Source organism: Phenylobacterium sp. (assembly GCF_030693805.1).
Classification (GTDB): domain Bacteria; phylum Pseudomonadota; class Alphaproteobacteria; order Caulobacterales; family Caulobacteraceae; genus Phenylobacterium.
Genome location: NZ_JAUXZW010000068.1, coordinates 1 through 50,550 on the forward strand (window position 1 = coordinate 1; position 50,550 = coordinate 50,550).

Annotated in this window: 57 protein-coding genes and 3 tRNA genes; 31 read left to right on the forward strand and 29 right to left on the reverse strand. The window is 68.5% G+C overall.

Translation table 11 applies throughout. The features are described 5' to 3' along the window. Together Q8M88_RS02830 and pseB are read right to left on the reverse strand one after the other, a co-directional pair. The coding region (locus Q8M88_RS02830; protein WP_305594788.1) for a DegT/DnrJ/EryC1/StrS family aminotransferase at positions 1-179 on the reverse strand (179 nt) is incomplete at its 3' end. Further along, positions 172-1,197 carry a UDP-N-acetylglucosamine 4,6-dehydratase (inverting) gene (gene pseB, locus Q8M88_RS02835; protein ID WP_305594734.1) on the reverse strand — a complete coding sequence of 342 codons (1,026 nt, stop codon included), beginning with the start codon at positions 1,195-1,197 and terminating at the stop codon, positions 172-174. The genes pseB and Q8M88_RS02830, both read right to left, overlap by 8 nt. 91 nt (positions 1,198-1,288) lie before the next feature. On the opposite strand from pseB, the gene Q8M88_RS02840 reads away from it, so the two are divergent. After that, positions 1,289-1,693 (forward strand): Tat pathway signal protein, encoded by a 405-nt coding sequence (locus Q8M88_RS02840; RefSeq protein ID WP_305594735.1) that lies wholly within the window; start codon positions 1,289-1,291, stop codon positions 1,691-1,693. Between the two features lie 34 nt (positions 1,694-1,727). On the opposite strand, the gene Q8M88_RS02845 is transcribed toward Q8M88_RS02840, so the two are convergent. From Q8M88_RS02845 to Q8M88_RS02855, 3 genes are read right to left on the reverse strand one after another with little or no spacing between them, the layout of a single operon-like run. Beyond that, entirely contained in the window at positions 1,728-2,504 is a 777-nt protein-coding gene (locus tag Q8M88_RS02845) for an SDR family oxidoreductase (RefSeq protein WP_305594736.1), read from the reverse strand. A 20-nt stretch (positions 2,505-2,524) separates the two neighbouring features. Next, on the reverse strand, positions 2,525-2,830 hold the full coding sequence (locus Q8M88_RS02850) for a 4a-hydroxytetrahydrobiopterin dehydratase (RefSeq protein WP_305594737.1): 306 nt from the start codon (positions 2,828-2,830) through the stop codon (positions 2,525-2,527). Beyond that, positions 2,827-3,489: an HAD-IA family hydrolase gene (locus tag Q8M88_RS02855; RefSeq protein WP_305594738.1), complete on the reverse strand. Its 663-nt coding sequence runs from the start codon at positions 3,487-3,489 to the stop codon at positions 2,827-2,829. Before Q8M88_RS02855 ends, Q8M88_RS02850 begins: the two co-directional genes overlap by 4 nt. Positions 3,490-3,527: 38 nt before the next feature. Here Q8M88_RS02855 and Q8M88_RS02860 point away from each other — a divergent pair, with 38 nt between their 5' ends. The 8 genes from Q8M88_RS02860 (at position 3,528) to Q8M88_RS02895 (ending at position 9,893) form a co-directional block, all read left to right on the forward strand. Next, positions 3,528-3,950: a hypothetical protein gene (locus Q8M88_RS02860; protein ID WP_305594739.1), complete on the forward strand. Its 423-nt coding sequence runs from the start codon at positions 3,528-3,530 to the stop codon at positions 3,948-3,950. Then, positions 3,947-4,780: a heme-dependent oxidative N-demethylase subunit alpha family protein gene (locus Q8M88_RS02865; protein ID WP_305594740.1), complete on the forward strand. Its 834-nt coding sequence runs from the start codon at positions 3,947-3,949 to the stop codon at positions 4,778-4,780. The genes Q8M88_RS02860 and Q8M88_RS02865 overlap by 4 nt, the downstream gene beginning before the upstream one ends. A gap of 143 nt (positions 4,781-4,923) precedes the next feature. Continuing rightward, positions 4,924-5,694, forward strand: coding sequence for a hypothetical protein (locus Q8M88_RS02870; protein WP_305594741.1), 771 nt, complete (start codon positions 4,924-4,926; stop codon positions 5,692-5,694). A gap of 117 nt (positions 5,695-5,811) precedes the next feature. After that, positions 5,812-6,720, forward strand: coding sequence for an NAD(P)-dependent oxidoreductase (locus Q8M88_RS02875; protein ID WP_305594742.1), 909 nt, complete (start codon positions 5,812-5,814; stop codon positions 6,718-6,720). A 44-nt stretch (positions 6,721-6,764) separates the two neighbouring features. Then, positions 6,765-7,262 carry a hypothetical protein gene (locus Q8M88_RS02880; RefSeq protein ID WP_305594743.1) on the forward strand — a complete coding sequence of 166 codons (498 nt, stop codon included), beginning with the start codon at positions 6,765-6,767 and terminating at the stop codon, positions 7,260-7,262. 101 nt (positions 7,263-7,363) lie between these two features. Next, complete coding sequence (locus tag Q8M88_RS02885) at positions 7,364-8,107, forward strand: alpha/beta fold hydrolase (RefSeq protein ID WP_305594744.1); 744 nt, start codon at positions 7,364-7,366, stop codon at positions 8,105-8,107. Positions 8,108-8,112: 5 nt separating this feature from the next. After that, complete coding sequence (locus tag Q8M88_RS02890; RefSeq protein ID WP_305594745.1) at positions 8,113-8,874, forward strand: 2-keto-4-pentenoate hydratase; 762 nt, start codon at positions 8,113-8,115, stop codon at positions 8,872-8,874. Continuing rightward, positions 8,871-9,893 (forward strand): cyclase family protein, encoded by a 1,023-nt coding sequence (locus tag Q8M88_RS02895; RefSeq protein WP_305594746.1) that lies wholly within the window; start codon positions 8,871-8,873, stop codon positions 9,891-9,893. The genes Q8M88_RS02890 and Q8M88_RS02895 overlap by 4 nt, the downstream gene beginning before the upstream one ends. A gap of 127 nt (positions 9,894-10,020) precedes the next feature. Here the strand turns inward: Q8M88_RS02895 and Q8M88_RS02900 are convergent, their stop codons facing one another. Beyond that, positions 10,021-10,515: a DUF1775 domain-containing protein gene (locus tag Q8M88_RS02900; RefSeq protein WP_305594747.1), complete on the reverse strand. Its 495-nt coding sequence runs from the start codon at positions 10,513-10,515 to the stop codon at positions 10,021-10,023. A gap of 119 nt (positions 10,516-10,634) precedes the next feature. On the opposite strand from Q8M88_RS02900, the gene Q8M88_RS02905 reads away from it, so the two are divergent. From Q8M88_RS02905 to Q8M88_RS02915, 3 genes are read left to right on the forward strand one after another with little or no spacing between them, the layout of a single operon-like run. Continuing rightward, entirely contained in the window at positions 10,635-11,423 is a 789-nt protein-coding gene (locus Q8M88_RS02905; RefSeq protein WP_305594748.1) for a pseudouridine synthase, read from the forward strand. Between the two features lie 25 nt (positions 11,424-11,448). Continuing rightward, positions 11,449-11,640: a 2-hydroxymuconate tautomerase gene (locus tag Q8M88_RS02910; RefSeq protein WP_305594749.1), complete on the forward strand. Its 192-nt coding sequence runs from the start codon at positions 11,449-11,451 to the stop codon at positions 11,638-11,640. Beyond that, the gene (locus Q8M88_RS02915) at positions 11,637-12,464 is read left to right on the forward strand and encodes a polysaccharide deacetylase family protein (protein ID WP_305594750.1); all 828 of its coding nucleotides are present in this window, start codon (positions 11,637-11,639) and stop codon (positions 12,462-12,464) included. Before Q8M88_RS02910 ends, Q8M88_RS02915 begins: the two co-directional genes overlap by 4 nt. A gap of 114 nt (positions 12,465-12,578) precedes the next feature. Here the strand turns inward: Q8M88_RS02915 and Q8M88_RS02920 are convergent, their stop codons facing one another. Then, positions 12,579-13,058 carry an Rrf2 family transcriptional regulator gene (locus Q8M88_RS02920; protein ID WP_305594751.1) on the reverse strand — a complete coding sequence of 160 codons (480 nt, stop codon included), beginning with the start codon at positions 13,056-13,058 and terminating at the stop codon, positions 12,579-12,581. Positions 13,059-13,248: 190 nt separating this feature from the next. After that, on the reverse strand, positions 13,249-14,097 hold the full coding sequence (locus Q8M88_RS02925) for an alpha/beta fold hydrolase (protein WP_305594752.1): 849 nt from the start codon (positions 14,095-14,097) through the stop codon (positions 13,249-13,251). Positions 14,098-14,263: 166 nt separating this feature from the next. Between Q8M88_RS02925 and Q8M88_RS02930 the strand changes: the two genes are divergently transcribed. Both Q8M88_RS02930 and Q8M88_RS02935 read left to right on the forward strand, forming a co-directional pair. Continuing rightward, a complete protein-coding gene (locus Q8M88_RS02930) occupies positions 14,264-15,001 on the forward strand; it encodes an SDR family NAD(P)-dependent oxidoreductase (RefSeq protein ID WP_305594753.1) in 738 nt (245 codons plus the stop codon). Between the two features lie 119 nt (positions 15,002-15,120). After that, positions 15,121-15,579 carry a PaaI family thioesterase gene (locus Q8M88_RS02935; RefSeq protein WP_305594754.1) on the forward strand — a complete coding sequence of 153 codons (459 nt, stop codon included), beginning with the start codon at positions 15,121-15,123 and terminating at the stop codon, positions 15,577-15,579. Positions 15,580-15,757: 178 nt separating this feature from the next. On the opposite strand, the gene Q8M88_RS02940 is transcribed toward Q8M88_RS02935, so the two are convergent. Beyond that, a tRNA-Arg gene (locus tag Q8M88_RS02940) sits at positions 15,758-15,834 on the reverse strand. A gap of 52 nt (positions 15,835-15,886) precedes the next feature. Beyond that, positions 15,887-16,840 carry an ABC transporter ATP-binding protein gene (locus tag Q8M88_RS02945; protein ID WP_305594755.1) on the reverse strand — a complete coding sequence of 318 codons (954 nt, stop codon included), beginning with the start codon at positions 16,838-16,840 and terminating at the stop codon, positions 15,887-15,889. 162 nt (positions 16,841-17,002) lie between these two features. Between Q8M88_RS02945 and Q8M88_RS02950 the strand changes: the two genes are divergently transcribed. The 3 genes from Q8M88_RS02950 to polA are packed head-to-tail and all read left to right on the forward strand — an operon-like array spanning position 17,003 to position 20,986. Beyond that, positions 17,003-17,251 carry a zinc-finger domain-containing protein gene (locus Q8M88_RS02950; RefSeq protein ID WP_371132616.1) on the forward strand — a complete coding sequence of 83 codons (249 nt, stop codon included), beginning with the start codon at positions 17,003-17,005 and terminating at the stop codon, positions 17,249-17,251. Between the two features lie 20 nt (positions 17,252-17,271). Beyond that, positions 17,272-18,075 (forward strand): isocitrate lyase/phosphoenolpyruvate mutase family protein, encoded by an 804-nt coding sequence (locus tag Q8M88_RS02955; protein ID WP_305594757.1) that lies wholly within the window; start codon positions 17,272-17,274, stop codon positions 18,073-18,075. A 52-nt stretch (positions 18,076-18,127) separates the two neighbouring features. Then, positions 18,128-20,986: a DNA polymerase I gene (gene polA / locus Q8M88_RS02960; protein ID WP_305594758.1), complete on the forward strand. Its 2,859-nt coding sequence runs from the start codon at positions 18,128-18,130 to the stop codon at positions 20,984-20,986. A gap of 75 nt (positions 20,987-21,061) precedes the next feature. Here the strand turns inward: polA and Q8M88_RS02965 are convergent, their stop codons facing one another. The 3 genes from Q8M88_RS02965 to Q8M88_RS02975 form a co-directional block, all read right to left on the reverse strand. Then, entirely contained in the window at positions 21,062-21,841 is a 780-nt protein-coding gene (locus tag Q8M88_RS02965) for a metallophosphoesterase family protein (protein ID WP_305594759.1), read from the reverse strand. A 154-nt stretch (positions 21,842-21,995) separates the two neighbouring features. Then, positions 21,996-22,196 carry a hypothetical protein gene (locus tag Q8M88_RS02970; protein ID WP_305594760.1) on the reverse strand — a complete coding sequence of 67 codons (201 nt, stop codon included), beginning with the start codon at positions 22,194-22,196 and terminating at the stop codon, positions 21,996-21,998. A 133-nt stretch (positions 22,197-22,329) separates the two neighbouring features. Beyond that, positions 22,330-22,405 (reverse strand) — tRNA-Ala (locus Q8M88_RS02975). Between the two features lie 139 nt (positions 22,406-22,544). On the opposite strand from Q8M88_RS02975, the gene Q8M88_RS02980 reads away from it, so the two are divergent. After that, on the forward strand, positions 22,545-22,859 hold the full coding sequence (locus tag Q8M88_RS02980) for a YggT family protein (protein WP_305594761.1): 315 nt from the start codon (positions 22,545-22,547) through the stop codon (positions 22,857-22,859). A 4-nt stretch (positions 22,860-22,863) separates the two neighbouring features. Here the strand turns inward: Q8M88_RS02980 and Q8M88_RS02985 are convergent, their stop codons facing one another. The 4 genes from Q8M88_RS02985 to rpoN form a co-directional block, all read right to left on the reverse strand. Continuing rightward, positions 22,864-23,352 carry a PTS sugar transporter subunit IIA gene (locus Q8M88_RS02985; RefSeq protein WP_305594762.1) on the reverse strand — a complete coding sequence of 163 codons (489 nt, stop codon included), beginning with the start codon at positions 23,350-23,352 and terminating at the stop codon, positions 22,864-22,866. A 58-nt stretch (positions 23,353-23,410) separates the two neighbouring features. After that, positions 23,411-24,037: a ribosome hibernation-promoting factor, HPF/YfiA family gene (gene hpf, locus Q8M88_RS02990; protein ID WP_305594763.1), complete on the reverse strand. Its 627-nt coding sequence runs from the start codon at positions 24,035-24,037 to the stop codon at positions 23,411-23,413. A gap of 32 nt (positions 24,038-24,069) precedes the next feature. Further along, positions 24,070-24,696 (reverse strand): exopolysaccharide biosynthesis protein, encoded by a 627-nt coding sequence (locus Q8M88_RS02995; protein WP_305594764.1) that lies wholly within the window; start codon positions 24,694-24,696, stop codon positions 24,070-24,072. 95 nt (positions 24,697-24,791) lie between these two features. Then, a complete protein-coding gene (rpoN, locus tag Q8M88_RS03000; RefSeq protein WP_305594789.1) occupies positions 24,792-26,285 on the reverse strand; it encodes an RNA polymerase factor sigma-54 in 1,494 nt (497 codons plus the stop codon). Positions 26,286-26,456: 171 nt separating this feature from the next. On the opposite strand from rpoN, the gene Q8M88_RS03005 reads away from it, so the two are divergent. After that, complete coding sequence (locus Q8M88_RS03005; protein WP_305594765.1) at positions 26,457-27,041, forward strand: BON domain-containing protein; 585 nt, start codon at positions 26,457-26,459, stop codon at positions 27,039-27,041. A gap of 6 nt (positions 27,042-27,047) precedes the next feature. Here Q8M88_RS03005 and lptB read toward each other — a convergent pair whose 3' ends face one another. From lptB to Q8M88_RS03040, 7 genes are all read right to left on the reverse strand, one after another. Further along, positions 27,048-27,785 carry an LPS export ABC transporter ATP-binding protein gene (gene lptB, locus Q8M88_RS03010; RefSeq protein ID WP_305594790.1) on the reverse strand — a complete coding sequence of 246 codons (738 nt, stop codon included), beginning with the start codon at positions 27,783-27,785 and terminating at the stop codon, positions 27,048-27,050. Positions 27,786-27,816: 31 nt separating this feature from the next. Then, the gene (locus tag Q8M88_RS03015) at positions 27,817-28,362 is read right to left on the reverse strand and encodes an LptA/OstA family protein (protein ID WP_305594766.1); all 546 of its coding nucleotides are present in this window, start codon (positions 28,360-28,362) and stop codon (positions 27,817-27,819) included. A 9-nt stretch (positions 28,363-28,371) separates the two neighbouring features. Next, positions 28,372-28,995: an LPS export ABC transporter periplasmic protein LptC gene (lptC, locus tag Q8M88_RS03020; RefSeq protein WP_305594767.1), complete on the reverse strand. Its 624-nt coding sequence runs from the start codon at positions 28,993-28,995 to the stop codon at positions 28,372-28,374. Positions 28,996-29,002: 7 nt separating this feature from the next. Beyond that, positions 29,003-29,620, reverse strand: a complete 618-nt coding sequence (locus tag Q8M88_RS03025) for a ribonuclease D (RefSeq protein ID WP_305594768.1) — start codon at positions 29,618-29,620, stop codon at positions 29,003-29,005. 94 nt (positions 29,621-29,714) lie between these two features. Continuing rightward, complete coding sequence (locus Q8M88_RS03030; RefSeq protein ID WP_305594769.1) at positions 29,715-30,374, reverse strand: 2-hydroxychromene-2-carboxylate isomerase; 660 nt, start codon at positions 30,372-30,374, stop codon at positions 29,715-29,717. Position 30,375: 1 nt separating this feature from the next. Further along, positions 30,376-31,086 (reverse strand): glutathione S-transferase N-terminal domain-containing protein, encoded by a 711-nt coding sequence (locus Q8M88_RS03035; protein ID WP_305594770.1) that lies wholly within the window; start codon positions 31,084-31,086, stop codon positions 30,376-30,378. A gap of 131 nt (positions 31,087-31,217) precedes the next feature. Then, positions 31,218-31,304: transfer RNA gene (locus Q8M88_RS03040), tRNA-Leu, on the reverse strand. Between the two features lie 153 nt (positions 31,305-31,457). Between Q8M88_RS03040 and Q8M88_RS03045 the strand changes: the two genes are divergently transcribed. Both Q8M88_RS03045 and Q8M88_RS03050 read left to right on the forward strand, forming a co-directional pair. Next, complete coding sequence (locus Q8M88_RS03045; protein ID WP_305594771.1) at positions 31,458-32,417, forward strand: complex I NDUFA9 subunit family protein; 960 nt, start codon at positions 31,458-31,460, stop codon at positions 32,415-32,417. 71 nt (positions 32,418-32,488) lie between these two features. Beyond that, positions 32,489-33,391: a sulfotransferase domain-containing protein gene (locus Q8M88_RS03050; protein ID WP_305594772.1), complete on the forward strand. Its 903-nt coding sequence runs from the start codon at positions 32,489-32,491 to the stop codon at positions 33,389-33,391. 27 nt (positions 33,392-33,418) lie between these two features. Here Q8M88_RS03050 and Q8M88_RS03055 read toward each other — a convergent pair whose 3' ends face one another. Further along, on the reverse strand, positions 33,419-34,216 hold the full coding sequence (locus Q8M88_RS03055) for an undecaprenyl-diphosphate phosphatase (RefSeq protein WP_305594773.1): 798 nt from the start codon (positions 34,214-34,216) through the stop codon (positions 33,419-33,421). 205 nt (positions 34,217-34,421) lie between these two features. Between Q8M88_RS03055 and Q8M88_RS03060 the strand changes: the two genes are divergently transcribed. The 3 genes from Q8M88_RS03060 to Q8M88_RS03070 all read left to right on the forward strand — a co-directional run bounded on the left by Q8M88_RS03060 (position 34,422) and on the right by Q8M88_RS03070 (position 41,513). Next, positions 34,422-35,870, forward strand: coding sequence for an NAD(P)-dependent oxidoreductase (locus tag Q8M88_RS03060; RefSeq protein WP_305594774.1), 1,449 nt, complete (start codon positions 34,422-34,424; stop codon positions 35,868-35,870). A gap of 5 nt (positions 35,871-35,875) precedes the next feature. Continuing rightward, positions 35,876-40,417, forward strand: a complete 4,542-nt coding sequence (gene gltB, locus Q8M88_RS03065) for a glutamate synthase large subunit (protein WP_305594775.1) — start codon at positions 35,876-35,878, stop codon at positions 40,415-40,417. A 76-nt stretch (positions 40,418-40,493) separates the two neighbouring features. Continuing rightward, positions 40,494-41,513, forward strand: a complete 1,020-nt coding sequence (locus Q8M88_RS03070; RefSeq protein ID WP_305594776.1) for an aldo/keto reductase — start codon at positions 40,494-40,496, stop codon at positions 41,511-41,513. A 40-nt stretch (positions 41,514-41,553) separates the two neighbouring features. Here the strand turns inward: Q8M88_RS03070 and Q8M88_RS03075 are convergent, their stop codons facing one another. Both Q8M88_RS03075 and Q8M88_RS03080 read right to left on the reverse strand, forming a co-directional pair. Further along, positions 41,554-41,745 carry a hypothetical protein gene (locus Q8M88_RS03075; RefSeq protein ID WP_305594777.1) on the reverse strand — a complete coding sequence of 64 codons (192 nt, stop codon included), beginning with the start codon at positions 41,743-41,745 and terminating at the stop codon, positions 41,554-41,556. A gap of 74 nt (positions 41,746-41,819) precedes the next feature. Further along, positions 41,820-43,481: a glycosyltransferase family 4 protein gene (locus Q8M88_RS03080; protein WP_305594778.1), complete on the reverse strand. Its 1,662-nt coding sequence runs from the start codon at positions 43,479-43,481 to the stop codon at positions 41,820-41,822. Between the two features lie 9 nt (positions 43,482-43,490). Here Q8M88_RS03080 and Q8M88_RS03085 point away from each other — a divergent pair, with 9 nt between their 5' ends. Next, positions 43,491-44,537: a retropepsin-like aspartic protease gene (locus Q8M88_RS03085; protein WP_305594779.1), complete on the forward strand. Its 1,047-nt coding sequence runs from the start codon at positions 43,491-43,493 to the stop codon at positions 44,535-44,537. On the opposite strand, the gene Q8M88_RS03090 is transcribed toward Q8M88_RS03085, so the two are convergent. Further along, positions 44,534-45,289, reverse strand: a complete 756-nt coding sequence (locus Q8M88_RS03090; protein ID WP_305594780.1) for a sulfite exporter TauE/SafE family protein — start codon at positions 45,287-45,289, stop codon at positions 44,534-44,536. The genes Q8M88_RS03085 and Q8M88_RS03090 overlap by 4 nt on opposite strands. Before the next feature lie 223 nt (positions 45,290-45,512). Between Q8M88_RS03090 and Q8M88_RS03095 the strand changes: the two genes are divergently transcribed. The 6 genes from Q8M88_RS03095 to Q8M88_RS03120 all read left to right on the forward strand — a co-directional run bounded on the left by Q8M88_RS03095 (position 45,513) and on the right by Q8M88_RS03120 (position 49,798). Beyond that, positions 45,513-45,815: a hypothetical protein gene (locus Q8M88_RS03095; RefSeq protein WP_305594781.1), complete on the forward strand. Its 303-nt coding sequence runs from the start codon at positions 45,513-45,515 to the stop codon at positions 45,813-45,815. Positions 45,816-45,957: 142 nt separating this feature from the next. Then, complete coding sequence (locus Q8M88_RS03100) at positions 45,958-46,236, forward strand: helix-turn-helix transcriptional regulator (RefSeq protein ID WP_305594782.1); 279 nt, start codon at positions 45,958-45,960, stop codon at positions 46,234-46,236. Between the two features lie 141 nt (positions 46,237-46,377). Next, a complete protein-coding gene (locus Q8M88_RS03105) occupies positions 46,378-46,638 on the forward strand; it encodes a hypothetical protein (protein WP_305594783.1) in 261 nt (86 codons plus the stop codon). Positions 46,639-46,759: 121 nt separating this feature from the next. Then, a complete protein-coding gene (locus tag Q8M88_RS03110) occupies positions 46,760-47,179 on the forward strand; it encodes a DoxX family protein (RefSeq protein ID WP_305594784.1) in 420 nt (139 codons plus the stop codon). Between the two features lie 30 nt (positions 47,180-47,209). Further along, the gene (locus Q8M88_RS03115) at positions 47,210-47,596 is read left to right on the forward strand and encodes a VOC family protein (RefSeq protein ID WP_305594785.1); all 387 of its coding nucleotides are present in this window, start codon (positions 47,210-47,212) and stop codon (positions 47,594-47,596) included. A gap of 105 nt (positions 47,597-47,701) precedes the next feature. Next, positions 47,702-49,798 (forward strand): catalase, encoded by a 2,097-nt coding sequence (locus Q8M88_RS03120; RefSeq protein WP_305594786.1) that lies wholly within the window; start codon positions 47,702-47,704, stop codon positions 49,796-49,798. Here the strand turns inward: Q8M88_RS03120 and Q8M88_RS03125 are convergent. Further along, the coding region (locus tag Q8M88_RS03125) for an NAD(P)H-hydrate dehydratase (RefSeq protein WP_305594787.1) at positions 49,795-50,550 on the reverse strand (756 nt) is incomplete at its 5' end. The genes Q8M88_RS03120 and Q8M88_RS03125 overlap by 4 nt on opposite strands.

Here is a 50,550-nt window from a genome sequence, read left to right on the forward strand (position 1 = left end):
GCCGTGCCGTTGGCGCAGGCCACCGCATGCCGCGCGCCGACCACGGCGGCGAAGGCGTCTTCGAAGGCGTCGACGGCCGGCCCGGTGGTCAGGAAGTCGGCGCGCAGGGCGGCGGCCACGGCGGCGATGTCGTCGTCCTCGATGGTCTGGCGACCATAGGGCAGGACGCCGTCAGCCATTGCTGAGCATCGCCAGCAGGCCGTCGCCGGTCAGCCAGTCGTCATTGGTGTCGCTGGCGTAGGAGAAGGCCTCGTCCACCGTCGTGCAGCCGTTGGTGAAGGGACCGCGGGTGTATTCCACGAACGCCGGCTCGATGGCGTAGCGGTCGCCCAGGTCGAGGGTGGTGCGCGCGTCGTCCACGGAGATCATCATCTCGTGCAGTTTCTCGCCCGGGCGGATGCCCACCACCTTGATCGGCAGATTCGGGGCCATGGCTGTGGCCAGATCGGTCATCTTCATGCTGGGAATCTTCGGCACGAAGATCTCGCCGCCGCGCATCAGGTCCAGCGAGGACAGCACGAAGTCGACGCCTTGGTTCAGGGTGATCCAGAACCGCGTCATCCTGGGATCGGTGATCGGCAGTTCGCTCGCGCCCTTATCGATCAGCCGGCGGAACAGCGGCGCGACAGAGCCGCGCGATCCCGCCACGTTGCCGTAGCGCACCACCGAGAACCGCGTGCCGATGTCGCCGGACAGGTTATTCGCCGCGACGAAGGTCTTGTCGGATGCGAGCTTGGTCGCGCCATACAGGTTGATCGGGTTGCAGGCCTTGTCGGTGGACAGCGCCACCACCTGCTTCACCCGGTTGGTCAGGCAGGCCCAGACGACGTTTTCCGCGCCGAGGACGTTGGTGTGGATGCATTCCGAGGGATTGTATTCGGCCGCCGGCACCTGCTTCAGGGCGGCGGCGTGGATGACGATGTCGACGCCGCGCAGCGCCAGCGTCAGCCGCTCGCGGTCGCGCACGTCGCCCAGGAAGAAGCGCATCACCGACAGGGTCGCCTCGTCGAACTGCTCGCGCAGGTCGATCTGCATGTCGCTCTGCTTCAACTCGTCGCGCGAATAGACGATGAGTTTGCGTGGGCGCGCGCGGGTCAGCACGCTCTCGACGAAACGGCGGCCGAACGAGCCTGTGCCGCCGGTCACCAGGATGACCTTGCCGTCGAGGTCTAGCGATGTCGGCGCGAACCGGCCCAAAGCGGGGCTCCGCAATCTGTGGATGTCGGCGCGCACTCTTCGGCCCCCCGCGTAAAGATGGCGCTAACCCTGACGGCCGCACATAGCGGGCATGAACCGCCGCGACATCCTGGCCGCCATCGCCCTGCTCAGCGCCGTTCCGGGCATGGCCGCCGCGAGCGGGAAGAAGGCCGAGAAGAAGAAAGGCGGCGGCGAGTCCTACATCCAGATCCCGTCCCTGACCGCCACGGCGATCCGCCCGAGCGGCAAGCGCGGGGTGTTCACCGTCGAAACCGGCATCGATGTGCCGGACGGGGCGCTGCGCAATCGCGCCGAGCTGAACCTGCCGCGACTTCGGGCGGCCTATGTGCAGGTCGTCCAGACCTACGCTGCGGGCCTGTCGCCGACATCCGCACCCAACGCCGACTTCCTGGCCCGTGAGCTGCAACGCGAGACCGACCGCGTGCTGGGCAGGAAAGGTGCGCGCCTGCTGCTGGGAACGCTCCTGCTCAACTAGGGCGTCGCCACTCGGCGCGGGCCTTGAGCTCGCCTCACATCGCCGAGATGCCGCCGTCCAGCTTGAGTTCGGCTCCGGTCATGAACCGGCTCTCGTCGGACGCCAGGTAGACCGCCGCGTCGGCGACGTCCCGCGGTACGCCGATCCGCCCCAGCGGGACCTGGCGCGCCAGCTTCGCCTCGGCCTCCTCCCTGCCGAACCGATCGCGGATGTCATCGAGGATCGGCGTGTCGACGTAGGTCGGATGCAGGGAGTTCGAGCGGATATCCAGCCCCTGCTTGGCGCAGTGCAGGGCGATGCTCTTGGACAACAGCCACACCCCAGCCTTGGACGTGTTGTAGGCCGGCGCATTGTGCGCGGCGATCAGGCCGGCGATCGACGACAGGTTGATGATCGAGCCCGGCTGGCTCCGGCGCATGTACTTCAGTGCGTGCTTCGACCCCAGAAAGACGGAGTCGACATTGACCTCCATCACCTGTTTCCAGATCTCGAACGACAGGCTCTCGATGTCGCCGCCGAGCATGATGCCGGCGTTGTTGACCAGCACCGACAGCCCGCCCATGGCGTCGTCGGCCTCTTCCAGCGCGAAGATCCACTGGTCCTCGCGGGTGACGTCCAGGGGAAAGGCGAACGCCCGGCCCTCGCCGTGGGACGCGTTGATCGCCGCCGCCTGGGCCTGCGCGCCGGCGTGGTTCAGGTCGGCCAGGCTGACCTGCGCGCCTTCCTCAACGAACCGCTCGGCGATCGCCGCCCCAAGCCCCTGGGCGGCGCCGGAGATGAACGCCTTCTTGCCGTCCAGCCGTCCTGCCATCCGTGTCTCCTTCTTCGCGATCAGGACTTGGCGCCGCTGGACCGCGCGCACTGGTCCATGAACGAGGCCATGATCACGTCGCGCTCGGTGACGCCCTCGACCTCGTGGGTCGCCAGTGTGACGCTGACCTCGCCATAGAGGTTCGACCACTCGGGATGATGCTGCATGGTCTCGGCCATCATCGCCACGCGGGTCATGAAGCCGAAGGCCGCGTTGAACTCGTCGAACTCGAAGGTCCGATGGATGGCGTCGCGCCCTTCCACGGCGTTCCAGCCCGGCAGGCGGGCGAGCGCCGCAGCGGCGCCGATGCGGGCCGGGCGGCTCACGCGGCCACCGCCGCGAAGTCGAGGCCGACCGCTTCGCCCAGTTCGCGCAGCGCCACGTCGGGGTCGCCCACCTTGATCGCCTTCATGCCCAGGGCCGCCGCGGGCTTGCAGTTGATGCCGAGGTCGTCGAGGTAGACGCAGGCGCACGGCTCGACGCCGAGCGCCTCGCACATCATCAGGTAGATCTTCGGGTCGGGCTTGCGCACGCCCGCCTTGGCGCTCTCGATGACCACGTCGAACATCGCCAGGATGTCGCCGATGCGGATGTCGCCCGCCTCACGCTGGCCGGCGTCGGCGCCCGGGCTGTGTTCGGTGCGCATGTTGTTGGTGATGCAGCCCACCTTGAACAGCGGCTTGCACGCCGCGAGCGCCGCCACCATCCGCGGCCTGACCGCGCCGCTCAGCAACGGCAGGATGTCACGGCCGGGCACGGCGTGGCCGAGCGCGGTGGATTCTTCCAGGAACAGACCGTCGAACGCCCCGGCGTCGATCTCCGAGCGCTCGAACCGCGCCCAGGCGTTGGTGTCGGGGTTCAGCGTGTTGACCCTTCGGATCAGGTCCTTCGGCGCCCCGCGCTCGGCCTCGTAACGGGCGAACGCCTCGAACGGCGAGGTGGTGAACACCCCGCCGAAATCCCAGATCACCGCCTCGATCGCCATGCTGTTCCTCACCAACGGCGCGACGCTAGAGACGGCCCATGACGCGCGCAAGGCGTTCGCGCACTGCGCTGATCTGCTATCAGCGGGCGATGCCCCCGTCACTTCTCCTGCACCCCTGGCGCTGGCCGTCCGCGCTCAAGGCCGCGATCTTCGGGACTGCGATCGTCGCCCTGCTGTGGGCCTCGCTCGCGCCAGGCGAGGACGTGCCGGGCCTGGCGCGGTTCTGGGACAAGGCGGAGCACGCCATCGCCTACATGACGATCACCGCCCTCGGCCTGGCCCTCTATCCGGCTCGTTGCAGGCGCCTCGTGGGGGCGATGCTGGTGCTCGGCGCCGGCATCGAGGTGTTGCAGGCGACCATGGGGTTCGGCCGCGACGGCGACTGGCGCGACATGCTGGCCAACATCATCGGCGTGGCCGTGGCCGCGGCGCTGGCCATGATCTTGCGGCGTCGCCCATGAGCCCTTGGGAACAGGCCGCGGATTTCGCCATCGGCCTGCGCCCAATCCCTGCAACGGCGTGGCTGCAGGGCGGGGAGGCGGCGCCCTGGCTGCGCAAGGACCCGCTGTTCGCCGACCACCGCAATCTCGTCTGGGGCGAAATCGAAGGGTCGCGCGATGGCCAGGAGGAGGTCGCCGCGCTGGTCGGCGCGGCCCTGGGCGCGCAGCCGGCGCCCGGCGGCCTGCCGCCGCTGTACGCCGCCGCTCGACGGGTGACCGACGACCTTTGCCTGATGGAGAAGACGGACGGCGCCTGGCGGCTGACCGCACTCAGCCTATCGGCTCCGACCTTCTTCACCGCCGGCGAAGCGCTCGGCTGCTCCCTGGCCGAGTTGCACGGCCCGGTGCCCAGCTTCGGCGATCGGTTCCTGGCCCGCGTGCAAAGGGTGTTCGAAGCCCTGCGTCCCGACGTCGTGCTGGAGCGCCGCAACTGGACCCTGGTCAATTCGCCGGAGCTGTTCGCGCCCGACCCCGCGCCGATGCGTGCGCGGATCGCTGATCTGGCGCCCGCCGATGCGGGGCGAGAACTGCGCATACGCGTCGAGCGCCAGACCCTGCGCCGTCTGCCGCGCACGGGCGGCGCGGTGTTCACCATCCGCGTATCGCTGGAGCCGCTGGCCGCGCTGCTGGCCGACCCGCCGCGTCTCGCGGGCTTCGCTAAGGCTTGGCGAAGCGCCACGCCACAGTTCCGCCAATACAAGCGCCTGGACCTCTACGACGACCTGGTTGGAGATTTTCTTCGCGCAGCGGGTGAAACCTACAGCGTTAACGGCTCGGCATCCTGCAATTAGGGTTTTGGTTTCAACAGACGCGTCCGGAATTCTTCATGCGCCTCCGTCTCGTCCTTCCCTTCGCCGCTCTTCTGGCTCTCGCGGCCTGCGATCAACCAGCTTCGAAAAGTGGTGTCGCCGCGCGTGCGCCGCTGCCCGCGACCATGCCCGCGACCGCCTGCCCGCCGACGCCGGCCTGCCTGCCGCAGACCGCCAAGGCCAGCGGCGGCCAAAAGGCCAGGGCCCACAAGGCGGTCGCGCATCGCTCGGGCAAGGCTGCGGCGACGAAGCGCTCAACGGTCCGTCACACCGCCTACGCCGCGCCTGCCGGGCGCTACGAATACCGCCGCGCCGAGCAGCGCGACCATGACGACCTGGCTGGCGGCCCGCCGCCGCGCGAGCGTTTCGACGATCGCGGCGGCCGTTACGAAGAGCGCCGCTATGACGATCGTCGCGACTCCGGCGTCCGGGTCTATGGCGGCCCGTCGTTCCATGAGCGCGACGAGGTCTACTCCGATCGCCGCTATCAGGACGGCCACGCCTATCGCGGCCAAGCCCAGGAACGCCGCTACGAGCGCGCCGCGCCGGCTGACGACGGCCAGTGGTACGAGGACGGCCGCCGCCGTTACGCGCCGCCGCCGCCGGTCCGCTATCGCGATGAGACTCCCCGCCTGCCGACGCCTGACCGCTATTCCGGCGGCCATAGCTATCACCACCAGGAGTCCGGCCGCACCGCCGGCGGCGTCTATGGCGAGCGCAGCCGTTCGGAAAGCTACTCGGAATCCGAGACCCATCGCAGCTACAGCAGCGGCGGCGCGGTCTATGAGAGCCGCAGCAGCGTGCGAGGCCCCTGCTGTGTCGCCAGCCCCGGCGCCGCCGGCCTCGACGGGAACGGCTTCCTGACCTGGCCGGGCAAGGTCCCCGCGCGACCCTGATCGGCGACGCCCACGTTTTTGAGGTCTTGGTCCGGCCGGCCCGATCTGGCTAGCTGAGCCCGGCGCAGCGTCCGGGGGCTCAATCCCCGGCCGTGGTCGCGCCGGGAGGGACCGCAAATGACGCAGAGCGTGGGTTACATCGGCCTTGGCGCCATCGGCGCGCCGATGGCCGAGCGGATCGCGCTGGCGGGCTTCGACCTGACGGTCTGGAACCGCACGTCGGACAAGATGCGGCCGCTGATCGCCAAGGGCGCCCGGGCCGCAGGCTCGGCGGCCGAGGTCGGCGCAGCCACCGACACCGTCTTCCTCTGCCTGGACAGCGCCTACGCGGTCGAGGCGGTGGTGTTCGGCCCGCAGGGAGTCGCCGCCGGCGGCCGCACGAAGCTCATCGTCGACAATTCCACCCTCCACCCCAAGGTCACCATCGAGATGGCCCAGCGCCTACGCGCCGAGCACGGCATCGGCTGGGTGGACGCCCCGGTGTCCGGCGGGCCGGGCGGCGCCCAGGCCGGGACGCTGGCGTCCTTCGCCGGCGGAACCACCGAGGAATTCGAGCGGGCTCGGCCGATGATCGCCGCCTACTCGGGCACCATCACCCACATGGGCGGCCAGGGCGCCGGCCAGGCGACCAAAATATGCAACCAGGTCATCAACTTCGCGACGATGATGGCCATCGCCGAGGCGTGCAGTCTGTCGCAGTGCTTCGGTCTGGACTCCGACCTGTTGCCCCAGGCGCTGGCCGGCGGGTTCGCGGACTCCAACATGCTCAAGGAGTACGGGCGCGCCAACGCCATCGCTCCCGACCACGGGCTCGCGCGATTGATGAACTCGTTCGCCGGCTTCATGCAGGGCCGCATCGATCCCAGTTACGCGGGGCGCATGCAGATCGCGCTGAAAGACGTCGGAATCGCCATGGATATGGGCCGCGAGGTCGGCAGCCCGATGATGATCACCGGCGTGGTCGACAACGTTATGCGCGTCCTGCACTACCAGAAGCCGAACGGCGAGCGCCCGCCCGCGACCTGACACGCGGCGCGCGGCTCGAGAGCGTCAAGGAGTCGCGTACCAGTATGAGCCCAGAGCATCGGGCCCGCGTCGAGGCGCTAAATCGTCAGCTCCTGCAGCATGACAGCGCCACCGAGACCCTGGCCAGGTGGCGCGGCGTGGCGTGCGCCGAGGTGAGCGCCTGCCGCATCGGCGACGACGAGCGTGCGGCCGATGCAGAGACCCGCGCCCTGCTCGAAGTCGGCGACGGGGACCTGGTTCGCCATCGCCGAGTCGAGCTCCTGGTCGATGGAACGATCCTGTCGGAGGCCGACAACTGGTACGTGCCCGCGCGCCTGACGCCGGAGATGAACCGGTGTCTGGATGAGAGCCGCACGCCGTTCGGCGCGGTGGTTCGGCCGCTCGGTTTCCGCCGCCGCACGCTGGACGCCGAGATCCTGGCGGGCGCGCCGGGCCCCTACATCATCCGCCACCGCGCCGTGCTGGTCCTGGCCGACGAAACGCCGATCAGCCTGGTGGTCGAGGGCTACACCCGGGCGTTGCTGGACGTCGCCGCAGGTTGACGCCATGTGACGTCCATCTGGCCAGGGCGGTGATACGCCCCTAAGGTTCGACCATTCGCGGGCTCACACGCGAAACAGACAAGAATCCATGGGAGGCGACGATGCCTGAGGCGATCATCAACGGCTTGCAGCACTATTGGGAGGATCACGGCGAGGGCGAGCCGTTGATCATGTTCCATGGCGCCTCGCAGTCCAGCGTCTCCCTGGCCCACCACGCCCTAGCTCTGTCGAAGACCCACCGGGTGATCGTGCCGGACATGCGCGCCATGGGCCGCAGCGCCCACGTCAGCGAGATGCCGCCGTCGGCCTGGATCGACGACGCCAAGGCCCTGTTGGATCACCTGGGCCTGCAGCGTGTGCATGCCTTCGGCATCAGCCTGGGCGCCCGCGTCGCCCTGCGGCTGGCCATCGATCATCCGGCGCTGGTGAAAACCCTGACGCTGGAGTTGCCGATCATCGCCATGGAGGGCGCCACCAACACCGCGCTGAACGTCAACCTCGGCTCGTTCGGCAACCTGCCTGAAGCCGACCAGAAGATGCGCGAGGACCAACACGGGACCGACTGGCGAAACGTCCTGGCCAACTACATGAGCATCCGCAACAAGCCGGAGCTGCAGGACCACTACAGCCTGCGCGAAACGTCCAAAGGGGTTCGAGTCCCGACCCTGATCCTACGCGGCGACGAGCGTGAGGTGGTCCACCCTCTGGGTCATTGCTTCGAACTGCACCAAAATATTCCCGGATCCTGGCTGTGGATCCGCCCGAACACCAATGGCAGCTCGCTGAACGCGGCGCCGGAAGAAGGCTATGCCCTGATGCGCGCACTGATGGCGAACGGACAATGAGCACCATGGACCCCCGCACTGTCACCCTGCTGGCCGCCGAGCGCGAGCGCCGCGAGATCGATCGCATCGATCCCCAAGGCCTGGTCGGCGAAGACGAGGCCTACCGCCTGCAGTTCGAAGGCATCGCCGACAAGCTCGCCCGCGGCGAGCAGATCGTCGGCCTCAAGACCGGCCTGACCAGCAAGGCCAAGCAGCAGACCATGGGCGTGCTGCAGCCGATCCTGGGGCACCTGCTGGGCTCGGGCCTGGTGTCCAACGGCGGCGTCGTCGACACCAAGCCGCTGATCCATCCGCGCGCCGAACCGGAGATCGCGTTCCGTCTGGGCCGCGACCTGAACGGCCCGACCACGGTCGCCCAGGCGAAGGCCGCCGCCGCCACGGTGATGCCGGCGCTGGAAATCATCGACAGCCGCTTCAAGGACTTCAAGTTCGGCCTGGGCGACGTGATCGCCGACAACACCTCGGCCGCGCGTGTCGTGCTCGGCCCGGAGACGCCGGTCTCCAGCGACTACGAGCTCAAGCTGGTGGGCATGGTCTACAGCAAGAACGGTGAGGTCATGGCCACCGCCTCTGGCGCCGCGATCCTGGGCGATCCCTGGGAAGCTCTTGCCTGGCTGGCGACGCGGGCCTCCGAGCTCGGCCGACCGCTGAAGGCTGGTCAGGTGGCTCTGGCCGGCGCGCTGACCGACGCGGTGTTCGTTCATCCGGGCGACGCCGTGCGGCTGGAGTTCGACAGGCTGGGCGTGCTCGATGCGAGCTTCGCGTGACCCGGCGCTGGAAGGTCCGCCCTGAGGGCGCCAACTGGGGTGAATTCGGCGACGACGACCAACTCGGCCGTCTGAACCTGATGACGCCCGAGAAGGTGCGCCAGGGCGTCGCCGAGGTGCGCGAAGGGCGCACCTTCAGCCTCAGCCTGCCGCTGGACCTTCCGGGCGGGGCGGTGCTCAACCCGTCGCGCCATCCGCCGCAGCTTCGCCCGACCACGACGCCGGCGGGGGAGATGAATTTCCTGCGGCCGTTCCGTGAGGCCTATAACACCACCGAGGTCGTCTGCGACGACATGGTGACGCTGTGCCTGCAGTACTCCACCCAGTGGGACGCGCTCAGCCACGTCGGTGCGCAGTTCGATGCGGACGGCGACGGCGAAGCCGAGACGGTGTTCTATAACGGTTACCGCCCGGAAGGCCTGTTCCTCACCCCTGCCGACAACCCGCAGGGAGCCTCCAGCGCCGGCGCGCTGGGCATCGAGAACGCCGCCGTTCACGGCGTGCAGGGCCGTGGCGTGATGGCCGACGTGCGCCGCGCGTTTGGCGACGGGCGCCACAGCGTCGGCTATGACGACCTGATGCGGGCGCTGCAGGCGCAGGGCGCGGAGGTCGAGCGCGGCGACGTGCTTTGTGTCCATACAGGCTTCGCCGAAGCGATCGTAGAGATGGCCGGGGCGCCGGACAAGGCGCGGCTGGACGCCTGCGGCGCGGTGCTGGACGGCGCCGATGCGCGGCTGCTGCGCTGGATCGACGACAGCGGGATCGCCGCCATCGCCGCTGACAACTATGCGGTGGAGGCCCGCCCGTACGAGCACGCAGGCGACGGTCGCCACGCCCTGCTGCCCTTGCACGAACTCTGCCTGTTCAAGCTCGGCCTGCCGCTGGGCGAGCTATGGTGGCTGACGCCGCTGGCCGATTGGCTGGCGGCCAACGGTCGCAGCCGTTTCCTGCTGACCGCGCCGCCGTTGCGCCTGCCGGGCGCGGTGGGATCACCGGTCAATCCGATCGCGACGGTCTGAGCGAGATCGTTGCTTGTGGAGAGGGCGAAAGCCCCCTCCGACCTCGCCTCGCAGGGGAGGTGGCGCTTTGCTCCTCCCCTGTGGAACGGGGGAGGTGGCGCGCCCCGCAGGGGCGTGACGGAGGGGGTTAGTGCGCGGCCGCCGCCGGCGCAGGGGCCGTTTCCGGCGCAGGCGTCAAGGTGACGATCGGTCCTGGCGTCTTCGAACCCTTGGGTCCGCTCCATTCCACCACCGTGCCGTCGGCGTAGGTCTGGTTGAATTTCCAGGCCAGGGTCGCGCCTTCCTTCGGGTTGATCGCGATGATCCCGAACTCGGCGTAACCATCGACCGGCACCTCGCCGGTCCACACCGCCGAGACTATGGCGCCCGACGCGTCGCGGGTGGTCTCGACCTTCCAGCCGCATTTGTCCTCGAAGCTGCTGATCTTCAGCCCGGCCGGGAAGAAGCCCTCGACCTTCACTGTCGCGGTCTTGCGCTCGTTGGGCACGCGCATGACGTACTTCTCGCGCACGCCCAGCGGCGATTCCTTCGGGCCGATGGTGACGTGGGCCTGGGCGACAGTGGCCACCGCGAGCACGGCGCCGGCGGCGAGCAGCCAGGTCGAGCGGCTGAACAAGGACATGGGGCTGCGTCTCCGATTGGGTTGGGTGATCGCGAAGAAGCCTAACTGTGTCGCCGCATCGCCACAATGCGGAGCTGCGCAGGTCTGGACAGGGTCGCTGCGGCGCGCGATGCACGGCCATGGCCTGGACCCGCCGCTATGACGAAGCCGAACCGCAGCGGGTCAACCGCTGGCTGGCCCAGAACGGCGTCTGCTCGCGCCGCGAGGCCGAGAGCCTGATCGCCCAGGGCCTGGTGAGCGTCGACGGCGAGCGCGTCGACGACGTGGGCCGCAAGATCCTCCCCGGCCAGACCCTGACCCTCTCCGACCGCGCCGAGGCGCTGCTGGAGGCGACGCTCAGCGTGGTGATCCATAAGCCGATGGGCGTGGTCTCCTCCCAGCCGGAAGGCCAGCAGATCCCGGCCGTGCGGCTGCTGACCCGCGAAACTCTGTGGGGCGAAGCGACCACCATTCCCGGTTCCGCCAACCGCCTGGCGCCGATCGGGCGGCTCGACATGGATTCGCGTGGGTTGCTGGTTCTGACCGAGGACGGCGTGCTGGCCAAGGCGGTGATCGGGCCGGCGTCCGAGATGGAGAAGGAGTACCTGGTCCGGGTCGCTGGCGAGATCAGCGAGCGCAAGCTGAAACAGCTTCGCCACGGCCTGCAGCTCGACGGCCGTCAATTGCGCCCGGCGCGCGTCGACCGCATGGGCGACCAGCAGCTTCGTTTCATCCTGCAGGAAGGGCGCAACCGCCAGATCCGCCGTATGTGCGATCTGGTCGGCCTGTCGGTGGTCGACCTGTTGCGCGTGCGGATCGGGCCGTTGACCCTGGGCGATCTGCCGGAAGGCCGATGGAGGCCGTTGACGCAAGCTGAGCGAACGGCCTTGCTGTCGACGCCCGCGCCGGTCCGCCAGCGCGAGAGCTAACCAGAAAACGCCGGGAGGAAGCCGCATGCCTGTCGCCATCGTGAACCTGATCGAAGGCCGCTCCGTAGAGAAGAAGAAGGCGATGATCATCGCCGTCACCAAGGCGATCTCGGAATCGCTGGACGCGCCGGTCGAGTCGATCCGCGTGATCATCCAGGAAGTCCCCAGCACCGATTGGGGCATCGCTGGAAAGACCGCCAAGGACATGGGGCGTTGAAGCCGCCCAGGATCGAGGCCTGGCCCAACGGCGGCAAGATCGCGGTCATCGTCACGGTGATGTACGAGACCTGGCCGGCGGGGAAATCGCCGCCCTATTCGCCGATGGCCAGCCCGTTGCGCGACGGCGTCGTCGACCTGCAGGGCATCTCCTGGGCCGAATACGGCGGCGAGACCGGGGTCTGGCGCCTGGCCAAGGTGCTGGCCGACGCCGGCGTCAAGGCGACCTTCGCGGTCAACGCCCACGCCATCGAGCGCTATCCCGACAGCGCCCGAGCCCTGCACGCCCAGGGTCATGAGATCGCCGGCCACTCCTATACGCAGGACCAGCTGGTGGCCTATATGCCGCCTGACCAGGAGCGCGCGATGATCGACCGCTGCGGCGAGATCATCCAGGGCGTCACCGGCGCGCGTCCGCTGGGCTGGGCCAGCCCGCGCATGACGCCGACGCCGCTCACCGCCGAGATCCTGGCCGAGCGCGGCTATACCTGGCACGGCGACTACAACGACACCGACCTGCCGTATGTGGTGACGACGCCGAAGGGCGACATCGTCGCCCTGATGCACAGCGACTTCACCGACAATCGGGTGCTGCGCGGCAGCCCCCGGGATTTCCTCAACGTCTACTGCGACACCTTCGATTTCCTGCGCACCAGCGGCCAGGCCGAGATCATCAACCTGACCCTGCACACCCACTTCGGCGGCAGGCCGATGATGGCCTCGATGTTCGCCAAGATCCTCAGCTACTTCCAGCAGCCGGGCGATGTCTGGTTCGCCCGCCACGATGAGATGGCCGAGTTCGTGCTGGGCAAGGCGAAAGGGTGAGGGGCGACGCGGCTGCGTCTAAATGCCTGCTATTTAGTATGAGTGAGAAAGGCGAGTTCTGGCGCGGAAACCCGCCGGAAATTCTAGACCCACCCTACAGCACGGCTGACACCGTCAGGCCTGTTCGACCGGGCGGGGCGGGCCGTCCAGCAGCTCGTCTTCGTCGATCAGCAGCGGATCGGCGAGGCCGGCGAGGGCGTCGGCGAGGGTCGTGCGATCGAGGATCTCGGACACTTCGTTGCGCACGCGCGACATGATCCGACGCAGGATGCAGGCGCCTTCGTCGTGGCAGTCGTCACAACGGCGGTAGAAGTTGCGGCTGGCGCAGGGGATCAGCGCCAGCGGGCCGTCGGTGATGCGGATCACATCGCCGAAGGTGATCAGGTCGGCGGGACGCGCGAGCTTGTAGCCGCCCATCTTTCCCCGCGCGCTTTCAACGAGATGGGCGCGTCGCATGTCGGACATGATCGCCTCGAGGAACTTCCGCGGGATGTTCTCCTCGGCGGCGATGGCGCTGACCTGCCGCGACCCCTGCTCCAAACGGGCGAGGTTGATGAGCGCCTTCAGTGCATAGCGGCCGCGCTGCGAAAGCATCCGTCGTCCACCCCCGCCGCGGGTGCGTGTCCGCGGCTCCCTTAGATTTTCTCGTGAAAGATAGTTGATCGCCTAAGCGCCGACGAGCGCGCGGCCTTCCACGAGGGCAGTTTGTGCATGAATCCATTGTCAGACGCAGAAAAACTAGCGGTGGCTGGCGCTGCGCAGCGGGTTCGCCCGGCCTTAGCCGCTACGCGTTCAGTCCGTGCCTGATGAACTGGGCGACCATGCGGTTGAAGCTCGCAGCGCGCTCGATCTGCACCCAGTGGCCGGCGCCGGCGAAGCTGTGCAGGTCCGAGTTGCGGATCAGCCGGTTCAACCGCACCGAGGTCTCCAGCGGAATCACACGGTCGAAGGCGCCGTGGAGGATCAGCACCTCCTGGGTGATCGCGGCGATCTGGGCCTCGTCGCTGGCCAGCATGTCGAGCGCGTTCTGCCGCGGCGCCTGGCCGAAGGTCGCCGCATAGGGCGCGTACGACTCGGGACGCGAGCTCGCCTGGTGGCGCATCTGCACCAGCTCCTCGGTGATCCGGCTCTGGTCGTAGACCAGCCGCTCGATCGCCTTGCGCATATTCTCGAGGCTCGGCTGATAGCCCCAGAGGTAGTCGAGCGACTCGCTGATCGGCGACTTCAGGCCCACCGAGCCCATCAGCACCGCGCGCTCCACCCGGTCGGGGTGGGCGACCATTAGCGCGATCGCCATGCCGCCGCCGAACGAGTTGCCGACAACGCTGACCTTGTCGAGCTTCAACGCATCCAGCACGCCGACGAGCTGGCGGGTCCACACCGCCTTGTCGCGCACGCCGCCGGCGATCGCGCCGCTATAGCCGAAGCCCGCCAGGTCCGGGGCGATCACCCGGAAGTCCTTCGCCAGGACGGGGATGTTGCGCGACCAGTTGGCCCAGGCGCTGACGCCCGGCCCCGATCCATGGATCAGCAGCACCGGCGGCCCTGCGCCGTGGTCGTGGTAGTTGGTCGAGACGCCGCCCGCCTCCAGGGTCTTGCCGATTTCGGGTTGGCTGACTTCGGTCTGGCTCATGAGGCTTGCTCCCGTCACAGGCGGCGACGTTAGCAGGTCAAAGCTCGCGCGACGACCTCGCCATCGGGCGCCGGACCCGATTGATGCGGGATATGCGCCGGTCCATGATCGGCAGGTTGCGGCCGTTCCGATCGCCACAAAGAACAGAGGCATGGAGAGCGAAGCGATGAAGCAGTTCTTGATTCTGGGCGGTACCGGCGATGTGGGCAGCGGCGTCATCGCCGCCTTGCTTGATGCAGGCCATAGCGTCCTGGCGACGAGCCGGGGCGGTCCCAAGGCCGAGGCCCTGCGGAATCGCCACGCCGGCCGATCCTTTCACCTGATCGAAGGGAGCGTCCACGACGAGGCTGCGGCTGCGACCTTGCTGCAGGGCGTCCGCGCGCGGGTCGATCGGGTTGACGGCGTGCTCGCCGGCCTGAGCGGCGCCAGGCCGCAGGGCAAGACGCTGGTGGAATGGAGTTCCGCTGACCTGCTGGCGATCGTGCACGCCAACCTGATCACCCATTTCGTCGCCGCCAAGACTTTCGTTCCGATCGTCGTCGACGGCGGGATCTATATCGGCCTGGGCGGCGCCATGGCCGACCGGATTTTCCCTCACTACAGCTACAATTCGATGATCCAGTCGGCGCAACGGACCATGTTCCGCTATCTCGACCACGAGCTGGAGAACCATCGCATCGCGATCCGCGAGCTGATCATCGGCGCCATGGTCACCACCGAGGACAAGGCCAAGGGCGATGATCCCAAGTACAACTGGATCACCGACCGCGAGGTGAGCGAACACATCCGCGCGATGCTGGAAAACCCTGCGGATTTCCCGGGTCCGATCGAACACCTGTTCTCGGCCAGGGGCGTCGGCCGCTCGCGCCCCGTCGACCCCGCTTCGGTGCGTGCGGTCGCTTAGGCGAGGGACGCGAAGGGTTCGACCGGTGGCAGGCCGACGAAGACAGCGATCTCAGTCGGACCGACAGGCTCCGCCGAACCATAGTCGCTCACGAGCGCAGGAACTGTTGGGAGCGATTGATGGCGGAACAAGCGACGGTCTGGCCCGACGGTGTGATCGATGTGATCGAAGGCCCCTGGGCCGGCTGGCGCACCTGGGGCGAATTGGACGCCTTCGAAAGCATGGTGGGGCCGTTCTATTGGCGTGCGGGAGCCGATGGCGCGATCCGCTGCGCGTTTCGGGCAGAACCGCGCCACATGAACGCCAGCGGATTCATGCATGGGGGGTGCCTGATGACATTCGCCGACTATTCCGCGTTCGCGATCGGCATGAGCGCCCTGAGTGACGACTGGTCGGTGACGGCTGCGTTCAACGCCGAATTCGTGGGCGCGGTCTCGGCCGGCGCTCTTGTTGAGGCTGGCGGCGAAGTGATCCGCGGCGGCCGAAGCCTGGTCTTTATCCGCGGCCTCGTGACGGCTGACGGCGACCCGGCGCTGAGCTTCTCAGTGGTGGCGAAAAAGGCCGCCCGCAGATCATGAACCAGCCGCGGTCTACGCGTGCGCTCGATCTCGACCTCGGCGCGCGACGGAACGCCGGCTGTGCGCCGGGCAAGGCTCACGGTGCGACGTCGAAGGTCTGCTTCAGCTCGACTAGGCCCGCGTGGCGACTTCAGCGACGCAACGCCATTCGCCAGAATAGCTGCGTTGTTGATGCTGCTGGCGCACCCGACACGATTCGAACGTGTGACCTTTGCCTTCGGAGGGCAACGCTCTATCCAGCTGAGCTACGGGTGCGGTCTGCGAGCAGGGCGCTTCTCTAACCGAAAGGCGCGGGGGCCGCAAAGGCTTAGGCGGGTTCGGCCTGCGGGGCGGCGTAGGTCAGCGACAGGAACACGTCTTCCAGGTCCGGATCCTCGGTGGCGATGTCGCGGATGTGCAGGCCGCTGGCGCGCAGCGCGGCCAACACCTGCTCGACGCTGGACTGGCCCGTGCGATAGGTCACCGAGAAGGCGCCGCCCGGGCGAAGCTTGGTCTCGAAGCCCTCAAGCGCCGGCGCCTCGGTCACCGGCTCCTCCGGGGTCACCACCACGTTGCGGGTGTCGAGTCGGCGCAGCAGCGTCGCCGTCGGCTCGCTCACCGCCACCTCGCCGCGGTTGATGATGGCGATGTGGTCGCAGAGCTCCTCGGCCTCCTCCAGGTAGTGGGTGGTCAGCACGATGGTCACGCCGCGGCGGTTCAGCTCCAGCACATAGGACCAGAGCTGGCGGCGCAGCTCCACGTCGACGCCCGCGGTGGGCTCGTCGAGGATCAGCACCGGCGGGTTGTGGGTCATCGCCTTGGCGACCATCAGCCGCCGCTTCATGCCGCCAGACAGCTGGCGCACATAGGCGTCGCCCTTGTCGGCGAGGCCCAGCGCGGTCAGCAGTTCGTCGGTGCGGCGTTCGGCCCGCGGCACCCCGTACATGCCGGCCTGCACCTCCAGCGACTCGCGCGGGGTGAAGAACGGGTCGGCGGCGATCTCCTGCGGCACCACGCCGATCGCGGCGCGGGCGTCGCGGGCGCGGGTGTCGATGTCGCGACCCCAGATGCGCACCGTGCCAGAGGTCTTCTTGCAGAGCCCCGCCATGATGTTGATCATCGTCGACTTGCCGGCTCCGTTCGGCCCAAGCAGGCCGAAGATCGAGCCGCGCGGGATCGCCAGGTCGACGCCCTTCAGGGCGTGCATCTGCGGCGTGGTCTTGGTCGCCGGGTAGGTCTTCACCAGGCCGATGATCTCAATGGCGTTGTCGGGAAGGTCCATTCGCCGTCCAATCGATTGACGCGCCGAGGCGGTGGCGCATACCTAGGCCGGCTCAAGCGCAACGCCAAGCGGCCGTAAAATTCCAGACTCAGAGACTAAAGACCCAAGATGGCCCGCAGACCCCGCAACCTCGGCGCAGACGCCCAGACCCGGCCCGAGCCTATGCCGGCCGAGCCCGCGTTGTCGTCCACCCTGCCCGCGCCGGAGACCATCACCGTGCGCTCGGGGCGCATCGCCTGTGACGGCGTCGGCGGCGCGCTCGGCCATCCCAGGGTCTGGCTGGAGATGGGCGAGGCCGACTTCGTCGAATGCCCCTACTGCGACCGCCGCTTCGTGCTGGCGCACGGCTCGGAAGGCGCTGAGGACGAACGCCTTGCCCCCGGCGTCTGGGAAGGCCCGCACGGCCACTGAGACCGAAAGATGAGGGGGCGATGAGCCAGCAGGACCGCGCCGCAACCTTCGCCGGCCTTCACGCCGGCCCCGACATCCTCGTCTTGCCCAACTGCTGGGACGCGGCCAGCGCAGCCCTGATGCAGGACGCGGGCGCGAAAGCTGTGGCGACATCCTCTGCCGCGGTCGCCTGGGCGCACGGCTATGCCGATGGGGACAAGCTGCCGACGCCGATCCTGATCCAGGCGTTGGGCGAGATCGCCCGCGTGCTGAGCGTGCCGCTCACCGCCGACATCGAGGGCGGCTACTCCGACGACCTGGACGAACTGGCGCGCACCATTGTCGGCGTGGTCGACGCCGGTTGCGTCGGGATCAATCTGGAGGACGGCGGCCGCGAGCCCGATCTGCATGCGCGCAAGGTGGCCGCCGCGGTGGAGGCGGCCAAGGGCGCGGGGGTCGCCCTCTTCGTCAACGCCCGCATCGACCTCTACCTCCGCGGCGGGGAGGGGGAGGCGGCGCTGGTGGAGGCCCTGCGCCGCGCACGCCTGTACGCCGACGCCGGCGCGGCTGGGATCTTCGTGCCCGGCCCGGTGGACGAGACGCTGATCGGCGCGCTTGCCGCCGGTATCGACCTGCCGACGAACGTCATGGGCCGTCCAGGCGCGCCCACCGCCGCCAGGCTGCAGGCGCTGGGCGTGCGGCGCGTCAGCTCGGCCACCGCGCCGTTCCGGGCGGCCTACGCGGCGATGGATGCCGGCGTGAAAGCCTATCTGGCGAGCGGAGACTCCTCGACCCTGGCGCTGGCCGGGGCGCCGCTCGCCAATCTCAACACACGGTTCGCCTGAACTCGTCGCTCGGCGGGTGACCGCGGGCGATCGCGGTCCTATCTTAGGCGCCATGACCGATCTGCTGGCGGACGCCCCCGAGAGCCTTCCCGACCTCCCGCGAGACACCACCCAGGACGGGCCGAAGGTCCGGCTCTACCTGGTGGATGGCTCGGGCTACATCTTCCGCGCCTACCACGCCCTGCCGCCGCTGACGCGCAAGAGCGACGGCCTGCCGATCGGCGCGGTGGCCGGCTTCTGCAACATGCTGTGGAAGCTGTTGGTCGACATGCGCGCCCAGCCGGATGCGCCGACCCACTTGGCGGTGATCTTCGACCACTCGGAGAAGACCTTCCGCAACGACCTGTACGATCAGTACAAGGCCCATCGCCCGCCGGCGCCGGAAGATCTGGCGCCGCAGTTCCCGCTGGTGCGCGACGCGACGCGGGCGTTCGGCGTCGCCTGCCTGGAGCTGCCCGGCTACGAGGCCGACGACCTGATCGCCGCCTACGCCTGCAAGGTCCGGGATCTGGGCGGCGACGTGGTGATCGTCTCGTCCGACAAGGACCTGATGCAACTGGTCGGCCCGCAGGTGACCATGCTCGACACCATGAAGAACCTGCTGATCGGGCCCGAGCAGGTGATGGAGAAGTTCGGCGTCGCGCCGGACAAGGTGGTCGACGTCCAGGCGCTGTGCGGTGATTCCGTAGACAACGTGCCCGGCGCGCCGGGCATCGGCGTCAAGACCGCCGCGGCCCTGATCAACGAATACGGCGACCTCGACGCCCTGCTGGCTCGCGCCCACGAGGTGAAGCAGGACAAGCGCCGCCAGACCCTGATCGACTTCGCCGACCAGATCCGCCTGTCGCGCCAACTCGTCCAGCTGGATTGCGATACGCCGCTGCCGGCCCCGATCGACGACCTGGCGGTGATCGACCCCACCCAGTCGGCGGAAGGTCTGGCGACCTTCCTCGACGCCATGGAGTTCCGCACGCTGGCGCGTCGGGTGGCCGAGGCCCGCGGCGGCCAGATCGCCCCCGCCGCCGCGCCGAAGAAGCCGGCGGAGCCCGCGCCTGCCTCGCCCATCGACGTCACCGCCTATGTCTGCGTGCGCGACGAAGCCACGCTCGACGACTGGATCGCGCGCGCCTATGCGGCCGGCGTCGTCGCCTTCGACACCGAGACCGACGCGCTGAGTTCGGCCAACGCCGGGCTCTGTGGCGTGTCGCTGGCCGTGGCTCCGGGGGAGGCCTGCTACATCCCCGTCGGCCACTGCGAGATGGAAGGCCTGGCGCTGGAGGCCGCCGCTGACCTGACGCAGATCCCGCTGGAGAGCGTGATCGCCCGGCTGAAGCCGCTGCTGGAGGACCCCGGCGTCCTGAAGGTCGCCCAGAACGCCAAATACGACCTGGCGGTGCTCTCGCGCTACGGGATCGACGTCACGCCCGTCGAGGACACCATGCTGATCTCCTACGTGCTGGAGGCGGGGCTGCACGGCCACGGCATGGACGAGTTGTCGAAGCTCTGGCTGGGCCACGAACCGATCCCGTTCAAACAGGTCGCCGGGACCGGCAAGGCGCAGAAGAGCTTCAAGTACGTGCCGTTGACCGAGGCCTCCTGCTATGCCGCCGAGGACGCCGACGTCACCCTGCGCCTCTATCGCCACCTGCGCGGGCGGCTGTCGGCCGAAGGCCTGCTGAACGTCTACGAGACCCTGGAGCGTCCCCTGCCGGCGGTGCTGGCGCAGATGGAGTGCGCGGGCATCCGCGTCGATCCCGAGCGCCTGCGTCAGCTCTCCAACGACTTCTCCGTGCGGATGGTCGAGCTTGAAGCCCAGGCGCACGCGCTGGCCGGCCGGCCGTTCAACCTGGGCTCGCCCAAGCAGATCGGCGAGATCCTCTACGCCGAGATGGGCCTTGGCAGCGGACGCACCACGGCCAAGGGCGCGGCGTCCACGGACGCCTCGGTGCTGGAGGATCTGGCCGCCCAGGGCCACGCCCTGCCCAGGGCGCTGCTGGATTGGCGCCAGCTTTCCAAGCTCAAGGGCACCTACACCGACAACCTGATCGCGGCGATTTCACCCCGAACTGGCCGCGTCCACACCTCGTTCTCGCTGGCGTCGACCAGCACCGGGCGGCTGTCGTCATCGGACCCGAACCTGCAGAACATCCCGATCCGCACCGAGGAAGGCCGCAAGATCCGCAAGGCGTTCATCGCCGAGCCGGGCCACGTGCTGATCAGCGCCGACTACAGCCAGATCGAGCTGCGGCTGCTCGCCCACATCGGCGACATCGCCCAGCTCAAGCGGGCCTTCAAGGAAGGCCTGGACATCCACGCCATGACGGCCTCGGAGATGTTCGGCGTGCCGGTCGAGGGCATGCCCGCCGAGACCCGGCGGCGCGCCAAGGCGATCAACTTCGGCATCGTCTACGGCATCTCGGCGTTCGGCCTGGCCAACCAGTTGTCGATCCCGCAGGACGAGGCCGGCGCCTACATCAAGACCTACTTCGAGCGCTTCCCCGGCATCCGCGCCTACATGGACCGCGCCAAGGCCGAGGTGCGCAGCCAGGGCTTCGTCACCACCATCTTCGGGCGCAAGGTCAACATTCCGGCAGTGCGCGGCAAGTCGCCCGCCGAGCGCGCCTTCGCCGACCGTGCGGCGATCAACGCGCCGATCCAGGGCGCCGCCGCCGACGTCATCCGCCGCGCCATGGTGCGCATGCCCCACGCCCTGCGCGCCGAGGGGCTCACCGCGCGCATGCTGTTGCAGGTGCACGACGAATTGGTGTTCGAGGCCCCGGAGTCCGAGGCTGATGCTGTGATCGCGGTCGCCCGTCGGGTCATGGAGGCCGCGCCCGAGCCCGCTGTGGCGCTCACCGTCCCCCTGGTGGTCGAGGCGCGGGCCGCGGCCAACTGGGACGACGCGCACTAGGCGCGCGAACCGCTCAAGACGTCACTCGACACAATCCGCTCATCCGGCATCGGGAATGAGCAGCGTCGAGCGCGCTCAGGCCGCCTGGCGGCGTCCGGCCTGCAGGAAGCGAGGGCCGTCGGCGTCGAGGCGCACGGCCGTCAGTACGCCCGTCGCATAGACGCCGGTGTCGACGCAGATGCGGTGCGGGGTGATTTGCGGGGCCTCGGCCGGAGTGTGGCCATGCACGATGATCTTCTCGAACGGGCCGTTCGCCTGCAGGAAGTCGTGGCGGATCCACAGCAGGTCGTGCTCGGTCTGGCGCTCTAGCGGCGCGCCCGGCCGCACGCCGGCGTGCACGAAGGCGTAGTCGCCGACCGTGACGATCAGCTCCAGGCTCTCTAGGAACCGGCGATGGTCGTCGGGCAGGGCGGCGGCGAAGGCGTCTCGGGTGCGCATCCAGGATTCTGCGTCGCCACGGCCGACCGGCGCCGGGGCGCCGTAGGAGGCCAGGGTCGGTCCGCCGCCATGCTCGATCCACAGCGGCCCGAAGCTCGGGTCGTCGAGGAACTGGAACAGCGCCTCCTCGTGGTTGCCCTTCAGGGCCACCACCTCGAACGCGGTGTCGGCCTGCAGCCTCAGGATCAGGTCGATGACCCCGGCGCTGGCGTCGCCACGGTCCACATAGTCGCCCAGGAAGATCAGCAGCGGCTTATGCGCCGGACGTGAACGGGCGGCGTCTGCGGCGATCTCGGCGATCAGCGGCTCCAGCACGTCGAGCCGCCCATGCACGTCGCCCACCGCATAGATCAGGCGGCCGCCGGTGGTCGGAGGCGTGCGGTTGGCGACCGGCTTGGGAAACAACTTGGAGAACAACGCGCGAGCCCGTTTGTGTGCACTGCAACATAGCCCTCGGGCGGACGCTCTACAACGCACGCCACGACGGCTCGCAGGCAATACCTCGAAAGTGCTCAGAGAGTTCCCAACGCGCCGCCGACGGGCTAGTGCGGCGGTGCGAAAAAAGGCGATGTCAGGCCGGCTTGGCGCTGAACAGGCCCTTCATCATGCCCATGGCGTCATCGACGATTGACCCGTTCTTGTTCGCGTCGAGGCCCGACAGCAGCCCGCCGATCGGCGAGCCCTGATGCTGGGCAGGAACTGCTGGACGGTGGCGGCCGGGACGCCGGCCTTCGCCGCCCCGCGCCTCGGCGCCATGCGACCGAAGGGCCACCAAGGCGCCAAGCGAGGCCTGAGTCAAAGTGTCGCCGCCCACAGGCCATCGGACCGCGCCGACGCCATGGATTCAGGCGCCTTGTCGCGCCGATATCGGGGTGTGCCTGGAGAGGCCAGGCTTGCGAAAAGCCTGGTGGAGCCGAGCGGAGTCGAACCGCTGACCTCCTCATTGCGAACGAGGCGCTCTACCAACTGAGCTACGGCCCCAGGCGGCGCGGAATAAGCGTTCAGTCGCCGGTCATGTCAACCCACGCCCTGCACTAATTGGCGGCCTGCCGGTCGATCCCCATGTTGCATGGCGCCGGGGCGCACCTTAGAAACCGGCTATCTGCAAAAGGACGTCCGAATGGCCGCCATCATCGGCTTCGTATTCTTCATCGTGGGCTCCCTTCTGCAGCTTCTGATCTGGGCGATCATCATCAACGCCCTGATCTCCTGGCTGGTCGCTTTCGACGTGATCAATCTGCGCAACCCGTTCGTGAATAACGTGGCGCGGTTCCTGGAAGCGGTGACGCGGCCGGTCATGCGGCCGGTGCAGCGGATCATTCCATCGCTTGGCGGAATCGACATCAGCCCGATCATCGTGATCCTGGTCCTGACCGGGATCGCACGCTACCTGCTCGCCCCGCTGCGCGACTTCCTGATAATCACCCTGGGCTAACGCCCTAGGCAGTGCGGCGTTCGGGGTGGTCGCCGGAGTTTGAATCAGGTTCCTGCACCAGCAGGGCGTGGAGCGCGTCGGCGGTGACCGCCTTGCGCAACTGGTCGCGTAGTTCGGCGTGGCGCAGCAGCCGAGAAACCCGCGCCAGCGTGCGCAGATGCTCCGAGCCCGCGTCCGGATGCGCGAACAGGGCGAAGATCAGATCGACTGGCTGGTCGTCCACCGCATCGAAGTCCACCGGCTGATCCAGACGTACGAAGATGCCACGCATCCGCGACAGGCCCTCCAGACGCGCGTGCGGCACCGCGACGCCATGGCCGACGCCGGTGGATCCGGCGAGTTCGCGCTCGGCCAGGGCGTCCAGGATGACCCCGGAATCCAAGCCGAAGTTGCGCGATGCGAGGTCGGCGATCACCGCCAGCGCCTGGCGCTTGTTGGCCGCGCTGATCCGCGACGCGATCGCGCCGCGATCGAGGAAATCGCCGATCTGCATGTCTCTAAAACGCCTTCAATCGAAAGGAACGTCCAAGACCGATCGGAAGCGCATCGGGTCAGCGCGCGGCGCCGGCCCCGTTCGATCCGCCGTTCACCGGCTTGCTGCGCTCGGGGTCGATCCAGCCGATGTTGCCATCGGTCCGTCGGTAGACAACGGAAAGTCCGCCGTGCGCGGCGTTCCTAAACACGATTGTCTGAACCCCCGTCAAGTCCAGATCCATAGCCGCCATCGAGACGGTCATGGTGCGGATCGCCTTCTCGGTCTCGGCGATCACCACCGCCTCCGGCGCTGCGCCGGAAGCCTCGATCTCGGCGTCATCCTCGTCGTCCACGCGGGATTCGATGACGAAATAGGAGGCAGTCTCGGCCTGCTTGGCGAGCGCCTGCTGATGATGGTCCTTCATGCGGCGGCTATATCGCCGCACCCGCTTGGACATCTTATCCAGGGCGCTGTCGAACGCCGCGTGGGCGTCAGCGCCCAGGCCCTGGCTCTGCAGATGCTGGCCGGAAGCCAGCGTCACCGCGCAGTCCACCTTGAACGAATGACCCTCTCTGCTGACGACCACGTCGGCGCCGCCGCCGCGATCGAAATACTTACCAATGTTGCTGGTGAGTTCGTCGGACACCCGCGTGCGCAGGGCGTCGCCGACATCGACATGCTTGCCGGTAACTTGTACTTGCATACCGCAATGAACGCGCCGGAGCGCGGATGGTGTCAAGCCGCCCCGAGGATCTCCAGCAGGTGGCGCACCATGCTCACGACGATGTGCGCGGCGAGCACCAGCACCGCGGTGCTGGCGATGGTCACCAGATAGCCGATCAGCGCCAGTACGCCGTCCCGCTGCACCAGCGCCAGCGCGAAGGCGCAGACCGCGGCGGCCGGCAGGATGTTGCCCAGCGGGATCGGCAGAATCAGCACCAGGGCGAGCGCGGTGCAGACCACGCCGATCGCCCGCTCGCCGACCGGGCCGAACAGGAATCCCAGCCTCGGGCCAGAGATCTTCTCGATTCGAGCGGTCGCGGGTGCGAGCTTGCCGGCGATCTTGCGGATGTCTCTCGCCGGGATGTTGCGCTGGCGAAGACGTTTCGGCAGCCAGGGCGCCGGCGCGCCCAGCGCCACCTGCGGCGCCAGCAGCACCAGCGGCGCGCCGAACACCGTCGAGGCGCCGGGCGGCAGCGGCAGGGTGCAGGCGAAGGCGAACACGAACAGCAGCGCCCCGAACGCGCGCGGGCCGAACCCGTCGACCAGCGCGCCGACGCTGATCTCGTCGGCGTCGCCTCGCGCCAGGGCGTACAGCAACTTCGACAGCGGAACGGGGTCGTCGGGCGGCTCGTCGGACATGCGCGTCGGGCAGGCTACGAAAGGCGGCGGATGCAGGCGCCGGTTGCGGCGTCTAGCTAATCGCCCGCGCCCGGGCGCGCCAGAGGCTGGTGTGCTTAAGCTGGCTCTTTGAGCCGCCGGCGCCGTTCGACCGACGAGGGGATGCGCAGCGCCTCGCGGTATTTGGCCACCGTGCGGCGGGCGATATCGACGCCGGCGCCGTGCAGGATGTCGACGATCGCGTCGTCGGAGTGGACGTCGGCGTCGTTGCGCTCGGCCTCGATCAACTGACGGATCTTGTGGCGCACGCTCTCGGCCGAGTGGGCTTCGCCGCCCTCGCTGGAGGCGATCGACGAGGTGAAGAAGAACTTGAGCTCGAACACCCCGCGCGGCGTCGCCAGGTGCTTGTTGGAGGTCACCCGGCTGACCGTGGATTCATGCATGCCGATGGCGTCGGCGACGGTCTTCAGATTCAGCGGCCGCAGGTGCTCGACGCCATAGGCGAGGAACGCGTCCTGCTGGCGGACGATCTCGCTGGAGACCTTGAGGATGGTCTTGGCCCGCTGGTCGAGGCTCTTCACCAGCCAGTTGGCCGAGGCCAGGCAGTCCGAGACGAAGGTCTTTTCCTGGTCAGAGCGCGCCTTGCCTGAGACGTGGGCGTGATAGCGCTGGTCGACCAGCAGCTTGGGCAGGGTGTCGCCATTCAGCTCCACGTGCCACAGGCCGCCCTGGCCTTCGCGGACCGTGACGTCCGGCACCACCGGCTGCACCGGTTCGGCCCCGAAAGCAGCGCCGGGCCGCGGCGTCAGGGCGCGCAGCTCCGACAGCATGTCGCGCAGGTCTTCCTCGTCGACCCCACAGATGCGCCGCAGGCCCGCCATGTCGCGCTTGGCCACAAGTTCGAGATTGTCGAGCAGGGCGGCCATCGCCGGGTCGTAGCGGTCCAGTTCCTTGAGCTGCAGCATCAGGCAGTCGCGCACGTCGCGGGCGCAGACGCCGGTGGGCTCGAAGCCCTGCAACACGCCCAGCACGCGCTCCACAAGCTCCAGCGTGCACCCCAGCCGCTCGGCCGTTTCCGCGAGGTCGGCGCGCAGGTAGCCGGCCTCGTCGACCGCGTCGATCAGCACGCTGGCGACAGCGCTCTCGGCGGGACTCAACCGCGCCACGGCGAGCTGGTCTGTAAGGTGTTCGATGAGAGTCTTGTCTCGGGTCAGTACGCCTTCGAAGCCGTCGGCGTCGCCGTCGAAGCCGCCGCCCTTGCCCACCGTCGACCAGTCGACCGCGCCGCCGGGGGGGATGTCGTCCGGGGCGTCGCCGGTGGCCCGTTCGCCCGGCGAGGCTTCGTCGCGGCGTGCGTCCAGTTCGGCATTGGCGTGGCTGTCGCTGGCCTGGTCGGTGGAGATCTCGGCCGCGGCCTGGGGCTCAGGGTCGCCCTCGGGCTCGGCGTCGCGCTCGTCGCGCTGAAGCAACGGATTGCGCTCCAGTTCGCCGTCCACATAGGCCTCGAGCTCAAGGTTCGACAGCTGCAGAAGCTTGATAGCCTGCTGCAGTTGCGGGGTGATGACGAGGCCTTGGCCCTGTCTGAGCTCGAGTCGCGCGCTGAGCGCCAAAGTCAGCCCCTTCACTGGCCTGTTTCTTGCTCGCCAGACTAGAAGCCCGATCCCCACCGAACCGTTAACCGGCCCGACGGCCTTCGCGCCGCCGCAGCACCGTGGCTGGGGAACCACATGCGTGGGCGGCTGTTCATTTGGCGGACAACCTTGACCCTGAAGGAGAGCGCCATGCGCCAGAGGGATCTGTGGAATCGGCCGCGCAACGAACCGCCAGCCTATCGGCGCGAACCGCCCGCGCCCGAACATCGCCCTGCGCCGCGCGACGATTATGGCCAGGCGGACTACAGTGCAGATTACGGCTACGACCCGCGCACCCGTTCAGGATATCGCGCGACGGAACGGCTGGGCGACGGCTCGGACTTCGGGCAGGCGGACTTCAGCGCGGACTATGGCTACGATCCGGCGACCCGCAGCGGATTCCGCCGCGACGATCCGGCGGCGCGACCCGTCTACGACGGACGCCCGGACCCGCGCGACGAAGTGCGGACATGGGACGGCAGGCCCGCGCATCCTCCACGCGCACGCCGCCACGGCACGTCTGACGCGGTGATCTGGGCGGTGGTCAGTGAGCGGCTGGCGCATGAGCGCGGCCTCGACGATCGCGACATCGAGGTGCTGGTGCGCGACGGCGAGGTGATTCTCAACGGCACGGTGCGCCGCCGCGAAGACAAGCGCCGCGCCGAGGACCTGGCCGAGCTTCGCGACGTCCATCACGTGCAGAACAATCTGCGGCTACGGCGCGGCTTCTTCTAGGGGCCGTCAGCCGCCGTAGCGGTCGCCGAGATAGACCCGGCGCACTTCCGGGTCGTCGACGATCTCGTCGGGGCGCCCCTCGAACAACAGCTCGCCCGCGTGGATGATCGAGGCGCGGTCGATGATGTCCAGCGTCTCACGCACGTTGTGGTCGGTGATCAGGATGCCGATGCCGCGCCCCTTGAGGTAGGCGATCACCTCGCGGATGTCGGCGATGGCGAGCGGATCGATGCCGGCGAACGGCTCGTCCAGGAGCATGAACGACGGCTCGCTGGCCAGAGCGCGGGCGATCTCGACGCGCCGCCGCTCACCGCCCGACAGCGAGTTGGCCGGCGCGTTGCGCAGATGCTCGATGCGCAGTTCCTGCAGCAGCTCGGTGACCACGGAGCGCGCCCGCTTGTTGTCATGCTCGCGCAACTCGACCACGGCCATGACGTTCTGCTCGACGCTCATGCCGCGGAAGATCGACGTCTCCTGCGGCAGATAGCCCACCCCCATCCGCGCCCGCTGGTACATCGGCTGTCCGGTGATGTTCTCGCCGTCGAGGTAGATCGCCCCGTAGTCGGCGGGCACCAGGCCGGTGATCATGTAGAAGCAGGTCGTCTTGCCGGCCCCGTTCGGCCCAAGCAATCCCGCCACCTCGCCGCGGCCCAGGCGCAGCGACACGCCCTTGACCACCGGGCGGCCGCGGAACGACTTGCCGATGTTGTCGACGACCAGGCCTTCGCCGGCCAGGCTCGGCAGCGAGGCGAACTGCTCTTGTTTCACCAGAGCCTCACCGCCGCGCCTGCTCGTTGGGATAGAACACCCCGCGCACGCGACCAGGCTTGTTGCGGCCTTTGACGCTGGTCTGCATCTGCGCTTCACCGGTGTTGACGTGGATCACCATGCGTTGGCCGCGCAGCACGTTCTTGCCTTGCGCTGCGACCACGTCGCCGGTCATCACGATGGTCTCGGTGGCTGCGTCGTAGGTGGCCGCGTCGCCGCGCACCCGTTGCTGCGGCGTGACGTAGTAGACCGAGCCCTCGGCTTCCATCCGCTGCACCTGGCCGCAGTTCGGACCGGAGCTGGCGGAGCGCGCGGCGCCCACGGTGTTGTAGATCTTCAGCACGTCGGCCCGCAGGCGCGAGTCGGCCTGCAGCGCTTCGGCCGAACCGCGCCAGATCGCCAGGCACTGGGCGTTGACGACCTCGAGTTGGTCGGCGGTGAGATCCACTGGCGCGCTCGAGTTGCGGGCGAGCTGGGCCGCGGCCGGCGAAACGCACAGCAGGGCGGCGGCCAGGGCCGTCGAACACGTGATGGCGGCATGCCCTAATCGCATCGGCTTGACCTAATTCCCGTCGATCCGGGCGCGCACGCCCCCCTTGAAGACCATGCGCTCGCCCTTGTCGTAAACGCCATAGGACTTCGCATTGATTTCTCCAAGCCGCCCTGAGCCCTGAATGGGGCCTGCGCCGACCAGTTCGCCGGTCTTGGTGTCGAACCTGGAGGTCATGGTGTCGAACGCCGCCTGCTGGCCGGTCAGGCGTACGCCGCCGTTCATGTCCAGGCTGCGCCGCCCCTCATGGTACACGCCCGAGCGCGCAGTGATCCGCATCGGGTCCGAACCCCGCTCGTCGAGCACCAGGGCCGGGCGATCGAGGATCACCCGCTGGTAGTCGTGTTCGTCCCGCGTGGCGGTGACCGCGGTGACCACGAAGCCGCGGCCCTTCTCGTCGCGGCCGACGAAGCGCGGGTTGACCAGGCGGATCGGCGCGTCGCTGTCCTGGGCCCTGGCCGCGACCCCGTTGATCGAGCGGAAGATGATGACGCCGGCCATCGCGCTGAGGATCAGGCCGATGACGACCGGCAACACGACGCGCATGCGCCGCACCAGCCGCGAACGACGGCGCCAACGTTCGAAGTCGCGCCGCCTGGGCGTCTCTGGAATGGCTGCGATGTCGGCGGCGACCATGCCGCGCTCACGAATGGGCGAAGATGTCGACGTCCTCCCAGCCGGCCACGTCCAGCGCGGCGCGGTGGGGCAGGAATTCGAAGCAGGCTTTCGCCAGGCCGTCGCGGCCCTCGCGCACCAGCATCTGGTCGAGCTTGGCGCGCGCCGCATGCAGATGCAGCACGTCATGGGCGGCGTAGTTGAGCTGGTCGTCCGACAGGCTGGGCGCGCCCCAGTCGGAGCTCTGCTGGGCCTTCGACAGGTCGACGCCGACCATCTCGCGCACCACGTCCTTCAGGCCATGGCGGTCGGTGTAGGTGCGGGCGATCCTGGACGCGATCTTGGTGCAGTAGACGGGTGCGGTCACCACACCCAGATGCAGCAGGAACATGGCGATATCGAAGCGGCCGAAGTGGAAGATCTTGGTCACCGCCGGGTCGGTCAGCAGCCGCTTCAGGTTCGGCGCGTCGTAGCCCGGCCGGTCCAGCCGCACGATGTGGGCGTCGCCGCCGCCGTCCGACAGCTGCACCACGCACAACGGGTCGCGGCCCAGTCGCAGGCCCATGGTCTCGGAATCGATCGCCACGGACGCTGCGTCCGCCAGCACGCCGTCCGGCAGGTCGCCCTGATGCAGAAAGTTGGCCAAGCTCGCTCCGGCGTTGGATTTGCGGCAAGCGGCGGCGCGCGCCGTTTCCGATGCGCCGATCTCCTACCCGAAACCACGGCGCCGCTCCAGCGGCCTAAGACGCGGTGGCGGTTTCCAGCATGTTCAGCTCGCCGATGGTCGAAGCGCGGCCCTGCTTGGCGAGGATGCGGCGACGCAGCAACGGCACATGGTCCTGGCCGAAATACATGATCTCGTCGTCCAGGAAGTAGGTCGGCACGCCATAGCCGCCGCGCTGGATCAGCTCCTCGGTGTTGGCGCGCAGCAGATCCTTGATCGGCTGCGAAGCGACCGCCTCGGCGTAGGCCGCAGGGTCGACGCCGGCGCGTGAGCAGACGTCGGCCATCACCTCGTCTTGCGAGATGTCCAGGCCGTGGCCCCAGTGGGCGTCGTAGGTGGCGCGCGCGAACCGCATCATCGCGGCCTGATCGTGCTGCAGCCAGGCGCAGCCGCGCATCGCCTTGATGCTGTTCACCGGCCAACTCTGCGGGCGCACGATGGTGACGCCGACAGCCGCGCCCCATTCGCCCCAGTCGCGAACCGACATGGCGATGCGCTCCGGCGAAAGGCCGGAGCGGCGCTCATAGAGGCTCTTGTTCACCGCGTTGAACACGCCGCCGACGATCACCGGCCGCCAGTTGGGCGTCACGCCCAGCTCCTGGCCCAGCGCGGTGATCCGCACGACGCCAAGATAGCTCCAGGGGCTGGACACATCGAAGTAGACGTCGAGCTGCATATCACTCCCCCTGCGTGGCGACCTTGGGTTTGATTCCATAGAGAATCTCGCGGGCTTTCTCGTCTCTGGGCGGCCCCCCGGTGGGCTTGCCGCCGCCCAGGCTGATGCCCCGCTGAACGGCGTCGCGGCCGCGAATCTCGGTGAACCAGCGTTTGATGTTCGGATAGTCGTCCAGCGTGAAGCCCTGGGCCTTATGGGTGATGATCCAGGGGAAGCAGGCGATGTCGGCGATCGAATAGTCCTCGCCGGCGAGGAAGGCGCCCGTGCGACCGAGCTGACCGTCGAGCACCCTATAGAGCCGCTCGGCCTCGTTCTGGTAGCGCTCCATCGCGTAGGGGATCTTCTCGGCCGCATAGAGCTTGAAGTGGCCGTTCTGGCCCAGCATCGGACCCAGCCCTGCGACCTGCCAGGCGAGCCAGGCGATCGCCGTCCAGCGCGCGTCGGGATCCTTGGGCAGCAGCTTGCCGGTCTTCTCCGACAGGTACTGGAGGATGGCCGCGGACTCGAACAGCGACATGGGCTTGCGGCCGGGACCAGGGTCCTGGTCGACGATGGCGGGGATGCGGTTGTTAGGGCTGATCGCCAGGAACTCCGGCGCATACTGGCCGCCCGACAGGTTGATCGGATGGAATGTCCATTCCAGCCCCAGCTCCTCAAGGGCGATGGAGATCTTCCAGCCGTTCGGCGTGCCGGCAGAATACAGATCGATCATGGGCCGCCGCCTCCCTATTCCCGTTGTCAGGCGCGGAGAAGATCGGACGCGCCGGCCCTTGGCAAGCGCACATGCATGCTAATTCGATCGGCTGATTCTGGGGAAGTTTGGCGACCACCGCCCGCAGGCGGTGGTGCCCAGGAAAGGACTCGAACCTTCACGACCTTACGGCCACTGGCACCTGAAGCCAGCGCGTCTACCAATTCCGCCACCTGGGCCCCGTCCGCTTGGGAGCGGGAGGCGGGACTGATAGGGCGCCGCCCCAAAGGGGTCAACGGCGACTTGTGAGCCGATGCGCGCGCCTCGTCTCATTGCGGCGCGCAGCCGCATCGTCTATCGGCTGAGCGTCTTGTGGAGCGAAAGGGCCCCTCATGCAGAACCTGGTGACCGTGTTCGGCGGATCCGGCTTCGTCGGCTCCCAGGTCGTTCGCGCGCTCGCCAAGCGCGGCTGGCGCATCCGCGTCGCCGTGCGTCAGCCCAACCTCGCCTATGAGATGCGCCTGAACGGCGATGTGGGCCAGATCGACATCGCCCAGGCCAACGTCCGCAACGAAGCCTCGGTGCGCCGGGCGCTGGAGGGCGCGAGCGCCTGCGTCAACCTGGTCGGCGTGCTGTACGAGGGCGGCCGCCAGGGCTTCCAGGCGCTGCATGTGATGGGCGCGCGCACCATCGCCGCCGCCGCGCGCGACGAAGGCGTCCAGCAATTCGTGCAGATGTCGGCCCTGGGCGCCGATCCCGCCTCGACCGCCAAGTACGCCCGCACCAAGGCCGAAGGCGAGGCCGCCGTGCGCGAGCTGTTGCCGCGCGCGGTGGTGCTGCGTCCCTCGGTGGTGTTCGGCCCCGAGGACGATTTCTTCAACCGCTTCGCCGCCATGGCCCAGATCAGCCCCGCCCTGCCGCTGATCGGCGGCGGCCATACGCGGTTCCAGCCGGTGTTCGTCGGCGACGTGGCCCAGGCGGTCGCCGCCGTGCTGGCCGACCCCGATTGCGCGGGCCGCACCTACGAGCTGGGTGGGCCGGCGGTCTACACCTTCCGCCAGTTGATGGAGCTGGTGTTGGCCGAGACCGGGCTGCGCCGCTTCCTCGCGCCGCTGCCGTTCCCGATCGCCGGCATGCTCGGCAAGATCGCGGGCCTGCTGCCGGTGAAACCGCCGATCACCGCCGATCAGGTGGAGATGCTGCGCACGGACAACGTCCCCAGCGGCCAGGCCCCGGGGCTCGCCGATCTCGGGATCACGCCGACGTCGGCGGAGTCGATGATCGGCAGCTATCTCTATCGCTATCGCCGCGGCGGGCAGTTCGCCGATCAGGTCGCCCGCGCGCCCGCTTGACGGCCACGACGGGGCTGCACAGCCGCGCTTCCCGGGTGTAGTCTGCAGCCTCTGAACTAGGGGCTCAGACAATGGACGAGGCGACCATCGCGTGGCCGCGCAAGACGCGCGAGCTGCACAACCACCACATGGATTCCACCACCTGGAACGACTTCAGGTTCCGGGACGACGACGTCATCGTCGGAACCTACGGCAAGTCCGGCACCACCTGGACCCAGCAGATCGTCGGGCAGCTGGTCTTCAAGGGTGCGACCGACGTGCCGATCCACGAGATCTCGCCGTGGTGGGACATGCGCGTCATCCCCCCGCAGGCGCGTCAGGCGGTCGAGGCCCAGACCCATCGGCGGATCATCAAGACCCACCTGCCGGTCGACGCCCTGCTGTTCTCGCCGAAGGCCAAGTATTTGTACGTCGGCCGCGATGGGCGCGACGTGCTGTGGAGCCTCTACAACCACCACGCCAACGCCAACCAGCTCTGGTACGACGTGCTCAACGACACGCCGGGGCGCGTCGGCCCGCCGATCGAGCGGCCCGATCCCGACATCAGGCGCTACTTCCACACCTGGCTGGAACAGGACGGGCAGCCGTTCTGGTCGTTCTGGGACAACATCTCGAGTTGGTGGGCGGTGCGTCATCTGCCCAACGTCAAGCTGGTGCATTTCGCCAGGCTGAAGGCCGATCTGGCCGGCGAGATGCGCAAGATCGCCGATTTCCTGGATATCGACATCCCGGAGGCTCAATGGCCGCAGATCGTCGAGCATTGCACCTTCGACTACATGAAGGCGCACGCCGAAGAGATGGCCCCGATGGGCGGGCGGGTGTTCGAGGGCGGGGCCAAGACCTTCATCAACAAGGGCGTCAACGGCCGCTGGCACGACGTGCTGAGCCCGGCGGAAAGCCTCGCCTATGAGCGCATGGCGGTCGAAAAGCTCGGCCCCGACTGCGCCCGTTGGTTGATGACGGGTGAGGAATAGGGCGGCGTCGGGAGTGAGCTCGCGGGCCTACCGCGCCAGCAGCACGAGCCCGGCGACGCCGACCACGATCCGCCACCAGCCGAACGGGGCGAGGCCGCGCCGGCTGACGAAGTCGAGCATCGCCTTGACCACCACCAGGCCGGAGACGAACGCCACCAGGAAACCCAGGCCGATCAAGCCCGCCTGGTCAAGGTTCAGAGCATCGCGGCTCTTGTAGAGGTCATAGGCGAAGGCGCCGGCCATGGTCGGGATCGCCAGGAAGAACGAGAACTCGGCCGCCGCGCGCTTCTCCACGCCCAGCAGCACGCCGCCGACGATGGTCGCGCCCGAGCGTGACACGCCGGGGATCATCGACAGGCACTGCATGAGACCGACGCCCAGCGCTGTCGGCAGGCCGAGCTTCATGGCGTCGTGGCGGCGCGCCGGCGGCGGCCAGCGGTCGATCGCCAGCAGGGCGACGCCACCGACGATCAGCGACCAGCAGATCAGCCTGGGGCTCTCGAACAGCACCTCCTTGATCAGGTCGTGCAGCAGCACGCCAAGCACCACGGCCGGCAGGAAGGCCACCAAGACCGAGGCGATGAAGCGCCGCGCCTCAGGATCCTTCGGCGCGCGGATCAGCATGCTCCACAGCCGTTGGAAGTAGAGCGCCACCACCGCCAGGATCGCGCCCAACTGGATCAGCACGCAAAAGGTGTCCCAGAAGCCGTCCGGCAGCCCCAACGCTGATTTGGCGAGCAACAGGTGGCCCGTCGACGAAACGGGAATGAATTCCGTCAGCCCTTCGATCAGGCCGAGGATGATGGCGTTCAGCCAATCCGGCACTTGGCGTCCCCTTATGCTGCGAACGCTGAGAGAGCGCTCGGATGGTAAATAACACCTTCATCCAATTTATGGACCAAATTAGATCACCCGCTGAGCGAATCTGCAAATATCGATCATAATCGTCCTCCAGAAAGACCAATCTCTGGTCGATGTGCTTTCAACCGCCACCTTGTTCGACTAGATGGCCCTTCGAGAGGAGCCGACCATGGCCGAGCGCATGCTGAAGTTCACGACCGTGGCGCGCACGACGCCCTCCAAGCGTGACGCTGAGACGCGTGCAGGCGACTTCCATGAGATCTACGCCGACTTCATCGACGCCAAGGCGAGCGAGCAGGCGTCGCGTTGCTCCCAGTGCGGCGTGCCGTTCTGCCAGACCCACTGTCCGCTCCATAACAACATCCCCGACTGGCTGCGGATGACCGCGGAGGGTCGTCTGGAGGAGGCCTATGGGCTTTCCCAGGCGACCAATTCGATGCCGGAGATCTGCGGCCGCATCTGCCCGCAGGACCGCCTGTGCGAGGGCAACTGCGTCATTGAGCAGTCGGGCCACGGCACGGTGACCATCGGCGCCGTCGAACGCTACCTGAGCGACAAGGCCTGGGAAGAGGGCTGGGTCCAGCCGCTACGTCCCCGCGCCGATCGCGGCGCCTCCGTCGGCGTGATCGGCGCTGGCCCCGCCGGCCTCGCCGCCGCCGAACGACTGCGCGAGATGGGCTACGCGGTCACTGTCTACGACCGGCATGACCGCCCGGGCGGACTGCTGATCTACGGCATCCCCAACTTCAAGCTCGAGAAGGACGTGGTCGAGCGCCGCACTCGGCGTCTGGCCGAGGGCGGGATCGAGTTCCGCCTCAACTTCGAGGTCGGGCGCGACGCGAGCCTGACGGATTTGCGCGCCCGCCACGACGCAGTGCTGATCGCCACGGGCGTCTACGCTGCGCGCGACCTGGTGGTCCCCGGCGTCGGCTCAGCCGGCGTCGCGCCGGCGCTCGACTACCTGATCGCCTCCAACCGCGAAGGCCTGGGCGAGGCCGTGCCCGAGTTCCGCTCGGGCGAACTGAACGCAGAAGGCCGCCGCGTCGTGGTGATCGGCGGCGGCGACACCGCCATGGACTGCGTGCGCACCGCCGTGCGCCAGGGCGCGGCCAGCGTCACCTGCCTCTATCGCCGAGACCGCGCCAACATGCCGGGCTCGGCCCGCGAGGTCTCGCACGCCGAGGAGGAAGGCGTGGTGTTCGAATGGCTGGGCGCGCCGCGCGCGGTGACCGGCGAGGCCTCCGGCGTCACCGGCGTGCGGGCTGCGCGCATGCGGCTGTCGGCGCCCGACGTCACCGGCCGCCAGGGTATCGCGGAGGTCGAGGGCGCGGACTTCGACCTGCCCGCCGACCTGGTGATCAAGGCGCTGGGCTTCGATCCCGAAGACCTGCCGACCGTCTTCGACGCTCCGGGCCTCGCGGTCAGCCGCTGGGGCACGGTGAAGGCCGACCTGCGCACCCTGGAGACCAGCATGGACGGCGTGTTCGCCGCTGGCGACATCGTGCGCGGCGCGTCCCTGGTGGTCTGGGCGATCCGCGACGGCCGCGACGCCGCCGACGCCATCCACCGCCGCCTGTCGGCTCCCGCCCAGTCGGCCGCCCTGATCGCCGCGGAGTGAGCGCCATGGTCCTGAACGACACCCAACGCTATCTCGCCAACCGCCAGCGGCTGATCGACGGCCACGCCTACGACCCGTCGTCGGAACGTGACGCCTGTGGTGTCGGCCTGGTCTGCGCCGTGGACGGCAAGCCGCGCCGCGAGGTCGTCGATCTGGCGATCCGCGCGCTGAAGGCCGTCTGGCACCGGGGCGCGGTGGACGCCGACGGCAAGACCGGCGACGGCGCCGGCATCCTGCTGAGCGTCCCCCAGGACTTCTTCGCCGATCAGGTCGCGCGCATCGGCCACACGCTGCGGCCCGGGCCGGTGGTGGTCGGCCAGATCTTCCTGCCGCGCAATGACCTCGCGGATCAGGAGTCGGCCCGCACGATCGTCGAGTCCGAAGCCCTGCGCTTCGGCTTCTATATCTACGGCTGGCGTCAGGTGCCGGTGGACACGCGCGTCATCGGCGAAAAGGCCAACGCCACCCGCCCCGAGATCGAGCAGATCATGCTGTCACCGCCCGCGGGCCTCGAGGGCGAGGCGCTGGAGCGCGCCCTGTTCCTGTGCCGCCGGCGCATCGAGAAGCAGGTCGCCCAGGCGAACCTGCCGCACTTCTACATCTGCTCGCTGTCAGCCCGCTCTCTGATCTACAAGGGGATGTTCCTCGCCGAGCACATCGACGCCTTCTATCCCGACCTGACCGACGAGCGGTTCGCCGCCGCCGTGGCGATCTTCCACCAGCGCTATTCCACCAACACCTTCCCCGAATGGCGGCTGGCCCAGCCTTTCCGCATGTTGGCCCACAACGGCGAGATCAATACGATCAAGGGCAACGTCAACTGGATGCGCAGCCATGAGATCCGCATGGCCGCCACTGCGTTCGGCGACCTGGGCGAGGACGTGAAGCCGGTGATCCAGCCGGGCGGCTCGGACTCTGCGGCGCTGGACAACACCTTCGAGATCCTGGTGCGCGCCGGGCGCGACGCGCCGATGGCGAAGACGCTGTTGATCCCCGAGGCCTGGAACGCGCTCAGCGACGCCCAGATCAAGCCCGAACACAAGGCGCTCTACGCCTATTGCAACGCGGTGATGGAGCCTTGGGACGGCCCGGCGGCGGTGTGCGCCACCGACGGCCGCTGGGTGGTGGCCGGCAAGGACCGCAACGGCCTGCGTCCCATGCGCGTCGCCTACACCGATGACGGCCTGCTGATCGTCGGCTCCGAGGCCGGCATGTGCCGTGTCGAGGAGAGCAGGATCGTGCGCAAGACGCACATCGCGCCGGGCCGCATGCTGGCCGTCGACCTGGCCGAGGGCCGCCTGTACGGCGAACAGGAGATCATCGACCGCCTGGCGGGCCTGCATCCCTACGACCAGTGGTTGGGCAACATGGTCGAACTGGAGGAGGAGGTCGGTCCGGGTCCTGAAGAGCGGCTCTACGCCCGAGAAGAGCTGGTGCGCCGCCAGGCCGCCGCCGGCCTTTCGCTCGAGGACCTTGAGTTGGTCCTGGCCCCGATGGTCGAGGACGGCAAGGAAGCCGTGGGCTCGATGGGCGACGACACCCCGCTGGCGGTGCTGTCGGAGGCCTATCGGCCGCTGTCGCACTTCTTCCGGCAGAACTTCAGCCAGGTGACCAACCCGCCGATCGACTCCTTACGCGAAACCGGCGTGATGAGCCTGAAGACCCGGTTCAAGAACCTCGGCAACATCCTGGCGGAGGACGCCACCCAGACCGACGTGTTCGTGCTGGATTCCCCGGTGCTGACCAACGGCATGTACGAGCGCGTGATCGCCGCCATCGGCGAGGTCAGCATCTGTGTCATCGACTGCACCATGCCGCTCCCGGTGGCGGAATCGCGCCCTGGTGATGCTCTGCGCGCCAACCTCGACCGCATCCGCGCCGAGGCGGAGGACGCGGCGCTCCGCGGCTGTTCGACCATCGTGCTCACCGACCAGGGCTCGGGCCCGGACCGCGTCGCCCTACCGATGATCCTGGCTACCGGCGGTGTGCATTCCTGGCTGGTCCAGAAGGGGCTGCGCTCGTACGTCTCGATCATCGTGCGAGCGGCCGAGTGCCTCGACACCCACTATTTCGCGGTGCTGATCGGCGTCGGGGCGACGACGGTGAACGCCTATCTGGCGCAGGAAAGCTTCCTGGACCGGATGGAGCGCGGGCTTACCGGCGGCCGGTCGCTGCGCGAGCTCTGCCTGAACTTCAAGGGCGCTATCGAGGGCGGCCTGCTGAAGATCATCTCCAAGATGGGCATCTCGGTGATCTCGTCCTACCGCGGCGGCTACAACTTCGAGGCGGTCGGCCTGTCGCGCGCCCTGGTGGCGGAGTTCTTCCCCGGCATGCCGTCGCGCATCTCGGGCATCGGTTTGGCCGGCGTCGAGGCCAAGGCGGTCGAGCTTCACTTGCTGGCCTGGGAGCCGGGCGCCGTCCACCTGCCGGTCGGCGGATTCTACAAGGCCCGTCGCGCGGGCGAGAGCCACGCCTTCGAGGCGCGGATGATCCACACCCTGCAGCGGGCCTGCGACACCGGCGACTACGCCGCCTACAAGCGCTACGCCGAGGGCCTGCGCGCCCAGCCGGCGATCCAGTTGCGCGACCTGCTGGACTGGCGCTCCAGCGCACCGGCCGTAAACCTCGACGAGGTGGAGAGCGTCAACGAGATCCGCAAGCGCTTCGTGACGCCGGGCATGAGCCTGGGCGCGCTGTCGCCCGAGGCGCATGGCACGCTGAACATCGCCATGAACCGCATCGGGGCCAAGTCGGTATCCGGCGAGGGCGGCGAGGACTCCGCGCGCTACAAGCCGCTGCCCAACGGCGACAATCCGAATTCCGCGGTCAAGCAGATCGCCTCGGGTCGGTTCGGCGTGACCGCGGAATACCTGAACCAGTGCCGCGAGATCGAGATCAAGGTCAGCCAGGGGGCCAAGCCCGGCGAAGGCGGTCAACTGCCCGGCTTCAAGGTCACCGAGCTGATCGCGCGGCTGCGCCATGCGACGCCTGGGGTGATGCTGATCTCGCCGCCGCCGCACCACGACATCTACTCGATCGAGGATCTGGCCCAGCTCATCTACGACCTGAAGCAGATCAACCCGATCGCCCGGGTCTGCGTGAAGCTGGTGGCGATGACCGGCATCGGCGCCATCGCCGCAGGCGTCGCCAAGGCCAAGGCCGACGTGATCCTGATCTCCGGCAACGTCGGCGGCACCGGCGCCTCGTCGCAGACCTCGATCAAGCACGCCGGCGGCCCCTGGGAGATGGGCCTGTCGGAAGCCAACCAGGTCTTGACCCTGAACAACCTGCGCCACTCCGTGCGGCTGCGGGCCGACGGCGGCATGCGCACCGGCCGCGACGTGGTGATCGCCGCCATGCTGGGCGCCGAGGAGTTCGGCATCGGCACCGCGAGCCTGATCGCCATGGGCTGCATCATGGTGCGCCAGTGCCACTCCAACACCTGCCCGGTGGGCGTCTGCACCCAGGACGAGGCGTTGCGCGAGAAGTTCTCGGGCAGCCCCGACAAGGTGATCAACCTCTTCACCTTCATCGCCGAGGAGGTGCGCGAGATCCTCGCCCGGCTGGGCTTCCGAGCCTTGCGCGACATCGTCGGGCGCACCGACCTGCTGACCCAGGTCTCGCGCGGCGGCGAGCACCTGGACGACCTCGACCTCAACCCGCTGCTGGTGCGGGCCGACCCGGGATCCAACCCGCGCTGGTGCGTGGTCGAGGGCCGCAATGAGGTGCCTGACACCCTCGACGCCCAGATCGTCCGCGATGCGGCGCCGCTGCTGGAGCGCGGCGAGAAGATGCAGCTCACCTACACCGTGCAGAACACCGCGCGCGCGATCGGCGCGCGGACGTCCTCGCACATCGTCCGCCGTTTCGGCATGACCGGTCTCGCGCCCGGCCATCTGACCGTCCAGCTCAAGGGTTCGGCCGGCCAGAGCCTGGGCGCCTTCGCCGTGCAGGGCTTGCGCGTCGAACTGACTGGCGAGGCCAACGACTACGTCGGCAAGGGGCTGTCCGGTGCGACCCTGGTGATCCGGCCCTCGCCGCACCTGGCCGACCCGCACGTCAACGCGCTGATCGGCAACACCGTGCTTTATGGCGCGACGTCGGGCCGGCTGTTCGCCGCCGGCCTGGCGGGCGAGCGCTTCGGCGTGCGCAACTCCGGCGCTGTCACCGTGGTGGAGGGCTGCGGCGCCAACGGGCTGGAATACATGACTGGCGGAACCGCGGTGATCCTGGGTCCCGTGGGCTTCAACTTCGCGGCCGGCATGACCGGCGGCATGGCGTTCGTGCTGGACGTCGACGGCCGCTTCGAGGTCTCGGTCAATCCGGACAGCGTGGTGCTGCGTCCCGTCGCCTCCGCCCATTGGGAAGGCGTGCTGCATGCCCTTGTCGAGGAGCACGCCCGCGAGACCGGCTCGCCGTTTGCGCAGGACATCCTGCGTGACTGGGCCCGTCGCCTGCCGCAGTTCCGCCAGGTCGTGCCGAAGGAAATGCTGGGCCGCCTAGACGCGCCGCTGGAGCGCGAAGAGGCCGTCCACCACCGCGCCTAGTCGCTGAGGTGCAGTTTCCCGACTGGATTGGCGTGGTAAACGCGGACCCACGAATTCCAGCTAAGGAAACGACGTCATGCAATACCGTTCACTGGGCCGCAGCGGTCTCAAGGTCTCCGAGCTTTGCCTTGGAGCGATGATGTTCGGCGGCCAGACCGACGAGCCGACCTCCAAGCGCATCATCGACAAGGCGCGCGACAAGGGGGTCAACTTCATCGACACCGCCGACGTCTACAACGCCGGCAAGTCTGAGGAAGTGGTCGGCCGCGCGGTCGCCGCCCAGCGCGACGACTGGATCATCGCCACCAAGGTCGCGGGCAACATGGGGCGCGGCCCGAACGAGTCCGGCGCCTCGCGCAAGTGGATCATGCGTGAAACCGACGACAGCCTGAAGCGCCTCGGCACCTCCTATATCGACGTCTATTATCTGCACCGAGAGGACCATTCGACGCCCCTGACCGAGACGGCGCGGGCGATGGGCGACCTGATCGCCCAGGGCAAGATCCGCTACTTCGGAGTGTCGAACTACCGGTCCTGGCGCATCGCCGAGATGTGCCGCATCTGCGACGACCTGGGCATCGATCGCCCGGTGGTCAGCCAGCCCGCCTACAACGCCATGAACCGCACGCCGGAGATCGAGCACCTGCCGGCATGCGACTACTACGGCCTGGGCGTGGTGCCTTACAGCCCGCTGGCCCGTGGCGTGCTGACCGGCAAGTACGATCCCGACGCGCAGCCCGCCGCCGACACCCGCGCCGCCCGCAACGATCCGCGCCTGTTGCAGACCGAGTTCCGTCGCGAGTCCATGCAGCACGCTCGCGAGATCAAGAGCCACGTCGAGGCCAAGGGCGCCAACACCACCGCCTTCGCCGTGCAATGGGTGCTGAACAACGCCTCGGTCAGCTCGGTGATCGCCGGGCCTCGCACCGAGGAGCAGTGGGACGACTACCTCGCCGCCATGGACTATGGCTTCACCGCCGAGGACGAGGCGCTGGTCAACCGACTGGTGGCCACCGGCCACCCCTCGACGCCCGGCTATAACGACCCGGCCTATCCGATCGAAGGCCGCCGGGTGCGGGTCGCCGCGGCCACCTGAGCCAAGGTCGGCGGGCCGGCGCGAAGCCGGCCCGTCACGCTCATCTCGCCGAGTTGGCGCCTTGGGTCTTGCCGGGTTCGATATGACCCGTGTCGACGCCGCTGCTCAGGCCCTCGCCCGGCGCCGCGCCACCGCCCGTGGGCTTGCTGTTCTGGCGCTGTTGTTGTCCGGGCGTCGGCCGTTGCGGGTCGGCGGTCTGTTGCTGCGGATCGCGGTTCTTGTCGTCGCTCATCAGAGGACTCCACGGTTGCTGGGGAGCCCGACCAACGGCCGGACGCGCCGCGGCGTTCCTGCACCCAAGCTTGCTCAGCCGCCGACCCAATCGAGCATCCCGAGCTTCATCATCCAGATGAGGCCGAGTTCCACGGCGCGCCGTCGCTGAACGGGAAAGCGCTCCAGCACCGCACGGACCGTGCCAGCCCCGTCCACCACCGCGGCCAGCGCCTGCCCGCACTCGGCTGGCGTCGCCCGCCAGATCGCCGCCACCTGGTCCAGCTCCAGGCTCGCTGCGCGCGTCAGGTCTGCAGGCCCCGCCTGCGGCCTGGCGATCAGCCGCATGTCCAGGTGCAACACCCAGGTGGCGAAGCCTGCGAAGTCGGCGAACGGCTCGCCCTTCAGCGGATTGTCGCGGTGGCGGCTCTCTACGTCGGGCGCGGCGGCGCGGATCTGCGTGAGCTCGTCGAACAGCGCGTTGAGCTGGCCGATCACCACCGGCCAGTCAAACGCCTCGCGCACCCTCTGGCGTCCGGACGCGCCCATCCGCCGCCGAAGTTCGGGCGAGCGGATCAGCTCTGCGAGGGCGGCGGCGGCGGCCGGCACGTTGACGGCGGTGTACTGCGCGACGCTGCCTACATAGGTCTGGTAGGAATCCAGCCCCATCACATGACGGCCGCTGAGCGCGCGCCCCAGCGCCGGCGACGGCCCGCCCAGCGTCGGAATCAGGAAGCCGTCGCGCCCGTCGCGCACCGTGTAGCGATAGCCGTCCCAGTCGCTGACCACCACGGGCAGTCCCGAGGCCATCGCCTCCAGTGGGGTGATGCCGAAGGTCTCCTGAATGTTGTCGACCAGCGACAGGAAGATGTCGGCGCCGGCCCACACCTCGCCCAGCAGCGCGCGGTCGTTGCCGTCCAGCAGGTGCAGCGGCACGGACGGCGCGTAGGCGCGGGCGGTCGCCTCGTACATCGCCCGGTGCTCGGGCTCGGGAAACCAGCCGGCCATGGCGAAATGGACCCGCACGCCGGTCGCCTGGGCCGCCTCCTCCAGCGCCCGGAACATCGGCTGCGGAAACGCCTTCTCGAAATACGATAGCCGGCCGACCCAGATCGCCAGGACATCGTCGGCGCCAAGCCCCAGCCGGGCGCGCAGCGCGGCGCGGGCGTCCCGTCTATCGGCGGCGGCGCTCAGGCGCGGCAGGTCGACGCCCAGCGGGACCAACGGCAGCATCGGACGGGGTCCCGGCTTGCCCGCGAACCGCTCGGCCAGGTAGTCGCCCCATGCGTCGAACATCTGCGTCGTCTGGGCCTGGACGGCGGGCGAGGTGCAGATCAGCGCGTCCCAGGGTTGGGTCGGGCCAACGGCGGCCATGCCGATGGTCTGGCGTGTGGCGGGCGGCGCCAGGGTGTGGATCAGACCCACCAGGCTGAACGCCCGATCGCCGAGGCTGCGCCGCCGCAGCCATGCGAGGTCATAGAGGTCGGGGCGGCCGCGCAGCACGACGCCGGCGGCCTGCGCTGCGCCCTGGTCCAGCACGCTGCCTATGGTCAGCCGTGGAGGCTGTGCGGCGCCCTCGCGCAGCACGTCGATCTCGCCCGCGCCCACCTCGACGTGGCTGAGCACGTGCAGGGCTTCGTAGCCGCCGTGATGGGCCAGCGCCCGGAACAGCTCGAAGTTGGCGACGTCCATGCCGAACGGATTGTTTCGGACGCCCATTCGGCCGGAGGGATGGTGGATCGCTAGGCGGGCGGGCAAGATGGGCTCGTGTCGGCGGGAGGGCAGGGCGGGGTCATCCTGTGCCTCCATCGCATCCGCACGGCAAGCCGGCCGACGCTGGCGCATCCACGCGCGCCGGGCCATATCGCAGGCTTGGTCGCACGTCGCTCATTCCTCAAGCAGGTCGCCTGGCTGGGCGCGGCCGGCGGCGCGGCGTGGCTGCTGCGCGATCAGGTGCTGTGGCGCGCGCCTCGCGCGACCTTCGCACCAGGCGCGCAGACCAGCGGCTGGCTCACCTTCGCCGCGTGGCGCCAACCCCTGGTGACCCTCGACGTCAGGGTCGGCGAGACGCCTGTGCGGGCGCTGCTGGACAGCGGCGCCCAGTATTCGGTGATCGACGCCTCGCTCGCGCAGGGTCTTGGCCTGCCGCGGTTGGGCGTGCCGATCCTCGCGCATGGCGCCGGCGGCGACGCCCAGCTCGGCCGTGGAGTCGGCTTGGATGTGCAGCTGGGCGACCTGCGCATCCAAAACCTCCGCGCCGCGGTGCTCGACCTCGGACCGATCACCGGTGCGGCGGGCCTCTCAACGCCGCTGATCCTCGGCCAGGATGTATTGGGCGAGGTCATGGCCGACATCGACTTTCCCGCCCGGCGCGCGCGCTTCTTCCCGCCTGGCCAGATGTCGCCGCCTCCGGGCGCTGTCGCCGCCGCCACGCGCCGGAAGGGCCGCGCGCTGATGGTTGAGGTGCTGGTCGAAGACGCCGCGCTGGAGGTGCTCCTGGACACCGGGGCTTCCTCCACCCTGGCTCTGGCGTCGGACGTCGCCGAAGCCGTGGGTCTCATGGACGGGCGCGCGACGCGTCCTGCCCCGACCATCGTCCTGGGCGGCGTGACCCAGAGCCGGGTCGTCCGCGCGCGCAGCCTGGTGATGGCCGGCCTGCCGTTCGGGGCGGTGGACGTCCATGTCTTCGCCCAGCGACAGCTGCCCGGGTTCCCCAAGGGCCTGCTGGGCGTCGAAGCCCTGCGAACGTTCCGTGTGCTGATCGATCTCGCAGCGGGGCGAATGCACCTCTCAGGTGTGCGGCCGCATCCTTAGTTGGGACCGTACCCGCGCCAGAAGAACACCGCGGTGGTCACCCAGGTGACCGCGATGACAACTATCCGCACGACGCCAGCCGGCAACCGCCCGCCCGCCTTCGCGCCCCAGTATCCGCCGATCACGCCCCCGGCCAGCACCGCGATCGCCTGAGGCCACCACACAGCGCCGGCGATGATGAAGCAGGTCACCGCCGCCGCGTTCGCCGCCGCCACCGTGGCCAGTCGCGCGGGCGCCGCGGCCTGGAAGTCCAGTTCGCTGAGCAGAGCCCAGAGCGCCATGGTGATCAGTCCCACGGCGCCGCCGAAGTAGCCGCCGTAGATCGCCACGACGAACTGGCCTATCAGGGTCGTTCGCGGCCCGATCTTGTGGCCGCGCACCGCCAGCCAGGCGCGCAGCTTGCCGCCGAAGAGGATCATCATCGCCGCCAGCAGCAGCAGCCAAGGCAGCACCTTGTCGAACACCGCGCCGGGCGTGAACAGCAACAGCAGCGCGCCGGCCAGGCCGCCGGCGACGCTCACAACCACCAGCGCCCTCAGGCTCACCGGTCCGATCGGCTGGAGCTGCTTTCGATAGGCCCAGACGCTGGACAGCGCGGCAGGGAACAGGGCGACCGTGGATGAAGCATTGGCCAGGACGGGCGGCACGCCCGCTGCGATCAGCGCAGGCAGGGTGACGAAGGTGCCGCCCCCGGCGACGGCGTTCATCGCACCGGCGATCACGCCCGCGGCGACCAGAATCAACAGTTCCATGGGCCTGCCTCAACGGACTCTGGCGGCCCGGATTTGTTACGTTGCAACGTAGAAACATACATGCCCGATTCCGGGTGGTTCCATGCGCAATCCGCCACGGATCAGCAGGAATCGGACGCGATGAACCTCAAATGGTCGACAAACCGATCGATATATGACGTTACAGGCCCTTGGTAGCATGGCCGCCGAGCCTTTCGCGCGGTCTCTGATGGGGATAATCTAAATGATTCAGTTCAAGTCGGCCGCCATTGGCGCGGCCCTGATCGCGCTCGTCGGCGGCGCCGCTTTCGCTCACGAAGGTCATGATCACGCGGCGGAAACCAAGCTCGCCGCCAACCAAGCGCCGGCGTCCGAAACGCCCGCCAGCGAGCCCGCCAAGGAAGCCGCCGCCGCGCCGGCGATGACCAAGGCCGAAATCGCGCAAATGAAGACCTGCAAGTCGCTGGCTTACCGCACGATGCTCCGCAACAAGATGTGCAAGGCCTTTGTCGCCGCGCATCCGACCGCGATCCCGGCGCCGAACTAAGCCGATCGGCTTTCCCTGACGTCCGACGGCCGCAGCGTCGTCGGGCGCCAGTCGGCCTTGACGTCGGCTCCCGCGGCGCAGAACGCTCTCCGATATGATGCACAGCGGTTGTGCGGTTGATTGCGCGATATTAGTTAAGAATATGCTTAACCAAACAGCACCCCTGGATCGCATTTTCCATGCGCTCGGTGATCCGACGCGCCGCGCCATCGTCGAGCGTTTGGGGCGCGGCCCGGCCTCGGTCAGCGAGCTCGCCGCGCCTCTGTCGATGACGCTGCCGGCGGTCGTCCAGCACCTCCACGTCCTCGAGGCCAGCGGCCTGATCAGTTCGCACAAGTCCGGCCGCGTGCGCACCTGCACCCTGCAGCCCGCTGTCCTTCACGATATCGAGCGCTGGGTGGCCGCGCGCCGCCCAGGTTGACGAAGCGTCGCATCGCGATCCCATCGCGCACGCATGCGATCAGGCGTATGGTCATCGCGTCGCTGCGGTGCCGTTTTCAGCAAGTTCTCCGCAACCGACCCGTGTCGCGCGCTTTCGTTCAATGAGAATGGAGCTGCTGAGATGATCACGCCTGAGCAGGACGGCTTATCCAACCCCAGACGCCCGCTGCCGCCGGAAGAGCGCGGGCGCACCGCCCACGGTCTCGACGGCAACGAACGGCTGCCCAACGGCGAGCTTCGCGCAAGTGCGGTGGCTCACCCGGAGAACTTCACCCGCAACACCGGCGAGGGCGCCGTGGTCCGGGACGATCGGCCGGACGGGACTGAAATCCCGACGGACGCCGACGGCGCCATCCTGCCCTCTGACGCCCGCGGCGGCTGACCCGATCGGGGCAGCATGAGGAAAAGCCGACGGGACTTGTCGGCGAGTGACCATTGCGCACGTCCTTGCATCGAACGAGGGCCATGGCGGACTCCATGGCGACCTCTGCAAGGAGACGCGCATGACCACCGCCACCCCCGCTGACAGCGCCGCGCCCAGCTCAGGCAAGGCCATGCTCTGGACCGGCCGCGTGCTCAGCGCCGCCTTCGTCCTGTTCATGGTCATGGACATGGCGATCAAGCTGATCGGCATGAAGGTCGTGGACGACACGATGGTGCAGATGGGCTGGCCGCCGGAGCTGGCCCGCGGCATCGGCGTGATGGAGCTGATCTTCGTGGCGCTTTATGTGTTCCCGCGCACCTCGGTGCTCGGCGCGGTGCTGATGACCGGCGTCCTGGGCGGGGCCGTCGCCACCCACGTGCGCATCGCCGATCCGCTGTTCAGCCACATCCTGTTCGGCGTCTACCTTGGCCTGGCGATGTGGGGCGGCCTCTATCTGCGCGACCCGCGGTTGCGGGCTCTGTTCCCCATCCGCCGCTGATCCCACCATCCGTTCGAGGAGCCGCCCACCATGCGTATGATTTTCGTCAACCTGCCCGTGAAGGACCTTCCCGCCTCAAAGGCCTTCTTTTCCGCCCTCGGGTTCACCTTCAACGCGGACTACACCAACGATGACGGCGCCTGCATGGTGATCGAGGAGAACATCTACGCCATGCTCCTCACCCAGACCCGCTTCCGAGACTTCATCAACGGCGAGATCGGCGACGGGGCCAAGGCCACCGAGGTGATCACCTGCCTGTCGGCGGACAGTCGCGCGGAAGTCGACGAGACTCTCGCCAAGGCCCTCGCGGCCGGCGGCAAGCCCTGGAAGCCGGTCATGGAACACGGCCCGATGTACGGCTGCAGCTTCCAGGATCTCGACGGCCATGTGTGGGAAGTGATGCACATGCCGGGCTGACGACGCGCGGGCTTCGCGAAGATCGACGTATTCCTCCGTCACCAATTCCCTCGGGTCGCGTTGGGCTGAAGCATTCGCTTCAACCAGCCCAACGGGATCCCGAACATGGCCACCTCCAAGGCGCCGCCGCCCAGCCCGATCCAGACCTCTGTTGGGAACGGTGGCGAAACCCATCAGACCACCGCCAACCCCGCCGAGCGTCTGACCACCAACCATGGCGTGCCGCTCAGCGACAACCAGAATTCGCTGAAAGCCGGCGCGCGCGGCGCGACCCTGCTGGAGGACTTCATCCTCCGCGAAAAGATCCAGCACTTCGACCACGAGCGCATCCCCGAGCGCATCGTCCACGCCCGCGGCTCGGCCGCCCACGGCTACTTCGAGCTGACGGAATCCCTGGCCCAGTACACCCGCGCCAAGGTGCTGACCGAGGTCGGCGCCCGCACCGAGGTGTTCACCCGCTTCTCCACCGTGGCCGGCGGCGCGGGCTCGGTGGACACGCCCCGCGACGTGCGCGGCTTCGCGGTGAAGCTCTACACCAAAGAAGGCAACTGGGACCTCGTCGGCAACAACATCCCTGTGTTCTTCATCCAGGACGCGATCAAGTTCCCGGACCTGGTCCACGCCGTGAAGATGGAGGCCGATCGCGGCTATCCGCAGGCGGCCAGCGCTCACGACACCTTCTGGGACTTCGTGGGCCTGATGCCGGAGACCACCCACATGATCATGTGGGCGATGTCGGACCGTGGCATCCCGCGCTCGCTGCGGATGATCGAGGGCTTCGGCGTCAACACCTTCCGCCTGCTGAACGACAAGGACGAGGCGACCTTCGTCAAGTTCCATTGGCGGCCGAAGCTCGGCGCCCAGTCCACCTGCTGGGACGAGGCGGTGAAGATCGCCGGCGCCGATCCGGACTATCACCGCCGCGACCTGTTCGAGGCGATCGACGAGGGTGATTTCCCGGAATGGGAGTTCGGCGTCCAACTGCTTAGCCAGGCCGAGGCCGACGCCCTTCCGTTCGACATCCTCGACGCCACCAAGGTGATCCCCGAGGAGCTGGTTCCGATCCGCGTCGTCGGGCGCATGGTGCTGGACCGCAACCCCGACAACTTCTTCGCCGAGACCGAGCAGGCCGCCTTCCTGCCCACCAACATGCCGCCCGGCATCGACGTGTCGGAAGACCCGCTGCTGCAGGGCCGGCTGTTCTCCTACCAGGACACCCAGCTCTCGCGCCTGGGGACGGTCAACTTCCACCAGTTGCCGATCAACCAGGCCAAGGGCTGCCCGTTCATGAACATGCAGCGGGACGGCCACATGCAGACCCAGGTGTTCAAGGGTCGCGCCAATTACGAGCCTAACAGCCTGGCCGAGGCGGGCGAGATCGGCGGCCCGCGCGAGGATCCCAAGGGCGGGTTCCGCACGACCGCCGTGCCGCTGGAGGGCGCGAAAGTCCGGCTGCGCGCCGAAACCTTCGCCGACCACTATAGCCACGCGCGGCTGTTCTTCCGCTCGCAGACCCCGATCGAGCAGGCCCACCTGGCCAGCGCCATCGTCTTCGAACTGTCCAAGGTGACGCTGGACCACGTGCGTGAGCGGGTGCTCGCCAACCTGCAGAACGTCGACGCCGAACTGGCGAACCGCGTCGCGGCGGGACTGGGGCTGCCCCTGCCCAAGGCCTCCAAGCCTGCTGTGGCGGCCCAGGATATGGAGCCGTCGCCGGCCTTGCGTATCGTCGGCAAGTATCCGCCGACGCTGAAGGGCAGGGCGGTGGCCATCCTGGTCACCGAAGGCGCCGATGGCGCGGTGGTCGAGGCCGTTCGCAAAGCCGCAACGGCCGAGGGCGCCAGCGTCAAGATCATCGCCCCGAAGATCGGCGGCGTGCAGCTGAAGGACGGTACGCAACTGCCGGCCGACGGCCAACTCGCCGGCTCGCCGTCGGTGCTGTTCGACGCAGTCGCTCTGGTGCTGTCGGAAGCCGGCTGCGCCGATCTGCTGAACGAGGGCGCCGCCGTCGACTTCGCCAAGGACGCCTTCGGGCACCTGAAGGCTATCGGCTACACCGCCCAGAGCCAGCCGCTGCTCGACAAGGCCGGCGTCGTCCCCGATCCGGGCGTCGTCGACCTCGCTAACGGCGCCGAAGCCTTCATCGCCCCGGCGCGCACGCGTCAGTGGGAGCGTGAGCCCGGCGTGCGCAAGCTGGCCTAGACGTTAGCCCCTGCGTCCGCGAGCAACCCCGGGATCTCCGCGGGCAGCTCGCGGGCCAGGAACCCCAGCGGTCCGATCCGTTGCGACAGCCGCGCGCCAGCGCCGCCATGCAGGCAGACGCCCCAGACCGCCGCCGCCAGCGGGGATGCGCCACGCGCCAACAGCCCGGCGATCACCCCCGCCAGCACATCGCCCGAGCCGGACGTCGCCAATCCGATGACGCCGCCTGCGTGGCTCCATGCCCGTCCGTCCGGCGAGACGATGAAGGTCTCCTCGCCCTTCATCACCACGATCGCGTGCAGGGCCTGGGCGACGAGGCGCGCGGCCTCCAGCGGCGCGTCCGCCACCGCCTGCTTGCTCCATCCTGTCAGGCTGGCCATCTCGCCAGCGTGCGGCGTCAACACCAGCCGCCCTCCAAGCGTGCGTGTCGCCTGGGCATGCAGGTCCAGGCCGGTCATCGCCGCTGCGTCGATCACGAACGCCGCCTGGGTCTCCTGCCGCATCAGCCGGCAAGCCAGTTCGGCGGCGGCGGCCTCGTCCGCCATGCCGGGGCCGACCACGACCGAATGCGCGCGGCCCACATGGGCCTCCAGGTCTTTCGCGGCCTCCGCAGCCAGCTCGCCGGCGGCGTCAGCCGCGACGGCGACGACTGCGGCCTCGGGAACCGCCAGTCCCATCGCCAGCGCGGCCCCGGCGGTCGCCGCAAGCTGCAGCTTGCCGGCGCCCGCCCGCAACGCCGCGACGCCGGTGAG

Bases quoted from the DNA above. Each gene is read 5' to 3' on its own strand.
- Q8M88_RS02925 (WP_305594752.1), bottom strand. From the start codon at position 14,097: ATGAGCCAGACCGAAGTCAGCCAACCCGAAATCGGCAAGACCCTGGAG.
- Q8M88_RS03060 (WP_305594774.1), top strand. From the start codon at position 34,422: ATGGCCGAGCGCATGCTGAAGTTCACGACCGTGGCGCGCACGACGCCC.
- polA (WP_305594758.1), top strand. From the start codon at position 18,128: ATGACCGATCTGCTGGCGGACGCCCCCGAGAGCCTTCCCGACCTCCCG.
- Q8M88_RS02885 (WP_305594744.1), top strand. From the start codon at position 7,364: ATGCCTGAGGCGATCATCAACGGCTTGCAGCACTATTGGGAGGATCAC.
- Q8M88_RS03090 (WP_305594780.1), bottom strand. From the start codon at position 45,289: ATGGAACTGTTGATTCTGGTCGCCGCGGGCGTGATCGCCGGTGCGATG.
- Q8M88_RS02980 (WP_305594761.1), top strand. From the start codon at position 22,545: ATGGCCGCCATCATCGGCTTCGTATTCTTCATCGTGGGCTCCCTTCTG.
- Q8M88_RS03095 (WP_305594781.1), top strand. From the start codon at position 45,513: ATGATTCAGTTCAAGTCGGCCGCCATTGGCGCGGCCCTGATCGCGCTC.
- Q8M88_RS02995 (WP_305594764.1), bottom strand. From the start codon at position 24,696: ATGTCCGACGAGCCGCCCGACGACCCCGTTCCGCTGTCGAAGTTGCTG.
- Q8M88_RS03070 (WP_305594776.1), top strand. From the start codon at position 40,494: ATGCAATACCGTTCACTGGGCCGCAGCGGTCTCAAGGTCTCCGAGCTT.
- Q8M88_RS03030 (WP_305594769.1), bottom strand. From the start codon at position 30,374: ATGCAGCTCGACGTCTACTTCGATGTGTCCAGCCCCTGGAGCTATCTT.
- Q8M88_RS02945 (WP_305594755.1), bottom strand. From the start codon at position 16,840: ATGGACCTTCCCGACAACGCCATTGAGATCATCGGCCTGGTGAAGACC.
- Q8M88_RS02930 (WP_305594753.1), top strand. From the start codon at position 14,264: ATGAAGCAGTTCTTGATTCTGGGCGGTACCGGCGATGTGGGCAGCGGC.
- Q8M88_RS02935 (WP_305594754.1), top strand. From the start codon at position 15,121: ATGGCGGAACAAGCGACGGTCTGGCCCGACGGTGTGATCGATGTGATC.
- Q8M88_RS03050 (WP_305594772.1), top strand. From the start codon at position 32,489: ATGGACGAGGCGACCATCGCGTGGCCGCGCAAGACGCGCGAGCTGCAC.
- Q8M88_RS03115 (WP_305594785.1), top strand. From the start codon at position 47,210: ATGCGTATGATTTTCGTCAACCTGCCCGTGAAGGACCTTCCCGCCTCA.
- Q8M88_RS03015 (WP_305594766.1), bottom strand. From the start codon at position 28,362: ATGCGATTAGGGCATGCCGCCATCACGTGTTCGACGGCCCTGGCCGCC.
- lptC (WP_305594767.1), bottom strand. From the start codon at position 28,995: ATGGTCGCCGCCGACATCGCAGCCATTCCAGAGACGCCCAGGCGGCGC.
- Q8M88_RS03120 (WP_305594786.1), top strand. From the start codon at position 47,702: ATGGCCACCTCCAAGGCGCCGCCGCCCAGCCCGATCCAGACCTCTGTT.
- Q8M88_RS02880 (WP_305594743.1), top strand. From the start codon at position 6,765: ATGAGCCCAGAGCATCGGGCCCGCGTCGAGGCGCTAAATCGTCAGCTC.
- Q8M88_RS02875 (WP_305594742.1), top strand. From the start codon at position 5,812: ATGACGCAGAGCGTGGGTTACATCGGCCTTGGCGCCATCGGCGCGCCG.
- Q8M88_RS02910 (WP_305594749.1), top strand. From the start codon at position 11,449: ATGCCTGTCGCCATCGTGAACCTGATCGAAGGCCGCTCCGTAGAGAAG.
- Q8M88_RS02985 (WP_305594762.1), bottom strand. From the start codon at position 23,352: ATGCAGATCGGCGATTTCCTCGATCGCGGCGCGATCGCGTCGCGGATC.
- Q8M88_RS03110 (WP_305594784.1), top strand. From the start codon at position 46,760: ATGACCACCGCCACCCCCGCTGACAGCGCCGCGCCCAGCTCAGGCAAG.
- Q8M88_RS02890 (WP_305594745.1), top strand. From the start codon at position 8,113: ATGGACCCCCGCACTGTCACCCTGCTGGCCGCCGAGCGCGAGCGCCGC.
- Q8M88_RS02950 (WP_371132616.1), top strand. From the start codon at position 17,003: ATGCCGGCCGAGCCCGCGTTGTCGTCCACCCTGCCCGCGCCGGAGACC.
- Q8M88_RS02900 (WP_305594747.1), bottom strand. From the start codon at position 10,515: ATGTCCTTGTTCAGCCGCTCGACCTGGCTGCTCGCCGCCGGCGCCGTG.
- Q8M88_RS02840 (WP_305594735.1), top strand. From the start codon at position 1,289: ATGAACCGCCGCGACATCCTGGCCGCCATCGCCCTGCTCAGCGCCGTT.
- Q8M88_RS03035 (WP_305594770.1), bottom strand. From the start codon at position 31,086: ATGATCGATCTGTATTCTGCCGGCACGCCGAACGGCTGGAAGATCTCC.
- Q8M88_RS02860 (WP_305594739.1), top strand. From the start codon at position 3,528: ATGACGCGCGCAAGGCGTTCGCGCACTGCGCTGATCTGCTATCAGCGG.
- Q8M88_RS02845 (WP_305594736.1), bottom strand. From the start codon at position 2,504: ATGGCAGGACGGCTGGACGGCAAGAAGGCGTTCATCTCCGGCGCCGCC.
- Q8M88_RS02920 (WP_305594751.1), bottom strand. From the start codon at position 13,058: ATGCTTTCGCAGCGCGGCCGCTATGCACTGAAGGCGCTCATCAACCTC.
- Q8M88_RS03045 (WP_305594771.1), top strand. From the start codon at position 31,458: ATGCAGAACCTGGTGACCGTGTTCGGCGGATCCGGCTTCGTCGGCTCC.
- Q8M88_RS02870 (WP_305594741.1), top strand. From the start codon at position 4,924: ATGCCCGCGACCGCCTGCCCGCCGACGCCGGCCTGCCTGCCGCAGACC.
- Q8M88_RS03105 (WP_305594783.1), top strand. From the start codon at position 46,378: ATGATCACGCCTGAGCAGGACGGCTTATCCAACCCCAGACGCCCGCTG.
- Q8M88_RS03075 (WP_305594777.1), bottom strand. From the start codon at position 41,745: ATGAGCGACGACAAGAACCGCGATCCGCAGCAACAGACCGCCGACCCG.
- gltB (WP_305594775.1), top strand. From the start codon at position 35,876: ATGGTCCTGAACGACACCCAACGCTATCTCGCCAACCGCCAGCGGCTG.
- Q8M88_RS03100 (WP_305594782.1), top strand. From the start codon at position 45,958: ATGCTTAACCAAACAGCACCCCTGGATCGCATTTTCCATGCGCTCGGT.
- hpf (WP_305594763.1), bottom strand. From the start codon at position 24,037: ATGCAAGTACAAGTTACCGGCAAGCATGTCGATGTCGGCGACGCCCTG.
- Q8M88_RS02855 (WP_305594738.1), bottom strand. From the start codon at position 3,489: ATGGCGATCGAGGCGGTGATCTGGGATTTCGGCGGGGTGTTCACCACC.
- Q8M88_RS02905 (WP_305594748.1), top strand. From the start codon at position 10,635: ATGGCCTGGACCCGCCGCTATGACGAAGCCGAACCGCAGCGGGTCAAC.
- Q8M88_RS03005 (WP_305594765.1), top strand. From the start codon at position 26,457: ATGCGCCAGAGGGATCTGTGGAATCGGCCGCGCAACGAACCGCCAGCC.
- Q8M88_RS02955 (WP_305594757.1), top strand. From the start codon at position 17,272: ATGAGCCAGCAGGACCGCGCCGCAACCTTCGCCGGCCTTCACGCCGGC.
- Q8M88_RS02865 (WP_305594740.1), top strand. From the start codon at position 3,947: ATGAGCCCTTGGGAACAGGCCGCGGATTTCGCCATCGGCCTGCGCCCA.